Annotated in this window: 54 protein-coding genes, 1 tRNA gene and 1 pseudogene (2 of these 56 running past the window's edge); 30 read left to right on the top strand and 26 right to left on the bottom strand. The window is 63.5% G+C overall.

Annotated features, from left to right (window positions below):
• Together ABIB73_RS22935 and ABIB73_RS22930 are read right to left on the bottom strand one after the other, a co-directional pair.
• Positions 1-255: the 5' portion of a universal stress protein gene (locus ABIB73_RS22935; RefSeq protein ID WP_354227583.1), read on the bottom strand. Its footprint begins 198 nt before the window's first position; 255 of the gene's 453 nt are visible here — the first part of the coding sequence; it begins with the start codon at positions 253-255; its stop codon lies beyond the left edge, outside the window.
• Between the two features lie 127 nt (positions 256-382).
• Entirely contained in the window at positions 383-970 is a 588-nt protein-coding gene (locus tag ABIB73_RS22930; RefSeq protein ID WP_354227860.1) for a TetR/AcrR family transcriptional regulator, read from the bottom strand.
• Between the two features lie 178 nt (positions 971-1,148).
• Here ABIB73_RS22930 and ABIB73_RS22925 point away from each other — a divergent pair, with 178 nt between their 5' ends.
• Positions 1,149-2,375 carry an MFS transporter gene (locus ABIB73_RS22925; protein WP_354227581.1) on the top strand — a complete coding sequence of 409 codons (1,227 nt, stop codon included), beginning with the start codon at positions 1,149-1,151 and terminating at the stop codon, positions 2,373-2,375.
• A gap of 209 nt (positions 2,376-2,584) precedes the next feature.
• Here ABIB73_RS22925 and ABIB73_RS22920 read toward each other — a convergent pair whose 3' ends face one another.
• On the bottom strand, positions 2,585-3,676 hold the full coding sequence (locus tag ABIB73_RS22920) for a zinc ribbon domain-containing protein (protein WP_354227579.1): 1,092 nt from the start codon (positions 3,674-3,676) through the stop codon (positions 2,585-2,587).
• Positions 3,677-4,119: 443 nt separating this feature from the next.
• Here ABIB73_RS22920 and ABIB73_RS22915 point away from each other — a divergent pair, with 443 nt between their 5' ends.
• Positions 4,120-5,313 (top strand): aspartate kinase, encoded by a 1,194-nt coding sequence (locus ABIB73_RS22915; protein WP_354227577.1) that lies wholly within the window; start codon positions 4,120-4,122, stop codon positions 5,311-5,313.
• A 128-nt stretch (positions 5,314-5,441) separates the two neighbouring features.
• On the opposite strand, the gene ABIB73_RS22910 is transcribed toward ABIB73_RS22915, so the two are convergent.
• Both ABIB73_RS22910 and ABIB73_RS22905 read right to left on the bottom strand, forming a co-directional pair.
• Positions 5,442-6,272, bottom strand: coding sequence for a glycosyltransferase family protein (locus tag ABIB73_RS22910; RefSeq protein WP_354227575.1), 831 nt, complete (start codon positions 6,270-6,272; stop codon positions 5,442-5,444).
• Positions 6,273-6,561: 289 nt separating this feature from the next.
• Complete coding sequence (locus tag ABIB73_RS22905) at positions 6,562-6,795, bottom strand: hypothetical protein (protein WP_354227573.1); 234 nt, start codon at positions 6,793-6,795, stop codon at positions 6,562-6,564.
• Positions 6,796-6,999: 204 nt separating this feature from the next.
• Between ABIB73_RS22905 and ABIB73_RS37630 the strand changes: the two are divergent.
• The 4 genes and pseudogenes from ABIB73_RS37630 to ABIB73_RS22885 form a co-directional block, all read left to right on the top strand.
• Positions 7,000-7,125 (top strand): annotated as a pseudogene (locus ABIB73_RS37630) (MFS transporter); the annotation flags it as partial.
• 398 nt (positions 7,126-7,523) lie between these two features.
• Positions 7,524-8,918, top strand: a complete 1,395-nt coding sequence (locus tag ABIB73_RS22895; protein ID WP_354227569.1) for an ammonium transporter — start codon at positions 7,524-7,526, stop codon at positions 8,916-8,918.
• Between the two features lie 75 nt (positions 8,919-8,993).
• Complete coding sequence (locus ABIB73_RS22890; RefSeq protein ID WP_354227567.1) at positions 8,994-9,338, top strand: DUF8820 family protein; 345 nt, start codon at positions 8,994-8,996, stop codon at positions 9,336-9,338.
• A 109-nt stretch (positions 9,339-9,447) separates the two neighbouring features.
• Positions 9,448-10,443 (top strand): DUF6745 domain-containing protein, encoded by a 996-nt coding sequence (locus tag ABIB73_RS22885; RefSeq protein WP_354227565.1) that lies wholly within the window; start codon positions 9,448-9,450, stop codon positions 10,441-10,443.
• 18 nt (positions 10,444-10,461) lie between these two features.
• On the opposite strand, the gene ABIB73_RS22880 is transcribed toward ABIB73_RS22885, so the two are convergent.
• From ABIB73_RS22880 to ABIB73_RS22870, 3 genes are all read right to left on the bottom strand, one after another.
• Entirely contained in the window at positions 10,462-10,992 is a 531-nt protein-coding gene (locus ABIB73_RS22880; RefSeq protein ID WP_354227563.1) for a hypothetical protein, read from the bottom strand.
• Between the two features lie 81 nt (positions 10,993-11,073).
• Positions 11,074-11,241 (bottom strand): 50S ribosomal protein L33, encoded by a 168-nt coding sequence (gene rpmG / locus ABIB73_RS22875; protein WP_045008041.1) that lies wholly within the window; start codon positions 11,239-11,241, stop codon positions 11,074-11,076.
• Positions 11,242-11,366: 125 nt separating this feature from the next.
• Complete coding sequence (locus ABIB73_RS22870; protein ID WP_354227561.1) at positions 11,367-12,692, bottom strand: LLM class flavin-dependent oxidoreductase; 1,326 nt, start codon at positions 12,690-12,692, stop codon at positions 11,367-11,369.
• Between the two features lie 220 nt (positions 12,693-12,912).
• On the opposite strand from ABIB73_RS22870, the gene ABIB73_RS22865 reads away from it, so the two are divergent.
• Positions 12,913-13,455, top strand: a complete 543-nt coding sequence (locus tag ABIB73_RS22865; RefSeq protein ID WP_354227559.1) for a hypothetical protein — start codon at positions 12,913-12,915, stop codon at positions 13,453-13,455.
• Here the strand turns inward: ABIB73_RS22865 and ABIB73_RS22860 are convergent, their stop codons facing one another.
• The 4 genes from ABIB73_RS22860 to topA are packed head-to-tail and all read right to left on the bottom strand — an operon-like array spanning position 13,456 to position 19,784.
• On the bottom strand, positions 13,456-14,217 hold the full coding sequence (locus ABIB73_RS22860; protein WP_354227557.1) for an NUDIX hydrolase: 762 nt from the start codon (positions 14,215-14,217) through the stop codon (positions 13,456-13,458).
• Positions 14,218-14,249: 32 nt separating this feature from the next.
• A complete protein-coding gene (locus ABIB73_RS22855; protein ID WP_502918452.1) occupies positions 14,250-14,690 on the bottom strand; it encodes a DUF983 domain-containing protein in 441 nt (146 codons plus the stop codon).
• Positions 14,684-17,032 carry a ribonuclease R gene (rnr, locus tag ABIB73_RS22850; RefSeq protein WP_354227553.1) on the bottom strand — a complete coding sequence of 783 codons (2,349 nt, stop codon included), beginning with the start codon at positions 17,030-17,032 and terminating at the stop codon, positions 14,684-14,686. The genes ABIB73_RS22855 and rnr overlap by 7 nt, the downstream gene beginning before the upstream one ends.
• Positions 17,033-17,039: 7 nt before the next feature.
• On the bottom strand, positions 17,040-19,784 hold the full coding sequence (gene topA / locus ABIB73_RS22845; RefSeq protein ID WP_354227551.1) for a type I DNA topoisomerase: 2,745 nt from the start codon (positions 19,782-19,784) through the stop codon (positions 17,040-17,042).
• A gap of 227 nt (positions 19,785-20,011) precedes the next feature.
• Between topA and ABIB73_RS22840 the strand changes: the two genes are divergently transcribed.
• Complete coding sequence (locus ABIB73_RS22840) at positions 20,012-20,251, top strand: hypothetical protein (protein ID WP_354227549.1); 240 nt, start codon at positions 20,012-20,014, stop codon at positions 20,249-20,251.
• A gap of 175 nt (positions 20,252-20,426) precedes the next feature.
• Here ABIB73_RS22840 and ABIB73_RS22835 read toward each other — a convergent pair whose 3' ends face one another.
• Positions 20,427-20,897, bottom strand: coding sequence for a winged helix-turn-helix transcriptional regulator (locus ABIB73_RS22835; RefSeq protein ID WP_354227547.1), 471 nt, complete (start codon positions 20,895-20,897; stop codon positions 20,427-20,429).
• Between the two features lie 121 nt (positions 20,898-21,018).
• Between ABIB73_RS22835 and ABIB73_RS22830 the strand changes: the two genes are divergently transcribed.
• Positions 21,019-21,792 (top strand): glucose 1-dehydrogenase, encoded by a 774-nt coding sequence (locus tag ABIB73_RS22830; RefSeq protein WP_354227545.1) that lies wholly within the window; start codon positions 21,019-21,021, stop codon positions 21,790-21,792.
• Positions 21,793-21,967: 175 nt separating this feature from the next.
• Complete coding sequence (locus ABIB73_RS22825) at positions 21,968-22,168, top strand: hypothetical protein (protein WP_354227543.1); 201 nt, start codon at positions 21,968-21,970, stop codon at positions 22,166-22,168.
• Between the two features lie 71 nt (positions 22,169-22,239).
• Here the strand turns inward: ABIB73_RS22825 and ABIB73_RS22820 are convergent, their stop codons facing one another.
• Complete coding sequence (locus tag ABIB73_RS22820) at positions 22,240-22,848, bottom strand: FMN-dependent NADH-azoreductase (RefSeq protein ID WP_354227541.1); 609 nt, start codon at positions 22,846-22,848, stop codon at positions 22,240-22,242.
• 83 nt (positions 22,849-22,931) lie between these two features.
• On the opposite strand from ABIB73_RS22820, the gene ABIB73_RS22815 reads away from it, so the two are divergent.
• Complete coding sequence (locus ABIB73_RS22815; protein ID WP_354227540.1) at positions 22,932-23,339, top strand: winged helix-turn-helix transcriptional regulator; 408 nt, start codon at positions 22,932-22,934, stop codon at positions 23,337-23,339.
• Positions 23,340-23,394: 55 nt separating this feature from the next.
• Here ABIB73_RS22815 and dprA read toward each other — a convergent pair whose 3' ends face one another.
• Both dprA and ABIB73_RS22805 read right to left on the bottom strand, forming a co-directional pair.
• Positions 23,395-24,513: a DNA-processing protein DprA gene (dprA, locus tag ABIB73_RS22810; RefSeq protein WP_354227538.1), complete on the bottom strand. Its 1,119-nt coding sequence runs from the start codon at positions 24,511-24,513 to the stop codon at positions 23,395-23,397.
• Positions 24,514-24,777: 264 nt separating this feature from the next.
• On the bottom strand, positions 24,778-25,749 hold the full coding sequence (locus ABIB73_RS22805) for an ABC transporter substrate-binding protein (RefSeq protein WP_354227536.1): 972 nt from the start codon (positions 25,747-25,749) through the stop codon (positions 24,778-24,780).
• A 171-nt stretch (positions 25,750-25,920) separates the two neighbouring features.
• On the opposite strand from ABIB73_RS22805, the gene ABIB73_RS22800 reads away from it, so the two are divergent.
• The gene (locus ABIB73_RS22800) at positions 25,921-27,165 is read left to right on the top strand and encodes an amidase (RefSeq protein ID WP_354227534.1); all 1,245 of its coding nucleotides are present in this window, start codon (positions 25,921-25,923) and stop codon (positions 27,163-27,165) included.
• Here ABIB73_RS22800 and ABIB73_RS22795 read toward each other — a convergent pair.
• The 4 genes from ABIB73_RS22795 to ABIB73_RS22780 all read right to left on the bottom strand — a co-directional run bounded on the left by ABIB73_RS22795 (position 27,157) and on the right by ABIB73_RS22780 (position 31,421).
• Complete coding sequence (locus ABIB73_RS22795; RefSeq protein ID WP_354227532.1) at positions 27,157-28,365, bottom strand: patatin-like phospholipase family protein; 1,209 nt, start codon at positions 28,363-28,365, stop codon at positions 27,157-27,159. The genes ABIB73_RS22800 and ABIB73_RS22795 overlap by 9 nt on opposite strands.
• Before the next feature lie 157 nt (positions 28,366-28,522).
• Positions 28,523-29,119, bottom strand: a complete 597-nt coding sequence (plsY, locus tag ABIB73_RS22790) for a glycerol-3-phosphate 1-O-acyltransferase PlsY (protein ID WP_354227530.1) — start codon at positions 29,117-29,119, stop codon at positions 28,523-28,525.
• 47 nt (positions 29,120-29,166) lie between these two features.
• Complete coding sequence (locus ABIB73_RS22785) at positions 29,167-30,468, bottom strand: dihydroorotase (protein WP_354227858.1); 1,302 nt, start codon at positions 30,466-30,468, stop codon at positions 29,167-29,169.
• A gap of 5 nt (positions 30,469-30,473) precedes the next feature.
• Positions 30,474-31,421, bottom strand: coding sequence for an aspartate carbamoyltransferase catalytic subunit (locus ABIB73_RS22780; RefSeq protein ID WP_354227528.1), 948 nt, complete (start codon positions 31,419-31,421; stop codon positions 30,474-30,476).
• A 235-nt stretch (positions 31,422-31,656) separates the two neighbouring features.
• Here ABIB73_RS22780 and ABIB73_RS22775 point away from each other — a divergent pair, with 235 nt between their 5' ends.
• From ABIB73_RS22775 to ABIB73_RS22760, 4 genes are all read left to right on the top strand, one after another.
• The gene (locus ABIB73_RS22775; RefSeq protein WP_354227856.1) at positions 31,657-32,373 is read left to right on the top strand and encodes a M15 family metallopeptidase; all 717 of its coding nucleotides are present in this window, start codon (positions 31,657-31,659) and stop codon (positions 32,371-32,373) included.
• A 20-nt stretch (positions 32,374-32,393) separates the two neighbouring features.
• Positions 32,394-34,037, top strand: coding sequence for an acyl-CoA dehydrogenase family protein (locus ABIB73_RS22770; protein ID WP_354227526.1), 1,644 nt, complete (start codon positions 32,394-32,396; stop codon positions 34,035-34,037).
• A gap of 174 nt (positions 34,038-34,211) precedes the next feature.
• Positions 34,212-34,976: a CPBP family intramembrane glutamic endopeptidase gene (locus ABIB73_RS22765; protein ID WP_354227524.1), complete on the top strand. Its 765-nt coding sequence runs from the start codon at positions 34,212-34,214 to the stop codon at positions 34,974-34,976.
• Positions 34,977-35,082: 106 nt separating this feature from the next.
• Positions 35,083-35,841, top strand: a complete 759-nt coding sequence (locus ABIB73_RS22760) for a CPBP family intramembrane glutamic endopeptidase (protein WP_354227522.1) — start codon at positions 35,083-35,085, stop codon at positions 35,839-35,841.
• Here ABIB73_RS22760 and ABIB73_RS22755 read toward each other — a convergent pair.
• The gene (locus ABIB73_RS22755; RefSeq protein WP_354227520.1) at positions 35,838-36,767 is read right to left on the bottom strand and encodes an AEC family transporter; all 930 of its coding nucleotides are present in this window, start codon (positions 36,765-36,767) and stop codon (positions 35,838-35,840) included. The two genes, ABIB73_RS22760 and ABIB73_RS22755, sit on opposite strands and share 4 nt — an antisense overlap.
• 3 nt (positions 36,768-36,770) lie before the next feature.
• Entirely contained in the window at positions 36,771-37,256 is a 486-nt protein-coding gene (gene ruvX, locus ABIB73_RS22750; RefSeq protein ID WP_354227519.1) for a Holliday junction resolvase RuvX, read from the bottom strand.
• Between the two features lie 44 nt (positions 37,257-37,300).
• On the opposite strand from ruvX, the gene ABIB73_RS22745 reads away from it, so the two are divergent.
• Positions 37,301-37,516: a hypothetical protein gene (locus ABIB73_RS22745; RefSeq protein WP_354227517.1), complete on the top strand. Its 216-nt coding sequence runs from the start codon at positions 37,301-37,303 to the stop codon at positions 37,514-37,516.
• On the opposite strand, the gene ABIB73_RS22740 is transcribed toward ABIB73_RS22745, so the two are convergent.
• Positions 37,503-38,393, bottom strand: coding sequence for a LysR family transcriptional regulator (locus ABIB73_RS22740; RefSeq protein WP_354227515.1), 891 nt, complete (start codon positions 38,391-38,393; stop codon positions 37,503-37,505). The two genes, ABIB73_RS22745 and ABIB73_RS22740, sit on opposite strands and share 14 nt — an antisense overlap.
• 53 nt (positions 38,394-38,446) lie before the next feature.
• On the opposite strand from ABIB73_RS22740, the gene ABIB73_RS22735 reads away from it, so the two are divergent.
• The 10 genes from ABIB73_RS22735 (at position 38,447) to ABIB73_RS22690 (ending at position 49,219) form a co-directional block, all read left to right on the top strand.
• Entirely contained in the window at positions 38,447-39,466 is a 1,020-nt protein-coding gene (locus ABIB73_RS22735) for an NAD(P)H-dependent flavin oxidoreductase (RefSeq protein ID WP_354227513.1), read from the top strand.
• 18 nt (positions 39,467-39,484) lie between these two features.
• Positions 39,485-40,561: an NAD(P)H-dependent flavin oxidoreductase gene (locus tag ABIB73_RS22730; RefSeq protein WP_354227511.1), complete on the top strand. Its 1,077-nt coding sequence runs from the start codon at positions 39,485-39,487 to the stop codon at positions 40,559-40,561.
• 76 nt (positions 40,562-40,637) lie between these two features.
• Positions 40,638-40,925: an Asp-tRNA(Asn)/Glu-tRNA(Gln) amidotransferase subunit GatC gene (gatC, locus tag ABIB73_RS22725; protein WP_157330292.1), complete on the top strand. Its 288-nt coding sequence runs from the start codon at positions 40,638-40,640 to the stop codon at positions 40,923-40,925.
• Positions 40,926-40,946: 21 nt separating this feature from the next.
• Positions 40,947-41,162, top strand: a complete 216-nt coding sequence (locus tag ABIB73_RS22720) for a hypothetical protein (protein WP_014494728.1) — start codon at positions 40,947-40,949, stop codon at positions 41,160-41,162.
• Positions 41,159-42,634, top strand: a complete 1,476-nt coding sequence (gene gatA / locus ABIB73_RS22715; protein WP_354227509.1) for an Asp-tRNA(Asn)/Glu-tRNA(Gln) amidotransferase subunit GatA — start codon at positions 41,159-41,161, stop codon at positions 42,632-42,634. The genes ABIB73_RS22720 and gatA overlap by 4 nt, the downstream gene beginning before the upstream one ends.
• Positions 42,625-42,927: a hypothetical protein gene (locus tag ABIB73_RS22710; RefSeq protein ID WP_354227507.1), complete on the top strand. Its 303-nt coding sequence runs from the start codon at positions 42,625-42,627 to the stop codon at positions 42,925-42,927. The genes gatA and ABIB73_RS22710 overlap by 10 nt, the downstream gene beginning before the upstream one ends.
• Entirely contained in the window at positions 42,924-44,402 is a 1,479-nt protein-coding gene (gene gatB / locus ABIB73_RS22705; protein ID WP_354227505.1) for an Asp-tRNA(Asn)/Glu-tRNA(Gln) amidotransferase subunit GatB, read from the top strand. Before ABIB73_RS22710 ends, gatB begins: the two co-directional genes overlap by 4 nt.
• A gap of 1,526 nt (positions 44,403-45,928) precedes the next feature.
• Positions 45,929-46,195, top strand: a complete 267-nt coding sequence (locus ABIB73_RS22700) for a hypothetical protein (protein ID WP_354227503.1) — start codon at positions 45,929-45,931, stop codon at positions 46,193-46,195.
• A gap of 495 nt (positions 46,196-46,690) precedes the next feature.
• Positions 46,691-46,784: transfer RNA gene (locus ABIB73_RS22695), tRNA-Ser, on the top strand.
• 866 nt (positions 46,785-47,650) lie between these two features.
• Entirely contained in the window at positions 47,651-49,219 is a 1,569-nt protein-coding gene (locus tag ABIB73_RS22690; RefSeq protein ID WP_354227501.1) for a porin, read from the top strand.
• A gap of 518 nt (positions 49,220-49,737) precedes the next feature.
• On the opposite strand, the gene ABIB73_RS22685 is transcribed toward ABIB73_RS22690, so the two are convergent.
• Complete coding sequence (locus ABIB73_RS22685; RefSeq protein ID WP_354227499.1) at positions 49,738-49,956, bottom strand: hypothetical protein; 219 nt, start codon at positions 49,954-49,956, stop codon at positions 49,738-49,740.
• Between ABIB73_RS22685 and ABIB73_RS22680 the strand changes: the two genes are divergently transcribed.
• The gene (locus ABIB73_RS22680; RefSeq protein WP_502918451.1) at positions 49,882-50,736 is read left to right on the top strand and encodes a tetratricopeptide repeat protein; all 855 of its coding nucleotides are present in this window, start codon (positions 49,882-49,884) and stop codon (positions 50,734-50,736) included. The genes ABIB73_RS22685 and ABIB73_RS22680 overlap by 75 nt on opposite strands.
• 15 nt (positions 50,737-50,751) lie before the next feature.
• Here the strand turns inward: ABIB73_RS22680 and ABIB73_RS22675 are convergent, their stop codons facing one another.
• A complete protein-coding gene (locus tag ABIB73_RS22675) occupies positions 50,752-51,462 on the bottom strand; it encodes a hypothetical protein (RefSeq protein WP_354227495.1) in 711 nt (236 codons plus the stop codon).
• Between the two features lie 308 nt (positions 51,463-51,770).
• Positions 51,771-54,191: a transglycosylase SLT domain-containing protein gene (locus ABIB73_RS22670; RefSeq protein ID WP_354227854.1), complete on the bottom strand. Its 2,421-nt coding sequence runs from the start codon at positions 54,189-54,191 to the stop codon at positions 51,771-51,773.
• Between the two features lie 296 nt (positions 54,192-54,487).
• On the opposite strand from ABIB73_RS22670, the gene dapA reads away from it, so the two are divergent.
• Both dapA and mscL read left to right on the top strand, forming a co-directional pair.
• Positions 54,488-55,378: a 4-hydroxy-tetrahydrodipicolinate synthase gene (gene dapA, locus ABIB73_RS22665; RefSeq protein WP_354227493.1), complete on the top strand. Its 891-nt coding sequence runs from the start codon at positions 54,488-54,490 to the stop codon at positions 55,376-55,378.
• A 57-nt stretch (positions 55,379-55,435) separates the two neighbouring features.
• Positions 55,436-55,470 carry the 5' end (the start) of a large conductance mechanosensitive channel protein MscL gene (gene mscL, locus ABIB73_RS22660; RefSeq protein ID WP_354227852.1) on the top strand. Its footprint extends 382 nt past the window's final position, so 35 of the gene's 417 nt are visible here — the first part of the coding sequence; the start codon lies at positions 55,436-55,438; its stop codon lies beyond the right edge, outside the window.

Below are 55,470 nucleotides of genomic sequence, written 5' to 3'. Positions count from 1 at the left end.
CTGCTCCGCCATGGATCGAGCTTCGTTGAGCACTTTGTCCGCGTGTTCCTTGTGAGATGCGTCGTAGCTGTCCATCTCCTCCTGCGAGGGTATAAACCCCGAGGCGTGTCCGCTCCCATAGTCGATGTACATCGGCTCCGTCACGGTGATGATTGTTGCTTTGGCGTTCAGGGCCTTGGCCAGGGCGATCCCGTGCTTAACGCCTTTGCTCGCGACTTCAGATCCATCCGTGCTCAAGAGAATGTCGGCATACATTCGATTGCTCCCGTGCTGGTTGAACCATTCGGCGCTTTTATCTTATCCGTGGTGTGGCATCTGTCCACTCCTTCAGGGATGCAGGGTCACCTGCGTGCGCAGGTGATGACACGGCGTCATGCGGTGGTTAGTGCGGCGGGCGCTTGCCTCGTTTTGCCGTCGGCTTCGGGGCGGTGTCGTCCCCCATATCCACCCCGGCATTCCGCAGCAGCACCTTCGCTGCCTCCTTGGCCGCGCGGGCCATCGCGGGGTCGTCGCGCACGAGGTCCTGCGCGATCGAACCGTCGACCAGCAGCACGAGCTGGGTGGCGAGCGCATCGGCCTCGCTAACGCCGAGCTCGTTCAGCCGCTCGCGAAACCAGACACGGCGGCTTTCCTTGAACGCGATTGCGATCTTCTTCACGGCGCGGTCGGCGGGGCCGAGCTCGGCGACCGCATTGACGAACGGGCAGCCGCGAAAGTCCTTGGCGGCGAACCGGCGTTCCAGCGAATCGAAAGTGGCGAGGATCTGCTCTTCCGGCGGCTTGTCGGAGGGGCGCGCGTGCACGAAGCGACGCTCCAGGTACGCCGCGATCAGCGCGTCCTTGGAGGGGAAGTGATTGTAGAGCGTGCGCTTGGAGATGCCGATCTCGGCCGCGATGGTGTCGACGCCGATGGCGCGAATGCCTTGCAGATAGAACAGCTTGTCGGCGGTCGCGAGGATCCGCTCCTTCATCTCGGATTTTTCGGCGGACGGCATAACACAGACCTGTGTAGCAAGCGCCTTGACAGCGGCGCGCCGTTGCATTCTAGATTACACAGGTCGGTGTAATCAAGCCGGACGATCCACTGCCATGAATTACGGCACCGGAACAAGAAGAACGAGAACAAGAACAAGAACAGGGAGATCAACCATGCCACTGCTGCAGGCGCTCCGCCCGACGCTCCCCATCCTGATCGGCGCCTCGCTGATGCTGACGCTGAGCATGGGCCTGCGGCAATCGCTCGGCATCTTCATGCAGCCGCTGACCCACGATGTCGGCATCTCCGTCTCCGACTTTACGCTTGCGATCGCCGTGCAAAACCTTGCCTGGGGCTTCCTCCAGCCGCTCGCCGGTGCGCTGACCGTGCGCCATGGCTTTCGCGCCATTATGATGGTTGGCGCGCTGCTCTACATTGCCGGGCTCGTATTGATGGCGGGCGCGCAAGGCATGATCTCGGTGATGATCGGGGCAGGGGTCCTGATCGGCACGTCGCTCGCTTGCACCGCCGCCGCGATGGCGATGTCGATCGCAGCGCGCGCGGCGCCGGAGAGTGTGCGCTCGACCGTGCTCGGCATGGTCTCCGCGGCAGGCTCGCTCGGTGCGCTGTTGTCGGCGCCGATCGGGCAAGTGCTCGCCGAAGGCTATGGCTGGCGCTTCGGACTCGGCGGCTTCGTGGTGCTCTCGCTCCTGATGCTGCCGGCGGCGTGGTTTGCCGGGCGGATCGACCGCATACCCCTGCCGAAGACGAGCGGGCTCGGCAATGTTTCGGCGGCGACTGCAACCGCCACGGCGTTCGGCAACGCCTCCTTCGCGGTGATGACCGCGGCCTATTTCGTCTGCGGCATGCAGCTCGTCTTCATCACTACGCACCTGCCGTCCTATCTCCAGATCTGCGGCATGGATCCGATGCTGAGCGCGAAGACGCTGGGCGTGATCGGCGGCTTCAACGTGCTGGGCTCGCTGTTCTTCGGTTGGGCCGGCCAACGCTGGAACAAGCTTGCCCTGCTGGGCGGCATCTACGTCGCGCGCTCGATGGTGCTTGCCTGGTATTTCATGCTGCCGCCGTCGGAGGCCTCGACGCTGGTGTTCGGCGCATTGATGGGCTTTCTCTGGCTCGGCGTCGGCCCGCTGGTGGCGGGTGCAGTCGCCGAGATGTTCGGTTTGCAATGGCAGGCGATGATCCAGGGGCTCGCCTTCATGAGCCATCAGCTTGGCAGCTTCGTCGGCGCTTATGGCGGCGGGCTGATCTATGACGCGCTCGGTTCCTACAACATGGCCTGGCGGATCGGCGTGGCGGTGGGGCTCGCTGCCGGCATCGTCCAGATCGCGTTCGCCCTGATCCGGCCGACTGCGCCGCCGATGCTGCGAACGGCGTAGGCGGAGCGCGTTGTCATAAGTGTCGGCTTCGGAGCGTGGAGCGGATGTCGCGCGGCTTGACCGCGATCGGCCGATTGTGACCCAGAGGAGACATCGCGCCCCATTTGATCAGCTCGTCGGCGGTCGCGAGGAGCGTTTCCGGCACCTCGATGCCGAGCTGTCTGGCGGTTTGAAGGGTCAATGACCGCGAACCGGGTCGAACCGGAGAACTACGGGTTCGCAAGTAGTCTGTTCACCGTCGCCGAATCCAGTCCTGCCGCCACCAACTCTTTCAAGAAAATGTCCTGGTAATCCTGAGGCGGCGTGCTCGGCTTCAGCTTCCGGAACGCCTGCACGATGGCGGGCGTGGCTTTGGCCGACGTGTACTTATCCTCGCGCAACGCCCACATATAACTTCCCCAGGCCATGCCGCCTTCAGACTGGCCGCCAACCCAGGTGTGACGTGTGGCGGCGATCGGGACTCGTTCTATCAGGTTAACCGAGTCCAGCAGGGGAGAGTTGATGGAATCCGCTGTCAGGTAATTGGCTACGCCGGCCTCGATTGCCGAGTAAGACCACTGCAGGTCCTTATCTCCCGGCACCGGACTAAGGAGCACGTTGTGGCTGAACTCGTGAATGACCTTCGCCGGGTTAGCGTGGTCGAGCTTCACATAGATGTCGTCGCCTTCCATATAGGCGTCGTATTCAGCCCTTGGCAGTTGCGTGTGGACATGGATGGTTGGGACTGACTTCGGCGCTAGACCCAGCTCCTTCAAGTACTTGGTGTAGTGCTCCAGCGCCGTTATCAACTGCACCTGGGTCGAGTTGTTGAGCAAGGAAGACGGCGAAAACTTGGCCACCGCGGACTCTATGCTCCCGACGCGATCTTCTAACCCGCGCAGCGAGGTCGCAATCTGGTTGAGCTGCGGCAGCTTATCCTTAAGCAGTGTGTACTGCGCCTCCACGTCGTTCGCCGTTTTCTTGAAGGCAGCGGTCTGGCCTTCGATGCTTGCCAGATCTGTTGTGCTCTTGACGCCGACGAAGGCGAGGATGCCGACTGCGATCGTCGCCGGCACACCGAACGCGATCGCGAACAGCTTGGCCCATTCGCTCAGCCTGGTCGCGGCATTGAGCGCCATGTCTTTCTCGACGGTCTCCTTAGAGATCCATTTGTTCGTGAGCCTGGTTTCGATCCGCTCGTACAGACGTTGTTCGAGATCGGGATCGATGTAGTCGTCGCCAACCCGTTTGCCGCACTTCTTGCAGAAGCGGGTATCTTCGGTGTTCTCGGTATGACAATTGGCGCAGACAAGTCTTGCCATGATGGTCACCACCTACGTGAGATGCCTTCGGCAACGAAGGCTGAACGAAGGCCGAGACCGTTCACGCCGGCGCGCCCAACCTCAGAGGGGTTTGGTGGCGGGACGATTCTCGACAAAGCCCTTTCGATGTCTACCGCAACCTTGCCGCGCAATTTGTGAAATGACCCACAGGCCAGCCAAAAAGGTCGCCCGAAGCTGAAGAACCTACCTTGGTCATGCTTACGAGGGCATGTCTGGGTTTGGCCCATCGGAGAAGTGGCCGCAGCCCTCCACTAGGTCCGCTCACCGAGGCATTGCGGACTAGATTTGCTCATGTTGAGTTCTTCGCGTTTTGACCCGAAGCGGACTGTCCTCCCGATACCCAACAAGAGTGCGCACGCGCGCCTGCCGCAGTTTGTTCGTGCTGGCGCGCAGGGCTCGCGCGGAGTATTTCTGTATGTAGAATGCGCAACAATCCCATCATTGTGCAAAAATACGGCGGCACCTGTCTTGAAACGCCGGCAAAAATCTGCGCGGTCGCGAGCGGTCTCGCCGACCTGCACAGGCGTGGTTATCGGGTCGTAGCGATCGTTTCAGCGATCGGCAAGACCACCGACGAACTTGTTAAGCTCGCCTATCAAGTAAGCCCGCATCCCAGTCGCCGTGAACTTGATATGTTGCTAACCACCGGTGAGCGCATCAGCATGTCTTTAATGAGCATGGCGCTGTCCGATCTCGGCGCACCGGCGATTAGTTTCACCGGCAGTCAAGCCGGAGTGATGACCGACGACTCGCACTCTTCCGCGCGCATTTTGGATGTACGGCCTATTCGCGTGCGCGAGGAGCTCGACCGCGGACGCATCGTGGTTTTGGCCGGCTTTCAGGGCGTGAATCCGGCGACCAAAGAAATCACCACGCTGGGCCGAGGCGGCAGCGACACCACTGCAGTCGCCATGGCAGCTGCGCTAAAAGCCGAATGTTGTCAGATCATCAAAGAGGTCGACGGAGTTTGCTCGGCCGATCCGCGCATCGTGGCGAATTCAAAACCCTTGCGTCAGCTGGATTTTACCTCGCTGTCGGAGATGTGTTTTTGGGGCGCCAAGGTCTTGCATTTTCGCTGCGTGGAGCTCGCACAAAGCCAAAACGTTCCCTTGGTTCTGAAGAAACTGGGCGGCGCCGAACAAAGCACGCAAGTGATGAGAGAGGTTATTGGGATGGAAAGCGGAAAGGTTTTGGCCGTCAACTCAATAGCTCGCATTGAGCATGTGGAGATCGATTCGGCGGATCTCAATCAGGGCTTCGAGAAATTCGCGCGGCATCTTAAACAAAACGGCTTATCCTGGCCGCAGCTCCTCGCGTCGGCTTGCGCCGACGGAAAAACCCGCATCACGATGACTTCCGATTCGGAGTCGCTCGACACGTTGCTGCGCACGCTGGAGAAGAGCAAAGACTTGCGCCAACAGCGGGAGGCCTTGAGTTCGGTGAGCCTCACTTGCTTTGGCGGCGTTTGTTCAGACTTGCCGTTTAAGGCGATTCAGGTTCTGCAACATCACGGGATTGTCGCCGACAAATGCGTTTTGTCACCGCATTCTGTGAATTTGATCATTCCTGCGGAGAACCGCGAGGCCGCGATCAAGGCTTTGCATTCGCTGATCTAGTTGACCGTTTTGCCTAAAATATAACAGCACTCCGCGTGAGACACCGTACGTGAGAAACTCGGCGTGAGGCTGTCGCCCGAGCGGTCACATTGGCGCGGAGCGGAGGGCACGCTCGATCTTCGGACAAGTCACATCTTGACCGCGTTCGCGAAGAGCGTGTCACCCCACTCGTACAAGGGTCGCATGAAGTCAGATTGGGTGTGGATTGCTCGACCTTTGCGATCCCGCCATTTTCGTCCGTAGCTATCGAACGGAAAGTGTCGCATGTAGTAGTCGCAAGTCTCCTCCCAATGTTCGACCGACAATGACTTGCCATAATGTTGGCAATACAGACTGGTCGCCGCGCGTTCTACACCGGCCGGCTCTCGCCCATTCGCGAAGGCGACCCCCGACCGGTTTCGCCACAACATCAGAATGTCCCGCTGTTCCGGGCCGAAGAAACGACGAAAGTCCAGTAGTTCGCAATCGGCACGATAAGGCGCGTTATCGCCAAGAGTCATATAGGCGTCGAACAGTTGAACCCGCACGCCGTCGTAGTCGCTGGAATGAGTTCGTTCGATGTATCCGCGCAGATCTCCGGTAACACGCTCATCCGGATCGAAGCAAAACGTCCAGTCGAACTGCAAGTGTTCGCGCGCCGTTTGCAGCAGAAGTCCGCGATGTCGACGCTCGGCAATCCGGCGCGCCTCGATGTCCGCTTCCCACGACCGATTTGTCACAATCAGAGCGACTTTTGGGTGCCCGCCAAGAATCTCCAGCGTTCGATCCGTACTCGCGTCATCATAGGCGACTATCGCATCCACGTGCTTGCCGACGTAGTCCAGTGCATCTCGGAGAATAAGTGCTTCATTGCGAACGCGGGTGATTCCGATCAGAAAGTGCCGATGACCGACGAGGCCTCTGTTGCAAACAATGATTTGCTCACCGTCGCGGAGCTGCCAACTGCTCGTGCCCGACATGGTCACCACCTGACTGCGACAAAGAATTGGCACCAATGATGGTGGGCGGGCGCAGTAACCGCAAGGGTCAAGAATTGTAGGGCTGATGTTGCCAGCGGTACGCCGCTAACGCGAAATTGGCGACAACCAATCCCGCGGCCCGTTTGGGAGGCGCCCGAAATGGAACGTCGCCTGTTGGCCCATCAGCGAAGTTGCGCCTCGTTTGGTGGAGGTCCGCTCATCGCGCTACAGCGGACCAGATTTGCTCAACTTGAGTTCTTCGCATTTTGACCCAGAGCAGAAGTCGCGCCTAACTTTCCTTGTCGCCCTTGGTGTCAAGGTATCGCAGCAGCCGATGCAAGCCGAGACCGACGAGAACGGGGATCGCCACGAAATCCGGCAACAAAAGAAGTCCCAAGAGCCACGGATTGGTTTGCTTGCGCGGTCGGACCGTCAGACCGTTGACGATGCGGGGTGCCATAGTGGATGCATCGCCAGTAAGCGATTTTGGCAAGTCCTGTGGCGATGATGCCAAGCCGGTCATGCTGCGAAACTACCATCGGTACCCTGGACATCGGTTCACGACTTCGCGATCCGATTTCACAGTGACGATTAAACGAAAATCGAGCGATGACCGTTCTTGGCCCATCGCGTCGATTGGCGCAGCGCGCGGACATGTCCGGGCTCCAGCGCAAAGCGGAAGTCACCGGCTGAGGGGCAACCGATGCGATCGCCCCGCAGAAACTCGGACGCACTCGGCTCATACAACATGGCCTGGCGTATCGGCGTGGCGGTGGGGCTGGCCGCCGGCATCGTCCAGATCGCGTTTGCGCTGATCAAGCCGACCGCGCCGCCCTTGATACGAATCGCATAGGCATCGTCAGCCACTGCTCATTCGTTGGGCGATGCGCTGCTGCGTGAAGCAGCGCGTGGCGCGGTTGCTGCAAAGCAGCAAGCTGGAATCGAAGCGCATTCAGTAGTTTGAATGAAACGTGTTGATGGTGCGAATCTTGCACGTTCTTTAAACAAGAATTGGAACCGTCTCTGACGCTTTCCGGTCTGGCAACAAGGGAAAGGCCGATAAGCCATGAGGCTGGTCGATGCCAGTCTCCAGCCATCGACGCTCGACGACCTGATGGCGCCGAGCCGCGATCATTGTGTCCCGAAAATCCGAGTTGATCACGCTGGCGCCGTCGCGCCGGCGCGAATGATCATCTCTGCGGTTCCACTCCAACAATGCCCAGAAGACATCTCTTGCGACTTGGGAGGACGATGATGGAATCAGGAACATCCACGCGCCAAAGGCTCGTGACGTTGGTGGTCGCATTGCTGGGAATTGCACTTCTTTACCTTGCCCTCGGCGACGTTGCCCTCGCGGAGGATGCGGCCCCGCCGGCCTGCGGCGGCAAGATCCTCGAGAAGTGCACGCCCAATTCCGGCGACACCGCCTGGATGCTCACCTCCGTTGCGCTGGTGCTGATGATGACGGTCCCGGGGCTCGGGCTGTTCTACGGCGGCATGGTGCGCAAGAAGAATGTGGGCGACACCGTGATGACGAGTTTTGCGGTGACTTGCCTGGTCACGATCCTGTTCGCGATCGTGACCTATAGCCTGGCCTTCCGCGCCGGCACGCCGTTCATCGGCGGGCTGGATCGCATGTTCCTGAAGGACATCCTCAGCGACATCGGCAAGGGCGGGATCGGCAATCCCAATCCGCTCGCGGCGACGATTCCCGAAAGCGTCTACATCTGCTTCCAGATGACGTTTGCGATCATCACCCCGGCGCTGATCGCAGGCGCGTTCGCCGAGCGGATGAAGTTCTCCGCGATGCTCTGGTTCATCGGCCTGTGGGCGATCTTCGTCTATGCGCCGATCGCGCATTGGGTGTGGGGCCCTGACGGCATCTTCTCCTCTGGAAACGACGCTGCCTGGGTCAAGGTGCTCGACTTCGCTGGCGGGACCGTCGTGCATATCAATGCCGGCGTGGCGGGCCTGATGTGCGCCATCATGCTCGGCAAGCGCAAGGAGGCGGGACCTGCCCACAACATGGTGCTGACCTTCATCGGCGCCGCGCTGCTCTGGGTCGGCTGGTTCGGCTTCAACGCGGGCTCCGCGGTGACGGCAGGCATGCAGGCCGGCATGGCGATGCTGGTGACGCAGATCGCGACCGCCGTTGCCGGCTTCACCTGGATGCTGGTGGAGTGGTCGCTCAAGGGCAAGCCGACGGTCGTCGGCATCTGCTCGGGTGCGGTTGCAGGTCTCGTCGCCATCACGCCGGCGTCCGGCTTCGTCGGCCCGATCGGCGCGTTCGTGATCGGCATCGCGGCCGGCGTCCTCTGCTATTGGGGATGCACCGGGCTGAAGGCCATGTTCAGCTATGACGATGCGCTCGATTGCTTCGGCGTCCACGCCGTCGGCGGCATCGTCGGCGCACTGCTCACCGGCGTCTTCGCCGTCGAGCAATATGGTGGCACCGCGGGGGCTCTGGAAGGAAACCCGGGCCAGTTCATCAACCAGTGCATCGGCGTCGCCACGGTCTTTGTCTACGACGCCGTGGTCAGCCTGATCATCCTGTACGTGATCAAGCTGTTTATCGGTTTGCGGGTGTCGGAGGATATGGAGCGCGACGGTCTCGACCTCGCACTGCATGGCGAGGTCGTGCACTAGATCGCCGATGATGATGTTGAACTAACCCGGCCATCCGCGCTTGCTCGCGGATGCGCCGGCACGGGAGAAGGCACGATGACCGAGATTTTTGCGCAAGGTGACCTGCTGATCGAGCGGGTATCCGATGTAGCGCCATCGGGAACGCTCGCCGAAACCGCCGAGGGTGCGCCTCTGGTCCTGCTGGAGGGCGAGGCCACGGGACATTGTCATGCGATCCGCGAGCGCGTGACGCTGTTTCGCGATGACGATCTGGCGCGCGACATTCCGGCCGGGCTCTATGTCGGGCATCTCCTGATCGCCTCGGCCTATGCGCGGGTGACGCATCAGGAGCATGCGCCGCTGACGCTGCCGCGAGGGACCTATCGGGTACGTCGCCAGCGCGAGCTCGGGCCACGGGATGCGCGCGTTCTTGCCGACTGAGCGGGCGCTGTCCGCGGAGCAGACGGCGGCGTTTGGCGATTTCCGTGCGCGGTGGAGAGCCATACGACGCTCGACTGCACCTGCCGATCGCGACACCGCGGAGCAGGGCGTGCGTCTTGCCTATCAGGCCGCAGGACTGGAGCCGCCGGCTCGCATCGTCTGGTGCGACGGCCCGCTCGCGCTGGCCAGGCTTGCCGGCCGGATGCCGCACGACGACGGCCGCAATGTGCGCTTTCGTCTCGTCGATCGCCTGCGCCGGCGCATCGCTTCGCGGGTCGAGGCGCGGGTTCACAGGAAGGTGCTTGCCGCGGTCGACAGCGCGGTCAATCCTGCCGACCTGCTGGTCGCCGCTGCGACCGATGCGGTGATACGCAGCGTGCCGGAACAGAATCTGTCCGTGCTGGGCCAGCTGCGCCGAAGCGGCCTGTCGTTCTCCAGCGTGCTACAGGCGCTCGCTGCTCCGCGGGGCTTTTCGACCTGCGCGGTGGGGCCGCACGACCTGTCGTGGCTTGGTGCTTACGACTATCTCCGCGAAGCGCTCGGTCTGCGCGTCGAGACGGAGCCACTACGCGGCCTGATGCAGCTCGCGACGAGCCTCGGCTGGCTGCTGCCGCATGAGCGCACCTGCTGGCTCGCTGAACGCCCGAACCTCATGTGCGCTGACGCGCGCGACCGGCTGCATCACGCAAGCGGTCCGGCGCTGCGTTATCCCGACGGCTGGTCGATCTGGGCCTGGCGCGGGGTGGAGGTGCCCCGCTGGATGATCGAACACCAGGATCGGATCACGCTCGCGTCGATCGACGAGCAGACGGACGTCCAGGTCCGCCGCTGCATGATCGAGATCGTGACACCGGAACGTTACGTCGCGCTCGGCGGCGCCACCCGTGTTGCCGAGGACGAGACCGGAATCCTGTGGCGCCGCAATTGGCTCGCCGCGGACGCCTGGGCGGCCGTGGAGGTCGTCAACGCCACGCCCGAGCCGGACGGCACGCGCAGGCGTTTCTTCCTTCAGGTGCCGGCCAATCTGCGCACGGCGCGGGAAGCGGTCGCATGGACCTACGGCATGAGGGCAGAGGCCTACGCACACCTCGTGCTGAGGACGTGATGCAGCCTGGTCGCCAGATTAGCTGCGGTAGTAGCGCCACATCCGCAGGAACGTGCGATGGATCATGTCCGGCGGCTGATCGAACGGCTCGACATTGATCCGTACCATGTTGGTGTGGCTCATCCGCCAGGGCAGGCGCATCAGCCAGCGCCAGAACGGCTGCTTGCGCCAGTCGGTCACCAGCGCGCTAGTGAGCGGTGCGTTCAGCACGATCTGGAGCTCATGTACCGTCATGGCGCGCTCGGCGATCTCGACAAGATCGATGCGCTCGATGGCGCGCCACCGGATCAGGCCGAAGGCCTGAATGAAGATGCCGTATTGGTTCGCGCCGATCGTGGGCCGGCCGGTCTCGAGCAGCGGAATGTTGTAATAGGTAAACCCGGCCGCGAGCGCCGCGAGCGCAAGCCAGTAGAGCGCGCCCGTGAGAAGCGCAGCAGTGCAGAAGATCGCGGACAGCGCCGCCGTGACGTAGACCGGGAAATAAGTATCGTCGCGGCCATAAGCGACCGAATAGCCACCGACATGTCCCTCGTCCAACGCTGCGATCATGGACGTGGAGGCTACGACCATCGGCCGCAAATAAAAACGGGGCCCAGAGGGCCCCGCAAAAGTCTTCAACGTCCCGCGATCTTACTTGATCTTGGATTCGCGGAATTCGACGTGCTTGCGTGCGACCGGGTCGTACTTCTTCTTGACCAGCTTGTCGGTCATGGTGCGCGAATTCTTCTTGGCGACGTAGTAGAAGCCGGTGTCAGCCGAGGACACGAGCTTGACCTTGATGGTGACCGCTTTGGCCATGTTCAGGACCTCTGAAAATTAAGAGAATCTGGAGCCGGCCAAACGGCCCGCGTTGGCCGGCAACCTAGCCAGAAACCGCCTGATGTCAAGATTTTAGGAACGAGAAACCACTCAAATCGGGCCCATCAGGCCTCGAAGAACCGGTTTTTCGGCCGCGGCAGGCCCAGATTCTCCCTCAAAGTGGGCCCTTCATACTCTTTCCGGAAAATCCCGCGGCGCTGGAGCTCCGGGACCACCTTGTCGACGAAATCGTCAAGGCCGGCCGGCAGGAACGGGAACATGATGTTGAAGCCGTCGGAGCCGCGCCCGACCAGCCATTCCTCCATCTGGTCGGCGATGGTTTGGGCCGTGCCGACGAAGGCTAGCCCGCCATAGCCGCCGACGCGCTGGGCGAGTTGGCGCACGGTCAGCTTGTCGCGAGCGGCGAGATCGACCATGCGCTGCCGGCCGCTCTTGCTGGCGTTGGTCTCGGGAATCGGCGGCAGCGGGCCATCGGGATCGAAGCCGGAAGCATCGGTGCCGAGAATGACCGAGAGCGAGGCGATGGCGCTGTCGTAATGCACGCGGCTGTCGAGGAGGGCGCGCTTCTCCTTGGCCTCGTCGACGCTGTCACCGACCACGACGAAGGCGCCGGGCAGGATCTTCAGGTGTTCGGGATCGCGGCCGACCTTCTCCATGCGGCCCTTGATGTCGGCGTACAGCTTCTGGCCGTCGGCGAGACTGCCGCCGCCGGTGAAGACAGCTTCCGCGGTCTCGGCCGCGAGCTGCCTGCCGTCCTCGGACGCGCCGGCCTGCACGATCACCGGCCAGCCCTGGACGGGGCGGGCGATGTTGAGGGGGCCACGCACCTTCAGATATTGGCCGTTGTGATCGAGCACATGCATCTTCGTCGGATCGACGAACAGGCCTTGTTCGACATCGCGCACGAAGGCGTCGTCGGCAAAGGAGTCCCACAAGCCCGTGACCACGTCGTAGAATTCGCGGGCGCGCTTGTAGCGCTCGGCGTGCTCCATGTGATCGTCGAGGCCGAAATTCAGCGCCGCATCAGGGTTCGATGTCGTGACGATATTCCAGCCCGCGCGCCCGCCGCTGAGATGGTCGAGCGAGGCGAAGCGGCGTGCGACGTGATAGGGCTCGTCGAAGGTGGTCGAGCCCGTTGCGATCAGGCCGATCCGCTCGGTGACGGCCGAGAGCGCCGACAAAAGCGTGAACGGCTCGAACGACGTCACCGTGTGGCTGCGCTTGAGCGCATTGACCGGCATGTTCAGCACGGCGAGGTGATCGGCCATGAAGAAGGCGTCGAACTTGCCGGCCTCGAGCTTCTGAATCAGCGTCTTGATGTGGCCGAAGTTGAAATTGGCGTCCGGCCAGGCCCCCGGATAGCGCCAGGCGCCGGTGTGGATGCTGATCGGGCGCATGAACGCGCCAAGCTTGAGTTGCCGTTGTGCCATCGCGCCCCGTGTCCGTTCTGGGTGTCGTTGGGGAAGACATAGGAATGCCGCGAAACTCCGCCATTGGCAGAGGCGGGAAGATTATTTTGTTTTTCGCGATCCGCTCAGCACAATCCCGTCATCCGGGCTCGCGCTACGCGCGCCCGGAATGACGGAGGAGGGACCTCGAACCAATCAGCGGCTCGGTCCGACCAAGCCATGAACCGTGAGGAGACCCGGCATGGCCGACGCAATGACAGTGGATGGCGGCATCGTCCGCATCGACCGGCCCATGCCATGGATCGGCCGGCTGCTGTCGTTGCCGCTGCTGGCGGCAAGTGCCTATCTGCTCTGGAACGTCGCCCTCGGCCTGCGCCAGGATTTTTCTGGCTTCGGCCGGCTGGCCGATGACCTCGTGCCGGTGCTGGTGTTCACGGGCCTCGGGCTGCTCGTCGGCATACCCGGCCTGATCCTGCTCACGTTTCGCTATTTCGTCGTGCTCAACGAGACGCTGCGCCAGATCGTCATCACCAGGCAGTTCGGCCCGCTGAATATTCGCAAGCACCGCAATCTCGCCGACTATCATTTCATCAGCATCACCGATGACTACGATCCGCAAGCGACGACCTATGACGTCAATCTCTGCGGCAACAAGGGGGCCGAGCCAATTATGCTGATGAGCTTCACCAGGCGCGAGGAGGCGGACAAGCTCGCAAACGAGATCGGCCGCGTCCTCAAGCTGCCGGCGCGCGACTATGTCGGCACCGAGCCGGACGCCGACTGATCAGCTCAAAATATCCTTCTGCATCTTGCCGCCGTAGAAATGGAAGAACGGCACCGGCGCATCGTGGCGGAGCGGACCGGACGCAAGGCGCGTGTCGAGCTCGTTGAGCACATTCCGCGTCATCGGATGCAAATCGGCGAGCGGCTTCGAGCCGAGTTCGACCCAGACCAGTTCGACGAGCTCCGCATCGGCGTGGATCACGCCCTCGACGCGGTGGGTGATCGCGGAGGCATCCGCGGTGAAGAAGCGCGTATCGAACCGCTTGACGCGGCCGGGCGGGGTGATCGCGCGCGCGATCAGGAACAGGCTGGACGGATCGGGCAGCAGGCCCGCATCCGCAAACGGCTTCCAGTTGTCCTCGAGCTTGGGGGCCTTGCCTTCAGCCTTGTCCTGGGCCTTGCGCCCGAGGCAAAGGCCGGTCTCCTCGCAGGCCTCGCGGATCGCGGCAATGGCGAGCGACTTTGCCCGTGAGGGTGGCGTCTTCGGGCTGCCCTTGGCGAGATTGACTTCCAGCTCGGGGGTGATCGGTGCTGCGACCGGCACGCGGTAGTCGGCCTTGTCGACGCGGCCGCCGGGGAACACGAATTTTCCCGGCATGAACACCACCTTGTCGTGACGCTTGCCGACCAGGACCTTTGGAACGGCGCCGCTGCGATCGACCAGGATCAGTGTCGCTGCATCCCGGGGACGGAAATAGGGATGGTGATCGGCCTCCTTGCCTTCGTGGATCTTGCTCTTTTCCACCTGTGTCGCGTCGGTCATTTCCTCACCCAAACTGCTTTTGCTTATGTTGACTACACCGGCGGAATACCATCCGTAGGGTTGTCGTCAAAGCCATGCATGCGCAGAGCCCATTGCAATCCGACCACGGCGCCCTTCACCGGCTGTAGCAGCCCGAGCGAGGCGAAAAATGTGAAGGGCAGGTAGGCTGCGAAGGTAAGCCAGACCGGTGTTGTATAATTGGTCTCGATCCAGAGGATGGACGGCACGGTGATGTGACCAACGATGACGATCACGAGATAGGCGGGCAAATCGTCGGCGCGATGCGGGGTGAAGTCGAGGCCGCAGGCAGAGCAATTGTCCGCCGTCTTCAGAAAGGCGCGGAACAGCTTGCCCTCGCCGCAGCGCGGACAGCGCCCGCGAAGGCCGCGCCTCATCGCGCTCCAGAGGTCGCGCTTCTCGACCAGGCCGGTCTCGCGCGTCCAGATTTTTGGGACCGTGTTCATTGCTACCACGCCTTGCCCTTTGCGCCCTTACCTTTCCCTTTGGCCTTCTTCCCCTTGCCGGACTTCTTCTGCTTCTCCGGCTTGTGCTTCTTCGCCGGACTGCGTCCGGGATGTGCCTTGAACGAGGGGCGGCGTTGCGGACCAGATTGCCTCCGGTTGCGCGGCGCGGTCTCGCCAGTCGACGACAGCAATTCGAAGCGCAGCGCGCCTGCGACAGGTGCTGCTTCTATCAGACGGACATCGACCACGTCACCCAGCTGATGCATGGTGCCGCTGCGTGTGCCGACCAGGGCGTGGCGGCCCTCGTCATAGTTGAAATATTCCGTGCCAAGGGATCGGATCGGAATCAGGCCGTCGGCGCCGGTCTCGGCGAGCTTGACGAACAGGCCGGCGCGCGTGACGCCGGAGACGCGGCCCTGGAAGCTCGAACCGATACGGTCGGCGAGATGGTGGGCGATCAGCCGGTCGACGGTCTCGCGCTCCGCCTTCATCGCGCGCCGTTCGGTCACCGAGATGTGGGCTGCGACCTCGCCGAGGCTTTCCGGTGTCTCGCTGTCGGACAGCGCACCTTCGCCAAGGCCGAGCGCGCGGACCAGCGCGCGGTGGACGACGAGGTCGGCATAGCGGCGGATCGGCGAGGTGAAATGCGCGTAGCGGCGCAGGTTCAGGCCGAAATGACCATAATTCTCCGCGGAATATTCCGCCTGCGCCTGGGCGCGCAGCACGACCTCGCTCACCAGCGGGAAGTGATCGTGGCCTTCGAGCTGCGCCAGCACGCGATTGAACAAAGCCGGGCGCAGCGCGCCGGCTTTCGCGAAGGGGACGTCCAGTGTTTGCAAAAATTCCGCCAGCGCGTGGACCTTCTCCAGCGTCGGCTCGTCATGCACGCGGTAGATCAGCGGCAGCGACTTCTTCTCGAGCATTTCCGCCGCCGCGACATTGGCGAGGATCATGAACTCCTCGATCAGCTTGTGCGCATCGAGTCTATCAGGGACGATGACGCGATCGACCGTGCCGTCGCTCTTCAGCAGGATCTTGCGCTCGGGCAGATCGAGATTGAGCGGATCGCGCTCGTCGCGGGCGCGCTTGACGCAGGCATAGGCGGCATAAAGCGGCCTCAGGATCGGATCGAGCAGGGGGCCGGTGGTGTCGTCCGGCCGGCCGTCGATCGCGGCTTGCGCCTGCGCATAGTTCAGCTTGGCTGCCGAACGCATCAGGATGCGGTGGAAGGTATGCGAGCGCTTCCTCCCGTCCGGGGCAATGATCATCCGCACCGCGAGCGCGCCGCGCGGCTCGCCCGGCACCAGCGAACAGAGATTGTTCGAGATGCGCTCCGGGAGCATCGGCACGACGCGGTCGGGGAAATAGACCGAATTGCCGCGGTCGAGCGCATCGCGGTCGAGCGCGGTGCCCGGCCGGACGTAGAAGCTCACATCCGCAATGGCAACATCGACGATGAAGCCGCCCTTGTTGCTCGGATCGGGATCCGCTTGCGCATGCACCGCGTCGTCGTGATCCTTCGCATCCGGCGGATCAATGGTGACGAGCAGGACGTCGCGCCAGTCCTCGCGCCCTTTCAGGTTCGCGGGCTCTGCCGCTTCCGCCTCGCGCTCCGCGGCGGGCGAGAATTGCAGCGGGATGTCGTGGGCGTAGATCGCGATCAGGCTGATCGCCTTCTCCGTCTTGACCGAGCCGAGCTTCTCCTTGACCCGGCCTGAGGCCAGGCCAAAGCTGCGGGAGCGGACGATGTCGACGCTGACGAGGTCGCCGTCCTGTGCGCCGCTCGTCTCGGTCGGGGCGATGTTCAGCTCGCGGTCGGCGGACTTCTTGTCGACCGGGATGAGCCGTCCACCGCCTTCGGGCAGGCTGCGGAACACGCCGAGGATGCGGCTCTTGGCCTTGTCGAAGACCTTGATGATGTGGCCGCGATAGGCCGGGCCTTCGGTCTCGTCCGAGCGCTCGACGCGCAGCAGCACGCGGTCGCGGACGCCGGCGACGGTGCCCGGCTTTGGCCGGCGCGGCATCTGGATGCGGATTTTTGGCGGCTCGCCGCCTTCGACCTCGTCCCATTCGGTGGGGGAGGCGATCAGCTCGCCGTCAGCGTCGCGGCCGGTGATGTCGGCGACCAGCGTCGGCGGCAGGCTGTCCGGCTCTGAAATCGTGTGGCGCTTTTTCTTGACGACACCGTCGTCGGCGAGCTCGCGCAGCATGCGCTTGAGCTCGATGCGATCGGCGTTCTTCAGGCCGAACTCGCGCGCAATTTCGCGGGTTCCGACGTTTCCCTGATTTGCCTTGATGAAGGCGACGATGGCGTTCCGATCGGGAAAGCCATGGTCATTCTTGCGTTTCACTTAACCTCTAAGTCGTGCCGGCACTTTTCTTGGCCGGAGCTTTGGCGGCGGGGGCCTTGGTCGGCGACGTCTTGGCCGTCGACGACACGGCAGCGCGCGCCTTGCTGGTGGATTCTGATTTGGTTTTGGCCGCGGCTTTCTTCGCGGCCGGCTTTTTGGTTTTCGGCGCGGCGTCCGCGCCATCGGCGGTTTTGGCTGCCTTGGTCGCCTTCTTCGCCGTCTTGGTGGTCTTCTTGGGCTTGCCGCCACCCTTGGCCGCGCGCTCGTCGATCAGTGCGATCGCCTGCGCCAGCGTGACCGCATCCTTTTCGAACTCGGCGGGAATCGTCGCGTTGACGCCGCCGGCTGTGACGTAGGGGCCATAGCGGCCGCCCTTCACCGTGACGGTGCCGAGCGTCGGATGATCGCCGATCGCCTTGCCCGGATCGGCGCCGAAACGGCGGCTCGGGCCCTTCGCAACCTTCTCCGCAATCAGCGTCACCGCGCGGTTGAGGCCGATGTCGAAGACCTCGTCGCCGGCCTCCAGGCTGGCGTAGGTCTTCTCGTGCTTCACGAACGGCCCGAAGCGACCGAGGCCCGCGGTGATGGGCTCACCGGTCTCCGGATGCTTGCCGATCTCGCGCGGCAGCGACAACAGTTTGAGCGCGAGCTCGAGCTCGACATCGCCGGGCGAGGTGCCCTTCGGGATGCCGGCGCGCTTCGGCTTCTCGCCTTCGGCATAATCCTTCTGCTCGCCGAGCTGGATATAGGGGCCGAAGCGGCCGGCCTTGACCCAGACGTCGAAGCCGGTGTTGGGATCCTGTCCCAGCGACCGGTCGGCGCTGGCTTCGCCATCGGCGGCAAGCTGACGGGTGTAGCGGCATTCCGGATAGTTCGAGCAGCCGACGAAGGCGCCGAACTTGCCGGCCTTCAGATTGAGACGGCCGTTGCCGCAGCTCGGGCACTGCCTGATGTCGCCGCCATCGGCGCGCGGCGGATAGATGTGCTGTCCGAGCATGTCGTCGAGGACATCAAGCACCTGCGCGACGCGCAGATCCTTGATCTCGTCGACGGCGCCGATGAAGTCGCGCCAAAAGTCCTTCAGGACCTGCTGCCAGGAAATCTCGTTGTTGGAGATGCGGTCGAGCTGCTCTTCCAGATTGGCGGTGAAGTCGTATTCGACATAGCGGGCGAAGAAGCTTTCCAGGAACGCGACCACGACGCGGCCCTTGTCCTCGCCGTGCAGGCGCTTCTTCTCCAGCTTGACATAGCCGCGGTCCTTCAGGACCTGGAGGATCGAGGCGTAGGTCGAGGGCCGGCCGATGCCGAGCTCTTCCATTCGCTTGACCAGCGACGCTTCGGAGAAGCGCGGCGGCGGCTCGGTGAAATGCTGGGTGACGGCGAGCGACTGCCGCTTCAGGGCGTCGCCCGAACTCATTGCCGGCAGACGACGGGAATCTTCATCCTCCTCGTCGTCGCGGCCTTCCTGGTAGAGCGCGAGAAAACCGTCGAACTTGACGACCTGGCCGGTGGCGCGCAGCTCCAGCGTGCGGCCGCCGACCTTTGCCGTGATGTCGACGGTGGTGCGCTCGAGTTCGGCCGATTCCATCTGGCTGGCGATGGTGCGCTTCCAGATCAGCTCATACAGCCTGGCCTGGTCGGAATCGAGCTTGCGGCTCATGCTGTCGGGGCGGCGGGAGAGGTCGGTCGGGCGGATCGCCTCGTGGGCTTCCTGCGCGTTCTTGGCCTTGGCCTGGTACTGGCGCGGCGCGTCCGGCACGTAGGCGTTGCCGTAATCCTCGCCGATCACCTTGCGTGCCTGCGTGATCGCGGATGGGTCGATCTGCACGCCGTCGGTACGCATATAAGTAATGAGTCCGGTGGTCTCGCCACCGATGTCGATGCCCTCATAGAGGCGCTGCGCGATCCGCATGGTGTGGGCCGGTGCAAAGCCGTATTTGCGGCTGGCTTCCTGCTGGAGCGTCGAGGTGGTGAAGGGCGCCTGCGGATTGCGCCGGGCCGGCTTGGCGTCGACCGCGGTCACCGCGTAGGCGGCGGCTTCCAGCGCCTTCTTGAAGTCCTCGGCTTCCGCGCCGGTGCCGATGTCGAGACGCTGGATCTTCTTGCCGTCGGCGCCGACGAGACGCGCTTCAAACGCATCGCCGCGCGGCGTCAGCAGGCTCGCGATCAGCGACCAATATTCGCGCGCAACGAACTTCTCGATCTCCAGTTCACGGTCGCAGACGAGCCGCAGCGCCACCGACTGCACACGGCCGGCCGAGCGGGCGCCGGGCAGCTTGCGCCACAATACGGGGGAGAGGGTGAAGCCGACCAGGTAGTCCAGCGCGCGGCGCGCCATATAGGCATCGACCAGCGCGCCGTCGATCTGGCGCGGATGCTTCATCGCGTCGGTGACCGCCTGCTTGGTGATGGCGTTGAACACCACGCGTTCGATCTTGTGGTCCTTCAGCGCGCGCTTTTCCTTCAACACCTCCAGCACGTGCCAGGAGATCGCCTCACCCTCGCGATCAGGGTCGGTGGCCAGAATCAGGCGGTCGGCACCCTTCAGGGACTTGGCGATGTCGTTGAGCCGGCCGGCCGCCTTAGGGTCGATCTCCCAGATCATCTTGAAATTGGCGTCCGGATCGACGGAACCGTTCTTCGCCGGCAAGTCCCGGACATGGCCGAACGAGGCCAGAACCTCGTAGGACGAGCCCAGATACTTGTTGATCGTCTTGGCTTTCGCCGGCGACTCCACAATGACGATATTCATGTAGTTCCAGTGACTTATGGGAAAATTGTGGGCCGAATTCGAAAGGATTCGGGTCGGCCGTTTCGACCCGAACATGGGTGGTGAGGCCCCCGCTGTCAAATCGAAGGGTGTTGAAAGGCCCTCGAATGGGAAAAGTTTCATATCGAAAAAGTTGCAAACTACCACCTTGGAGTTGCGATTAATGTGGGCGTACAGTTCGCCCGGGGCATGGATTCGGGTGGGGTCTGGTGACAAAGCCAGGGAAGAGACGGGCGCGCGCCGCATCGGGCGTGCAGGGGCGCGCGCGCAACGAGGAACCGGGGGAGGGCGGGGCGGATGAGGCGGTTGCCTTCATCGCCGAGCAGGTCGCCGCGTTGCGCAAGCTCGCCGAGCGACACAAGCTCGACGTGTTGCATTATCTCCTGGGCATGACGCAGCTCGAGGCCGACGAGCATCTGAGGGTGCGGAGCAAGCGCAAGCTGTCGTGAGGCTCTAGTGTCGTCCCGGCCGAGTGCGCAATTGCGCACGGGGGCCGGGACCCATACCGCGGAGTCCATCGACCTGAGCGTGGTGCCAATCCCGAACGACCAGTCTTCGCCTAACATCTCCATGTGGTTATGGGTCCCGGCCTTCGCCGGGACGACACTAAGATCGTGCGTAACGTTATCCCGCCGGTCGCCGGCGCGGCGCTGGCCGCAGCTTCAGCGTGGTATCCGCCTGGCTGAGCAACCGCCCGTCCTCCGCGCGCAGCTCGAGCTTTCGCACCGGGCGGCCCTTTTCGCGATCGACCAGGATGGTTGCGATCTCCTCGGGGCGGTCGTCGAACGCCTCACTCCATTGCCGCAGCGCGACCAGGATCGGAAAGGTGCCGCGCCCTTTCGGGGTCAGCACATATTCCTGATAGGCGCTGCCATCCGAGGCGGGGGCGGTCGCCAAAATGCCGTGGTCGACCAGCGCGCGCAGCCGCACGGCCAAGATGTTCTTCGCCATGCCGAGCTTGTTCTGAAACTCGCCGAAGCGGCGCAAGCCGAACAACGCCTCGCGGATGATCAGCAGCGACCACCAATCGCCGATCGCTTCCAGCGACCGCGCGATCGGGCAGGCGTCGCCCTCGAAGCTCGTTCGTTTCACCATGGTCCCGGTCCCGTCGCGCCTGCCGGATCTGGCCGCGATCACGCGCTTGTGTGGTTGCATCATAAAACCATGTGCCCTAGATGGCAAGCGTAGTTTCATTATGCAACCACTGGAGGCGAGCGTGAGGCTCAAGAACAAGACGGCACTGATCACCGGCGGCAACAGCGGCATCGGACTTGCGACGGCAAAGCTGTTCGTCGCGGAAGGCGCGAAGGTGGTGATCACCGGGCGCAACAGGGAGACGCTGGAGGCCGCCGCGAAGGAACTCGGCCCGAATGCGCTCGCGCTCGTTGCCGATGCGACCGACATCGCCGCGACCGAAGCCGCGATCAAGCAGGGCACTGAGAAGTTCGGCAAACTGGACATCGTCTTCGCCAATGCCGGCATCCCCGGCGGCACGCCGCTCGGCTCGGCGACGCTGGAGACTTTTGAAAAAGTCATCAGCACGAACTTGACCGGCGTATTCTTCACCGTGCAGTCCGCGCTGCCCTATCTCAACGACAACGCCTCGATCATTCTCAACGGCTCGGTGATCTCAGTGCTCGGCATTCCCGGCTACTCGGCTTACGGTGCCGCGAAGGCAGGCGTGCGCGCGATGGCGCGGATCATGGCCTCGGAACTGTCGCCGCGCGGCATCCGCGTCAACGTTGTTGCGCCCGGTGCGATCCGCACGCCGATCTGGGGCGCTGCGATTGCAACACCCGAAGCGGAGAAGGCGTTCGAGAAGCGGATCGCGCTGTCGACGCCGCTCGGCCGCATTGGTGAACCAGACCACATTTCGAAGACGGTACTGTTCCTCGCCTCGGATGATGCCGCACACATTCAGGGACAGGAGATCTTCGTCGATGGCGGCGCGGTTGCGTCTCCGAGCGGCGCGCCGATCTATCGCGGTTGATCAATTCAGATGCAAATTGAATCGATCGGCACGCCAGAGGCGGTTGTGCCGATCGGTTCCCTCATCTTGCGAGATGTATTCTCTGAAGCCTGCGTGATGCGTTGAACCTTCGCGCACGCTGCCAAGACCTTTTTACGGGCAGGGGGTCATGAGACCCATTTTAAGGGAGCCCGTGATGCCAAAGGCAGCTGGTATTTTTTCTCCGATTTCAGCACCGCGTATTTACACCGAAAGATCCGCCGTTCCGGCCAAGCGCTCTGACACGTCCAAGCGCTCCGACGCGTCAGAGTTCATCGGGGTCGCCCTCTTCTCCGGCATCGGGCTGTTCGTTTCGCTCGTTGCCGTCATCCTGGGCGTGCAGGGCGCCTGGTTTTAGCTTTGCGGAACGCCCGCCGGTCCATCAGCCGCCGCAGGCAATCTCACGGCGGCTGATGATGTCGGCGTGCCTCAGGCCGCGCGCAGGCTCGTTGCCGCCTGGAGCGCGTTCGCGAGCGACTTCTCGCGATGCTCCGGGCCAACCTGGATACCGTCGGCGAAGATGAATTCGGGGTTGGTGACGCCGATGAAGCCGAACACCCAGCGCAAATACGTTTCGAGATGCTCGCCGACCGCAGCAGGCGTGCCCGCGCCATAATAGCCGCCGCGCGAGATCGCCACGATCACGCGCTTGCCACCGGCAAGACCCTGCGGACCGTTCGCGTCATATTTGAACGTCTTCCCTGCCACCAGGACGCGGTCGATCCAGGCCTTGAGTTGGCTCGGGATCGTAAAATTGTACATCGGTGCGCCGATCACGACGATGTCGGCATCGAGGAACTCGTTCAGCACGACCGCGCTCGCGGCAAGGTCGGGTCCGAGTTCCGCCGGCGCCGGCGCACCTTGCGCGGCCGCGAGGTGCGATCCGGAGAGGTGGGCGAGCGGGGTCTGGGTCAGGTCGCGATAGACGATGTCGAGCGACGGCGTTGAGTGCCGGAGACGGTCGACGATGGCGGCGGAAACCTGCCGGCTGACGGAGTGGGGGCCGAGCACGCTGGAGTCGATATGGAGCAGTTTCATTGAGGTCACCCATGGTATATGTTTGTAACCAGAGCTACATGAGTGACTGTCGAAATCTCCGCAAGAACGCACTTTTTTGAGCCATGGGCACATTATTGAAACCTGCACACATCGATTTGCCTGCCGCGCGGACGCTGGATCGCGACCATGCCGACTGCCGCGGCGTCGCCTCGATCCTCGCGCGCGTCGGCGACAAATGGAGCGTGTTCGTCATCATGATGCTGAGTGACGGACCAAAGCGCTTCAACGAGCTCAAGCGCATGATCAACGGCATCTCGCAGCGGATGCTGACCTTGACGCTGCGTGGGCTCGAGCGCGACGGCCTCGTCACGCGCACGATCTTCCCAACCATCCCGCCGCGCGTGGATTACGAGCTGACCGATCTCGGCCGCGGGCTCCAGCTGCCGGTGAAGGCGCTCGGAGCGTGGGCGTTCGAGCACCAGGAGCAGATCGCGGCGGCGCGGACTCGGTTCGACGAGCGCAATCCATAGCGTTTTCGAGCGAACTGGAGACCGCTTCGCGTTAAGAAAGCGCGTCAAAAAATATCTAAAGCAGCGACACCAATCCGCCGCCATGGCGTTCGAGCCGGCCGGCGAGCTCGAGCTCCAGCAGCACCGTGCGCACGATCGCGGGCGACGCACCGGACATTCTCACGAGGTCGTCGATCGAGATCGGCGCCGGGCCGAGCAGGCTCGTTATCTGGTCGCGGTCGTGTCCTTGCGGATCGCTCTCGAACGGCTCGCTGTCGGGCTCACCGGCCGGATGCATCACCGGCCGTTCCATGATCGGCTCGACCGCATGGATGATGTCGGCAGCCTCGGTGACGAGCGTTGCGCCCTGCTTGATCAGATCATTGGTGCCGGCCGCACGCGGATCGAGCGGGGAGCCGGGGACTGCGAACACCTCGCGGCCCTGTTCGCCGGCCATGCGCGCGGTGATCAGCGAGCCCGAGCGATGCGCCGCTTCCACCACGACCACGCCGAGCGAAGCGCCGGAGATCAGCCGGTTGCGGCGGGGAAAATCGCGGGCGCGCGGCTCATGGCCGAGCGGCATCTCGGAGATCGCGGCTCCCTTCCGGTCGAGGATAGCTGCGAGCAGATCACCGTGCTCGGGCGGATAAATGCAGTCATGGCCGCCGGCGAGCACGGCGACAGTGCCGCTTTCGACGCTCGCGCGATGCGCGGCCTGGTCGACGCCGCGCGCGAGCCCCGAGATGACGACAAAGCCGGCCTCGCCGAGCTCGCGGGCCAACAGGCCGGCGAATTTCAAGCCGGCGCCGGAGGCGTTGCGCGAGCCGACGATCGCGATCATCGGCCGCATCAAAGTCGCGCTGTCGCCGCGCACGGCGAGCAGCGGCGGCGCGTCGTCGAGCGTCGCCAGCCGATCCGGATAACCAAGTTCGCCCGGCGCGAGCCAGGCGATGCCGAGCTTTCGGCTCGCGGCCAATTCGGCCCTGGCCTCATCCGCGCTACAGATGCGTCCCGATCGCTGGGCGCCGCCGTGGCGCGCCAGATCGGGCAGACGCTCCAGCGCGGCACGCGGGTTGCCGAAATGATCGACCAGCGAACGGAAAGTACGCGGCCCGACATTGTCGCTGCGGATCAGCCGCATGCGGTCGATCCGGTCGGCTTCGGTCAGCTCCACGCTTGAATTGATAGCGTCCACGGCGGCTCCTTGCCGGCGTAGTTTGGAACAACCTAAGAGCGTGGGCAACAGGGGCGTGCTTGCAAACCGAAGTAGAGGAGAAATGGAGCAGCGCACTGCCCCATTCCTCGGGTCTGAGGTCCAAGTCCATATGACGCTGCGAGGGCATGTACTTAAAAAACCGATTAACCCACGAAGTAACGTGTCCGGTCTGACTTCGAGAACGGGCACAAGCAGTTCGCCCCAGCTAGGCAGCTATGGGGCCATAAGCAAAAGTCGGCGATACTATTCGATGACTTCGTCCGCGCGCACCTGCACCGCCTGAGGTATCTCGAGGCCGAGTGCCTTGGCGGTCTTCAGGTTTATGACTGTCTTGAACTGCGTCGGCTGCTCGATCGGGATGTCAGCCGGGTTCGCGCCCTTCAATATCTTGTCAACGAAAACAGTTGCATGGCGAAACATGGCGGTGAAGTCTACCCCGTATCCGACCAGCGCGCCTCCCCGGGACGCGACGATGGGTGCGGCGATTGATGGCACGTGGCACTTGTCGACAATCGCCGCGACCAACGACGAATTGGTGACGAACGCATTGGCGTCCGTGATCACGAGACCGTCCACAGCGGCGGAGCCGGCGGTTGAAAGCGCATCGCCGGGGTCGCCGGGAATGCTGACCTCGATCGGTCGCAGCTCCACCTTCATGGCCTGCGCTGCCTTCATCATGGCACTCATTGTGCCGTCGTTGAGGGGGTTGCCGCGCTGCAACAGCACCCCTGCACGGCTCATCGAAGGAGCGATGCTGGCAAGAACCTCCAGCCGCTTCGCGGCAAGTTCTGTCAGGAAAAAGGTCTGTCCAGTCATGTTGCCGCCGGGATGAGCCATGCTGGCGGCAAGGCCCAAGGTCACCAGATCTGGACCCACAATGATCACGATTGGAATTGTGGTCGTTGCATGGTGTGCGGCAAGAACTCCGGGAAACGTGGCTGTCACGAGAACGTCGACGCCGAGGGCGACCAGTTCGACGGCCAGCGCCGACAGCCGGGTATCGTCGCCATCGGCGTCACGATACTCAACGTGGACGTTCTCGCCCTCGATCCAGCCGAGACCGCGAAGCGCAACGAGAAATGCGTCGACCTCCGAATTGCGGGGTGGGGGGAGGAAAAGGCCGATCCGCGGGATGCGCTTGCCTTGCTGAGCGCGCGCCGCCGTGGCCCACGCCCATGCCCCGCCCGACAAAGTGATGAATTCGCGTCGTTTCATGCCACGTTTGATCTCTGATACTCAGGCGGAGAGGCGCATTTTTCGACATTGGTCCAACCAGGTCAATGACCAGGTTGAGTCAGAAAGCACAGTGGCTGGGTGGTGCGCTCAGGCCTGCTTGCGCGACCACCTGGCGATGCTAAAAGCAAGGCCCATACCAAGGGTTTTGCCATGATCTCACTTGCCGACCTCCAGCGCCGCATCGAAGCCGGCGGCCTCTCGCCCGATACGGCGATCGCGCAATCGCTCGCGGCGATCGAGGCCAAGGAGAAGGACATCCACGCCTTCGTCCGTCACGACACCTCCGCGAAGGCGCAGGCTTCCGGCCCGCTGCGCGGCATCGCGGTCGGCATCAAGGACATCATCGACACCGCCGATTTCCCGACCGAAATGGGCTCGGAGATCTATCGCGGCTGGCAGCCGCGGAGCGATGCGCCGGTCGTGATGATGCTGAAGCGGGCCGGGGCCACCATCATCGGCAAGACCACGACCACGGCGTTCGCCTCGCGTGATCCGACGCCGACGCTCAATCCGCACAATGTCGGCCATACGCCGGGCGGTTCGTCCTCGGGCTCGGCGGCCGCCGTCGGCGCCGGCATGATCCCGCTGGCGCTGGGCACCCAGACCGGCGGCTCGGTGATCCGGCCCGCCGCCTATTGCGGCGCCGCTGCGATCAAACCGTCGTTCCGGATGCTGCCGACGGTCGGCGTCAAATGCTATTCTTGGGCGCTCGACACGGTTGGCCTGTTCGGCGCCCGCGCGGAGGATCTTGCGCGCGGATTGTCGGCGATGACGGGGCGTGCCGAATTCTCCGGCATCGTCGCGGCGAAGTCGCCGCGCATTGGCGTGGTCAGGCAGGAGTTTGCCGAAGCCGTGGAGCCGTCAGCCGAGCAGGGGCTGCAAGCCGCGATCAAGGCGGCCGAGCGCGCCGGCGCAAGCGTGCAGACAATCGATCTGCCCGAAGCGGTGCAGGAGGCCTGGCGCATCCATCCGATCATTCAGGATTTTGAGGCGCATCGCGCGCTGGCCTGGGAGTTTGACGAGCATCACGACGAGATCGCGCCGATGCTGCGCGCCAGCCTCGATGAGACGGTCGGACTGACGCCGAAGGAATATGACGACGCGCGTCGGGTCGCCCGTCGTGGCCGCCGCGAGCTTGGCGAGCTGTTCGAGGGGTTCGACGTGCTGCTGACCTATTCGGCGCCGGGTACCGCGCCGGCCAAGGAGCTCGCCTCGACCGGCTCCCCTCGCTACAACCGGCTCTGGACGCTGATGGGCAACCCCTGCGTCAACGTGCCGGTGCTGAAGGTCGGCGGCCTGCCGATCGGCGTGCAGGTAATCGCGCGCTTCGGCAATGACGCGCGCGCGCTTGCGGCGGCGTGGTTCCTGGAGGATGCGCTGGCGAAATCAGGCTAGCGCGGGTTCGGTCGCGCGGTCGCTCGGCATATGCCGCGCGGCGGGGGCATTTACACCTTGCCCGAGCCAGCGCTCGGCGGCTTCGCGGCCACTCCGGTGCAACAGGCGGATGAAGCCGCGGCCGAGGTCTGCCGATGAGCGCTGCGCCAGGCCTTCGATCGAATCTTCCGCGGCGATCCTGAACAGCCGCAGCGAGGGTGCAGCGTGCGATCGCGCCCATTCGATCGCGGCGATCTCGGCATTGAGGCCGGCATTCGCTGCGATCTGGTCGAGCCGGCGGTCGATGGCGGCGAGTGTGATCGGCACATAGCTGTCGCGGGACGGGGTGACCTGGACCAGCAGCACGTCCGTCGCCGCCGTCTCCTCCACCAGCTTCACAAGCGGCGGGTTGCCGCCAAAACCGCCGTCCCAATAGCCCTCGCCGTCGATCTCGACGGCGCAGTGAACCAAAGGCGGGCAGGTCGAGGCGAGCGCGACGTCGGCAGTAATCGCGTCATTGCGAAAGATCTGCTGCTGCCCGTCGCGGATCCGCGTCGCCGCGATCAGCAGTCTCGGGCACGTCGCATCGCGCAGCGCCGCAAAATTGATGTCGCGCGACAGCGCCTGCCGCAGCGGATCGAGATCGAACGGATCGAACTGGCCGGCGCGCAGCGTTGGCCCGAATGCGACCGAGCTTCCCGCCGGCGAGAAGCCGCCGACCAGCATCAGCGAGCGGAACGAGGCCTCGTGCATCAACCGGACCCAGAACCGGTTCAGCCGCGCGCGGGCGCCTTCGCGGCCGCCCTCGGCGAGGCCGCAAGCCAGCAGCAGCGCGTTGACGGCGCCGGCGCTGGCGCCGCTGATTGTGTCGATCTCGATCGACGGCTCTTCCAGCAGCCGCTCCAGCACGCCCCAGGTGAAGGCGGCAAAGCTGCCGCCGCCCTGGAGGGCCAGCGACAGTTTTTGCGGCGGCCATTGCTCGGAACGGACCTGGTTGCACGCGACAGGCGCGGCCGTGGCTACGACCTCGACCGGCGCCGGAGCTTGCACAACGGGATCGGGCGTCCGCACTGGTGGCGCGACAGGGACAGGCTTCGGTGCAGGAGGCGGCGAGGGGGCACTGGACCAGATATCCGTTGCCGAGAGCAGCCGGCTTGCCGCCGTGCGCGCAGCATCCTGCAAGCCACCCTCGTCATGCGCGCCGATGATCTTCTCGCTCATTCTGAGCAACCGCGTAACGCCATTTCCGCCGTCAGGATGACAGGCCTGGAACCCGTTCGCCATTCTGGCCGCGAGTCGGCTGCGAGTTGCAAACAGAAATTGGCATATAATGCGGAGGCGCCGCGGCAGTATCCGTACTTTTTCCGGTCTTAGGCCTTTAGGCCTTTTCGCCGATCCGGCTTTCCTTGCCCGATTGCAGCCGCTTGATGTTCTCGCGATGCGCGTAGAACAACAGCAGCGTCAGCACCACGGCCAGCGCTGCAAGCGCGAGGTGACCGAACCACCACAGGAACAGCGGCGTGATGAAGGACGCCACCAGCGCCGAGAGCGAGGAATAGCGGGTGGTCAAGGCGGTCGCGAGCCAGAGCAGGCAGAATACCACCGCGGCCGGCCAGAACAGTCCGAGCAGGATACCGATATAGACGGCGACACCCTTGCCGCCGCGGAACTTGAGCCAAACCGGGAAGAGATGGCCGAGGAAGGCGCCGAGCCCGGCCACCATCGCGGCATTGGGGCCGGCGATGTGGCCGGCGATCACCACCGCCGCGGTGCCCTTGAGGGCGTCGAACAGCAGGGTTGCCGCGGCAAGACCCTTGCGCCCCGTGCGCAGCACGTTGGTGGCGCCGATACTGCCGGAGCCGATCGAGCGCAGATCCTGCGTGCCGGCAAGTTTCGTCAGAATCAGCCCGAACGGAATCGAGCCGAAGAGGTAGCCGATGACGAAGGCCACCGGCAGGAATGCTTCAAGCCCCATCGCTGCATCTCCATATCGAACCGAGACGCCACGCATGATCCCGCACGTCAGACATGCTCATAGACCGTCCGCCCGCCGACAATGGTGCGCACCACGCGGCCTGTAAAGCGGGCTTCGTCGAACGGGGTGTTCTTGCACGGCGATTTGAGATCGGCGGGATCGACCACCCAGGGCGTATCGGGATCGATCACGATGACATCGGCCGGCGCGCCGGCGCGCAGGGTCCCACCGGGCAGGCCCAGGATCTCGGCCGGCCGCGTCGCCATCGCCCGGATCAGCGTCTTCAGGTCCAGTTCGCCATTGTGCACGAGCCGCAGGCCGGCCGGCAGCATGGTCTCGAGCCCAATGGCGCCAGGTGCTGCTTCCGCGAACGGCAGGCGCTTGACCTCGACGTCCTGTGGATTGTGGTCGGACATGATGACGTCGACCAGGCCGGAGGCCACCGCTGCGACCATCGCGCTGCGGTCGTCCTCGGTGCGCAGCGGCGGCGACAGTTTCAGGAAGGAGCGGTAGGGGCCGATGTCGTTCTCGTTCAAAGCAAGGTGGTTGATCGAGACCGAGGCGCTTACGGCGAGGCCGGCGTCGCGGGCGCGCTTCAGGACGTCGAGCGAGTCGATGCAAGACAGCGAGGCCGCGTGATAGCGCCCGCCGGTGAGCGCGACGAGGCGCATGTCGCGCTCCAGCATCACAGCCTCCGCCGCGTTCGGGATGCCCATCAGGCCAAGCCGGCTCGCGAACTCGCCTTCGTTCATCACGCCTTCGCCGACGAGATCGGGATCTTCGGTGTGATGCACGATCAGCGCGTCGAAATCGCGGGCGTAGGTCAGGGCGCGGCGCATCACCTGGGCGTTGGTGACGCTTCTGTCGCCGTCGCTGAAAGCGATGGCGCCTGCGGCCTTGAGCAGACCGAACTCGGTCATCTCCTCGCCGCGCATGCCCTTGGTGAGCGCGGCCATCGGCAGGATGTTGACGATCGCGGTGTCGCGGGCGCGGCGCATCACAAAGTCGACGGTCGCGGAATTGTCGATGACCGGCGAGGTCTCGGGCTGGCAGATGATGGTGGTGACGCCGCCGGTCGCGGCCGCCTGGCTCGCCGAGGCAAAGGTCTCACGATGGCTGAAGCCGGGCTCGCCGACGAAGGCGCGGATGTCGATCAGGCCAGGGGCGACGATCTTGCCGGAGCAGTTGACGACGTCGGTGCCCTCGGGGACGCCGGCAGCTCCAATGCCGCGGCGGGTCTCGCGAATGACGCCGTCGGCAATCAGGACATCTCCGGGGCCGTCGAAATCGCGCGAGGGATCGACGACGCGGGCGTTGGCAAGCAGGATGGGGCGGCGGTCAATCAGCATGAGCATCACGCGTTCGGCAGGTTGCGGGCGAGCGCTTCGAGCACGGCCATGCGCACGGCCACGCCCATCTCCACCTGTTCGCGGATCAGCGATTGCGCGCCGTCGGCGACTGCGGTGTCGATCTCGACGCCGCGGTTCATGGGACCGGGATGCATGACGAGCGCGTCAGGCTTGGCGTAAGCGAGCTTCTTCTGGTCCAGCCCGAAATAGTGGAAATACTCCGAGGTCGATGGCACGAAGGAGCCGTTCATGCGTTCGCGCTGGAGCCGCAGCATCATGACGATGTCCGCACCATTGAGCCCCTCGCGCATGTCGCGCGCAACCTCGACGCCCATCCGTTCGAGCCCCGGCGGCAGCAGTGTGGTGGGGCCAACCACGCGGATGCGGGCGCCCATGGTGTTGAGCAGGATGATGTTGGAGCGGGCGACGCGCGAATGCAGCACGTCGCCGCAGATCGCGACCACGAGCCCCTCGATCCGGCCCTTGTTGCGGCGGATGGTCAGCGCGTCGAGCAGCGCTTGCGTCGGATGCTCATGCGCGCCGTCGCCGGCATTGATCACGGAACCGTCAACCTTGCGGGCCAGCAGTTCCACCGCGCCGGAGGCGTGATGACGCACCACCAGGATATCCGGGTGCATGGCGTTCAGCGTCATTGCGGTGTCGACCAGCGTCTCGCCCTTTTTCATGGACGAGGAGGAGACCGACATGTTCATGACGTCGGCACCGAGGCGTTTTCCCGCCAGCTCGAACGAGGACTGGGTCCGGGTCGAGGCCTCGAAGAACAGGTTCACCTGCGTCCGTCCACGCAGGACGGTGCGCTTCTTGTCAACCTGGCGGTTGAGCTCGACATATTCTTCGGACAGGTCGAGGAGGCCGCTGATGTCGGCCGCGGAAAGGCCCTCGATGCCCAGCAAATGCCGGTGGCCGAGGACGAAGGTTGATTTTGATGTCATTAAAACGAGAGCTATAGGCGGGGATGGCTGGGGGGGCAAGGGCCAAAGCCGGGGCAGTGAGTTATCCCCTGATCTGTCGGTGCGGGCTCATCCTCTCCGTCATGCCCGGGCTTGTCCCGGGCATCCACGTTCTTGCGCTGTCGCCGCAAAAAGGGCGTGGATGGCCGGGACAAGCCCGGCCATGACGATGTGGGAGCTTCCGTTGAAAACTATTCTGACCGCGCTCTTGGCAGTAATGACGATCAGCGAAGCCCACGCCCAATCGCTCCCCGGCGGTTTCGTCTACCTTCGCGACATCGATCCGGGCATCATCCAGGACATCCGCTACGCGACCTCCAACAATTTCATCGGCCGTCCGATGAGCGGCTATGGGGCCGGCGAATGCGTGGTGAAGCGCGAGGTGGGGCTGCGGCTGAAGGCGGTCCAGCAGGAGCTGGCGGCGCAAAATTTGTCGCTGAAGATGTTCGACTGCTACCGCCCGGCGCGGGCGTCGCTCGACATGGTGAAGTGGTCGCAGAATGGCCGGGAGACGGCCGCCGAGCGGCGCTACAATCCGAAGATCGCCAAGACCGAGCTGTTTCGCCTCGGCTACATCGCGAGCCGCTCGCAGCACTCGACGGGTGCGGCGCTCGACCTGACCCTGGTCGATCTCAGGGCTGACAACTCCGCCAAATACGATCTGTCAAAAACCTATGCCGATTGCACGGCGCCGGTCGAGGCGCGAATACCGGAAGGCAGCGTGGACATGGGCACCGGCTATGACTGCACGGATGCGAAGGGACATACCGCAGCACCATCGATCACGCCGGACCAGCGCGCCTGGCGCAAGCGGCTGGTGGCCGCGATGGCGAAGCAAGGCTTTGTGAACTATTCGAAGGAGTGGTGGCATTTTTCCCTGCCGGGGGCGGGCGGGGCGGCCTATGATTTCCCGATCCAGCCGCGGCGGAACTGATTCCGGTCCGAGGAAGCAAAATGACCCAGCCGAGCTTCGCAACCCACGAGGTTTTCAACCAGTCGCCGCCGTTCGAAGATGTCGATCTCTTTGCTGTGGATCGGCCGCTGGTCGAGGCGGTGAAAGCCAATGGCGGCGCTGCGGCGGAACGGGAGCTGTCCGGGTTCGGCAAGCACTGGGGCTCGGCGGCGATGGCCGAGCGCGGACGCGTCGCGAACGAGAACACGCCGAAACTCCGCACCTTCGATTCCAAGGGCAACCGGCGCGACCAGGTCGAGTTTCATCCCGCCTATCACGAGCTGATGGCGCACAGCGCGCATGCGGGCGTGCACAATTCGACGTGGACCGTGGATGGAAAATCTGCGGGCGATGCCGCCGAGGTCGTTCGCGCGGCGAGGTTCTACATCGCCTCGCAGGTCGAGACCGGCCATCTTTGTCCGATCACGATGACGCGCGCCTCCGTCGCGGCGCTGGCGATGCAGCCTGGTCTGCTCGTCAAGGTGATGCCGGTGCTGTCGACCAAGAGCTACGATCCCACCTTCGCGCCGTGGCGGGAGAAGCGCGGCATGACGCTCGGCATGGGCATGACCGAGAAGCAGGGTGGCACCGACGTCCGCGCCAACATCACGCGCGCGGTGCGCGACGGGGACGCCTACCGGATCACCGGCCACAAATGGTTCATGTCGGCGCCGATGTGCGATGCGTTCCTGGTGCTGGCACAGGCCGACGAAGGACTGACCTGCTTCTTCATGCCGCGCTTTGCGCCGGATGGTTCCGTCAACGCAATCCAGTTCCAGCGGCTCAAGGACAAGCTCGGCAACCGCTCCAACGCCTCCTCCGAGGTCGAGTTTGTCGGCGCCTATGCCGAACGGGTCGGCGAGGCGGGCAAGGGCATCCGCACCATCATCCAGATGGTGCAGCTCACGCGGCAGGATTGCGCCATTGCCTCCGTCGGCCTGATGCGATCGGGGCTGGCGCACGCACTGCATCACGCGCGTCATCGCAGCGTGTTCCAAAAGCATCTCGCCGATCAGCCGCTGATGCAGGCCGTGCTGTCGGACATGGCGCTGCATGTGGAGGCGAGCATCGCGCTCGTCATGCGGCTCTGCCGCGCCTTCGACCGGACGCCGCACGATGCGGCGGAGGCGGCCTATATGCGGCTGCTGACGCCCGCGATCAAATACTGGACCTGCAAGAGTGCACCTGGCTTCCTCTACGAGGCGATGGAGTGCCTCGGCGGCAATGGCTATGTCGAGGACGGCATTTTGGCGCGCCACTACCGGGAGTCGCCGGTCAACGCGATCTGGGAAGGTTCTGGCAACGTGATGTGCCTCGACGTGCTCCGCGCGCTGGCGCGCGAGCCGGAGGCGGCGATGGCGGTGCTGCAATCGCTTGCCGCCGGGACGAAAGGGCTGCCCGGGGCGGGTGAGGCGGTCGCGCTCATGGGCAAGACCTTCCGCCGTGCGGACGGCGAGCGCGTCGCGCGGCTTGCGGTCGAGAAGCTGGCGTTGCTTGCCGCCGCGGCCGCGCTCAACAGTGTGTCCCCCCGTCACGCCGAACTGTTCGCCGCCACGCGTCTCGCCAGCAACCATGCCAGCATGTATGGCGCGGTGGAGCTGGAGAGCGGCGACATGCGTGCGCTGCTGGAGCGGGCGCTGCCTTGAGAGGGGCACAGTCTTTCCACACCGTCATGGCCGGGCTTGACCCGGCCATCCACGTCTTGCCGGGCGGCGTGAAGAGCGTGGATGCCCGGGACATCTGCGCGAAGACGCGCTTCGCGCTTTTGCCCGGGCATGACGACCTCTCGATAGTTCGCTGCTCCTAACGAAAGCCTTCAGATGGACTCCCTCAATCCCGACCATACGCCGCTGACCGTGACTCCCGCGGCGCCACGCGTCTGGAAATTCTGGGGCACGGCGTTGTGGGGGCTCTTCATCTTCGTCGCGATGTTCGTTGGACAGGTCGGCGCGATCCTGCTGCTGGCGGCGCTTCGCGACCTTCCTATCGACATGGCCTCGATCCAGCTCGTCGGCCGCGAGCCCCAGGCGCTCGCGCTGTCGGTGATCATGGGGCTGCCGGCGACGCTGGCCGCGGTGTGGCTCGCCATCCGCATCAAGAAGGCATCCTTCGTCGACTATCTCGCGCTGCGCTGGCCGTCCTGGACGCAACTCCTGCTCGGCGCCGTCGGTCTCGTCCTGCTCGTAATGGCCTGGGAGACGGTGTCGCGGAGCTTGGGGCGCGAGGCGACGCCGGGCTTCATGACCGATCTCCTGAAATCGGGCCGCGACAAGGGCGCCGCGCTGTTGCTGCTGTTTGCTTTCAGCGTGGCAGCGCCGATGTCGGAAGAAGTCCTCGCGCGGGGCTTCTTGTTTCGCGGCTGGTCGGCCAGCTTCCTGCGCGTGCCCGGCGCGATCATCCTGTCGTCGCTGGTGTGGACGGTGGTGCATCTGCAGTACGACATGTACTTCCTCGCCGAAGTCTTCTCCATCGGCGTATGGTTCGGCTACATGCGCCATCGCGCCAACTCGCTCTGGCTCACCATCGTGCTGCATGCGCTGAACAATCTGACGGCGGTGGTGCTGACGATGTGGCTGGGGAGCTAGCGAGGACGCTTGCGCCGACCGATCGCAATTGCCGGCTTGATGACCTGCCGGTATGTTAGGTAGAACCAGCGCTATCCTTCGCTGCGACGTTGTCGCGGAAAGCCACATGTTCGACCTCAAAGATGCCCCACGGCAAGTGGGGAGCCCGGCTCGGCCGCAACGGACATGGGATTTCATGGAGACCTTGCTGGTCGGCCTGATTGCTACCGGCGCGTTCTTGCTGACAGGGGGGCTCGCGGTCACTTTGTTGCTAGCCGCTTACGGCGAAACAAAGACTCTGGCTCCCTCAGAGTTAGAGGCTGTGTGGTGGCAGGCCCGCTGGCAGGCCTCCGGCATTATCCTATCAGCTCCGGCGACGATCGCGGTGTTGTGGGTCGCAGTCAGGATGGCCGGCAGAGATTTCGCCGAATACTTGGCTCTTAACTGGCCAAGCAGAGACCAGCTCGTATTGGCCTTCGGCATCGTCATAATTTTCATGACGATCGAAATCTTTGTAACGATCAAGGTTGGGGCAACGAGGCCTCAAGCCGGCTCTGGCTTCGTCATTGGAGGCACGTCGGGACTGTTATTGTGGGCATTGGCGAGCTGTATCGTAGCTCCTGTCGTGGAAGAATTCGTATTTCGCGGCTTTATGTTTCGGGGCTGGTCTCGATCATTCTTGGGTCCGGGTGGTGCGATTGTGCTTATATCGGCATTGTGGGCGATGCAGCACATCCAGTACGGTTGGTATGAGCGCTCTTGGATATTTGTCTCAGGTCTCATATTCGGCGGCTTCCGCTTTCGCACTAAGTCCACTTGGTTATGTGTCATGGCTCACTCAGCCATGAACATGGGTGTTCTGTTCCTGGGGGGACCGTACGTCTAGCGGGCAGCCACCAGTGCGATGGCAATCGGCATCGTGATCGCCGCCAGGATCGTTTGCAGCGTGATGATCTGCGCCAGCAGCGGTGCGTCGCCGCCCATCTGGCGGGCCAGCACATAGGCGCTGGGCGAGGTCGGCACCGCCGCGCAGATCGCGACGATCGCGAGGCTGTTGCCGGACAGCCCGAACCAGGCCGCGAGTACCACGGCGAGCACGGGCATCAGCACCAGCTTGAATGCCACCCCGATCGTCGCGCTCACACTCGGGCGGAGCAAACCCTTGAGCTGAAGGCCGGCGCCGGTGACGAGCAGGCCGATCGCGAGCGACGAGCGGCCGAGCGCATCGGCGACCTCGTGCCAGATCTTTGGCAGCGGCAAATGAATGACGTTGATGAAGAGGCCGATGGCGCAGGCCCAGATCAGGGGATTGCGGATCACCGTCATGACAATCGCACGCGCGGACTGTTTCTCCGGCGATGCGTAATGCGCCAGCACCGCGACGCTGAACACGTTGACCAGCGGAATGATCGCGACCATCGCCACCGATGCCAGCGCCAGCCCGACGTCGCCGTACAGATTGGCGGACACCGAGAGCGCCACATAGGTCTGCCAGCGCGTCGCGCCCTGGAAGATCGAGGTGAAGGCCGGCCCGTCGATGTCGAGCCGCGCCAGCGCAGGGCGCAGCGCGAGGCACAATAGCGACATTGCCAGCGCCGATAGCAGCAGCGCGCCGCCGACGCCGGCGACCGGCACCCTGGAAAGGTCGGCCTTCACCAGCGTCTGGATCAGCAGCATCGGGAATAGAACGAAATAGGTCAGCCGCTCCAGCCCGTGCCATTGCGTGTCGAGCCGCATCAGGGTGCGTCTCAGCACCACGCCGAGCACGATGAGAATGAAGACCGGCAGCAGTGCCGCGATCACGACGGCCATGGATCAGCCGGCCCCTGGGCGAAGGTTGGCGAGCCGGTCGAGCGCGCCTTGCAGGATGAAGATCGCGGCGTGCTCGTCGATGACTTCGGCGCGTTTGGCGCGGCTGACGTCCATGCCGATCAGCTCGCGCTCGACCGCGGCGGTCGAAAGACGCTCATCCCAGAGGCCGATCGGAAGCGCGGTCAGGCCAGCAAGGTTGCGCGCGAAGGCGCGGGTCGATTGCGCGCGCGGGCCTTCGCTGCCGTCCATGTTGATGGGCAGGCCGAGTACGAAGCCGACCGCCTTGCGCTCGGCCGCGATCGCCAGCAGGCGGGCGGCATCCTGCTTGAACGCCTTGCGCTGGATGGTCTCGACGCCGGTCGCGAGCCGGCGGTCCGGGTTGGACACGGCAACGCCGATGGTCTTGGTGCCGAGATCAAGGCCGACCAGCCCGCCGCGTTCGGGCCAGTGGGTTGCAGCATCGACCAGGGGCAGGATAAGAGCCGGCATGGTTTAGCGCATATCACGCGTTGCGCCGCGGAGTGAACCCGGAAATGGATGCACTGACGTTATTCGGCCTGTTTGCCGTCACCGCGATGCTGGTCTGCTATGCAATGGAAGACCGCAGCCACTGGTTCGTGCTGCTGTTCGCCGGAGCTTGCGCGCTCGGCTCGATCTACGGCTTCCTGCAAGGGGCCTGGCCGTTCGGCCTCGTCGAGGCGATCTGGGCCCTCGTTGCACTGCGGCGATGGCATCTCAGGCCGCGATGACGTCGTCGTCCTTCTTCAGGCACGCGATAAAGCCGCTGAGCGCGCTGTATTGATGCCCGGCGCGGCGCTGGATGAAGAGTGTCTCGACGCGCGCGTGCGCCGGGGTCAGCGCGTGGATCGACACGCTGCCGTTCATCGCGCTGCGTTCGACCACGGTGCGTGGCAGCAGTGTCACGCCCATGTCGGCGGCGACGCAGCCGATCATGCCGTCGAGCGTACCGAGCTCGAAGCGCACGGCTGACGGCCAGCCGAACTCGACAAAGATCTGTTCGAGCCGCTGGCGATAGGTGCAGCCGGTGCGGAACACCAGCGCGGTCGGGCCGGACTCCGGCGTACCGGCGCGCAGTTCGGCAAGTGAGCTCCAGCGCCGCGCGCTGACCAGCACGAGCTCTTCGCGGAACGCGCTCGTGGCGATGAGGTCTGCATGCGCGATCGGACCTGCGACGAAGGCGCCGTCGAACGTGCCATCGAGCACGCCCGCGACGAGGTCTGCGGTGGTGGCCGTGCGCAGGCTGAGCCGCACGGCGGAGAAGCGGCGGTGGAAATCAGCGAGAAGCGGTGGCAGCCGCACCGCGGCCGTGGTCTCCATCGAGCCAATCGCGAGCGGACCCTTCGGCTCGCCGTCATCACGCGCGGCGAGCACGGCCTCGCGCGACAACGCGGCCATCCGCTGCGCGTAAGGCAAAAGCCTTTTGCCGGCGCCGGTCAGGGTCATGCCGCGGCTATGGCGCTCGAACAGCGGCGTGCCGATCTCGGCTTCCAGCGCCTTGACGCGCTGGGTGACGTTGGACTGCACCGTGTTGAGCTCTTCGGCAGCGCGGGTGATGCCGCCGGTGCGTGCGACCGCGGCGAAGGTCTGGATATCACTGAGTTCCATGTCATCGTTTCGCTTTTGTGATGGCAGCGTTCGCTACAATTCAATTTTCGAGAATGTTATTCCGGCCTAGTCTTGCTGTCGAGAGTGGAGGAGCCATGCCGATCACCACGTCGCTGACCGAGCTCCTGGGGATCAAGCATCCGATCCTGCTGGCGCCGATGGATACGATCGCGGGCAGCCAGCTGACCCGTGCTGTCAGCGAGGCCGGTGGCTTCGGGATCCTGGGCGGCGGCTATTGCGATCAGACCCGGCTTGAGGGTGAGGCCAGGCAGCTCAGCGGCTTTGCACCGTTCGGCATCGGCTTCATCACCTGGAGCCTGGCAAAGCAGCCAAAGCTTCTCGACATCGCGCTGGACGCGCGTCCGCAAGCCATCATGCTGTCGTTCGGCGATCCGTCGCCGTTTGCGCCGCGTATCAAGGCGCGCGGCGTGCGGCTGATCTGCCAGGTGCAGAGCGAGGACATGGCGAAGCAGGCGCTGGACGCCGGCGCGGAGATTTTGATCGCGCAGGGCACCGAAGCCGGCGGCCACGGCGCATCGCGCACCACAGTCGACATCGTTCCGGCGATCGTCGATCTTGCGGCGGGACACGTGCCGGTCGTTGCGGCCGGCGGGATCGCCGATGGTCGGGGCCTCGCCGCGATGATGATGCTGGGCGCATCAGGCGTGCTGGTCGGAACGCGCTTCTACGCAAGTGTCGAGGCAAACGGCGCGGAAGAGGCGAAGCAGCGCATTCGCACGGCTGATGGCAACGACACCGTGCGCGGCGTGATCCCCGACTGGTCGCGAAAACTGTTCTGGCCGGCCCCGTTCACCGCACGCACGCTGGTCAACGACCACATCAAGAGCTGGACCGGCCGCGAGGTCGAGCTGATGCAGCGCGCAGGCGAGGTCGCCGCCGAGTATGCTGCGGCAAAAGCCGCGGGCAATTTCGACGTTGCCGCTGTCTTTGCCGGCGAGGCCGTCGGCCTGATCCATGATATTCCGTCCGCGGCCGAGATCGTCGAACGGATCGCGACCGAAGCCGAGCAGTTGCTCGCCGGCCGCCGCAACTCCATCGTATCGCTCGCCTGACACAAGAGAGACACCACCATGTGGCCCGACCGTCGACTGATCGATCTCTTCAAGACCGAATTCCCGATCGTGCTGGCGCCGATGGCCGGTGTGATGGATGCCGAGCTGGTGATTGCGGCCGCGCAAGGCGGGGCGCTGGGGTCGCTGCCCTGCGCGATGCTGTCTGCGGAGAAAATCCGCGAGCAGGTCAACATCATCCGCCAGCGCGTGACGGCGCCGGTCAATCTGAACTTCTTCTGCCACACGCCGGTCGAACTCACGTCCGAGGCCGAGGCGCGCTGGAAGCAGCGTCTCGCGGGCTATTACAGGGAGCATGGCCTCGATCCGGCGGCGCCGGTCAATGCTGCCAACCGGGCGCCGTTCGATGCGGCGACCTGCGCGGTCGTGGAGGAGTTGAAGCCGGAGGTCGCGAGCTTCCATTTCGGGCTCCCGGAGCAGGCCTTGCTCGACCGCATCAGATCGGCCGGATGCCTTGTGATCGCCTCGGCGACCACGGTGAAGGAAGCGGTTTGGCTGGAGCAGCGCGGCGTCGACGCCATCATTGCGCAGGGCGCCGAGGCGGGTGGCCATCGCGGCATGTTCTTGACCGACAAGATCGCCGAGCAACCCGGGCTCTTTGCGCTGCTGCCGCAGATCGTCGACGCGGTGAAGGTGCCGGTGATCGCGGCCGGCGGCATCGCCGACGGGCGCGGCATTGCTGCGGCATTCACGCTCGGCGCATCCGGCGTGCAGATCGGCAGCGCTTATCTGCGCTGTCCGGAATCGACGCACACGGCGGCGGGGCGAGCCGCGCTTGCGGAGGGACGGGATGATTCCACCGTGATCACCAATGTCATGACCGGGCGGCCCGCGCGAGGCGTCCAGAACCGCCTGATCTGCGAGGTCGGCCCGATCTCGCCCGATGCCCCGCCATTTCCCCATGCCGCAACCGCCTTGGCACCGCTGAAGGCGGCAGCCGAGAAACAAGGCCGCGTGGACTTCACCAATCTCTGGGCGGGGCAGGCGATCGCCATGGGACGGGAGCTTCCCGCGGTCGAATTGACCCGGGATCTTGCGAAATCGGCCCTGGCGCGCCTGCGCCAGATGGCCGGCTAGTCCCCAGCGCCGGTTGCGGCGCAAAAGCGGCCTCTGCTATACGGCGGTTAGATTTTGCCGTGAGAGGCCTTATATAATGTCCGTCGACGCCACGACCGTCCGCCGCATCGCGCATCTGGCGCGCATTGCGGTTTCCGAGGACGAGGTTCCGCATCTGCAAGGCGAGCTCAACGCCATGCTCGCCTTTGTTGAGCAGCTCTCGGAGGTCAATGTCGAGGGCGTGGAGCCGATGACCTCGGTGACCCCGATGCAGATGAAGAAGCGGCAAGACGTGGTCAATGATGGCGAGATCGCCGACGATATCGTTGCCAACGCGCCTGCGACCGAAGGTCACTTCTTCCTGGTGCCCAAGGTTGTTGAGTAACTCAATTCAGGACGCTGTCCGATGTGCATGCTTTGCGACGATGAGAAGGCCTATCAGGCCTATATGAACTATCTCGACAAGATGGAGCGGCAGGGCAAGGCTGCCGACCCCAATGTCGCGGTCAATGCCGTGCTCGACGAGATCGAGGCCGCTGCGAACGCCGCCGCCAAGAAAAAAGACGACCCGGCCAACGACAAGACCCTGTCTCCGTTCTTCTGTAGCCCGATCAATAAATGACCAATTTGACATCGCTGACGCTCGCCGAGGCCCGCAAGGGCCTCGCGGCCAAGACTTTCACGTCACTCGAGCTGACCGACGCGCATCTGTCCGCGATCGAAGCCGCGCGCGTGCTCAACGCCTTCGTGATGGAGACGCCGGACCAGGCACGCGCGATGGCGCGTGATGCCGACGGCAAGATCGCCAAGGGCGATGCCGGTCCGCTCGCCGGCATTCCGCTCGGCATCAAGGATCTGTTCGCGACCAAAGGCGTGCGCACCACGGCGTGCTCAAAAATCCTCGGCAATTTCGTGCCGACTTATGAATCGACCGTCACCTCGCAGCTCTGGCGCGACGGTGCGGTGATGCTCGGCAAGCTCAACAATGACGAGTTTGCCATGGGCTCGTCGAACGAGGCGTCCTGCTTCGGCCCCGTCGGCAATCCGTGGCGGCGCGACGGCTCCAACACAACGCTGGTGCCGGGCGGCTCGTCCGGCGGCTCAGCGTCTGCGGTAGCGGCGCTTTTGTGCATGGGCGCGACCGCGACCGACACCGGCGGCTCGATCCGCCAGCCGGCGGCGTTCACCGCGACCGTCGGCATCAAGCCGACCTATGGCCGCTGCTCGCGCTGGGGCATCGTCGCCTTTGCCTCGTCGCTCGACCAGGCCGGCCCGATCGCGCGCAGTACGCGCGATGCGGCGATGCTGCTGCGCTCCATGGCCGGCCACGATCCGAAGGACACGACCTCGGTCGATATCCCCGTGCCGGATTACGAGGCGGCGATCGGCAAGTCCGTGAAGGGCATGAAGATCGGCATTCCCAAGGAATATCGTCTCGACGGCATGCCGGCCGAAATCGAAAAGCTCTGGAGCGACGGCGCGGCCTGGCTGAGGGCGGCTGGCGCCGAGCTCGTTGAGGTGTCGCTGCCGCACACGAAATATGCGCTGCCAGCCTATTACATCGTGGCGCCGGCGGAAGCCTCGTCCAACCTCGCGCGCTATGACGGTGTGCGCTACGGCCTGCGCGAGCAGGGCAAGAACATCATCGAGCTGTACGAGAACACCCGCGCCGAAGGTTTTGGCGCCGAGGTGCGCCGTCGCGTCATGATCGGCACCTACGTGCTCTCGGCCGGCTATTACGACGCCTACTATCTGCGCGCCCAAAAGGTGCGCACGCTGATCAAGAAGGACTTTGAGGATTGCTTCGCCAAGGGCGTCAACGCGATCCTCACCCCGGCAACGCCGTCGGCCGCCTTCGGCATCGGCGAGAAGGGCGGCGCCGATCCCGTCGAGATGTATCTCAACGACATTTTTACGGTGACCGTGAACATGGCGGGGCTGCCGGGCATCGCCGTTCCCGCGGGCAAGGACGCGCAGGGTCTGCCGCTTGGGCTCCAACTGATCGGCCGTCCCTTCGACGAAGAGGCGTTGTTCTCGCTCGGCGAGGTGATCGAGCAGGCCGCCGGCCGCTTCACGCCTGCGAGGTGGTGGTGAATGTCGCGGCGTTCATCGCGAGCCTCGACGGCGCGGCGCCCGCGCCTAGCCTGAGCGCGCCGCTCGCCGGTCTCTGGTGGGCCGCGAAGGGCGACTGGGACCAGGCGCACAAGATCGTCCAGGACGAGAGCAGCCGCGACGCCGCCTGGGTGCATGCCTATCTGCACCGCGTCGAAGGCGATCTCGGCAATGCCGGCTATTGGTACCGTCAGGCCGGCCAGCCCGCGGCAAAGGATTCATTGGAAGCGGAGTGGGAGCGGATCGCTGCCACGCTGCTTGGGAGCAAGACATGAGCACGGCCACGTACAAGCTTCTCAAGGGCTCAACCGGCGATTGGGAGATGGTCATCGGCATGGAGATCCATGCCCAGGTGACCTCGAACTCGAAGCTGTTTTCGGGCGCGTCCACCGCGTTCGGTGGCGAGCCGAACAGTCACGTCTCACTTGTCGACGCCGCGATGCCGGGCATGCTGCCCGTGATCAACGAGGAATGCGTCAGGCAGGCTGTCACGACCGGTCTAGGCCTCAATGCGCGGATCAACCTGCGCTCGGTGTTCGACCGCAAGAACTATTTCTATCCGGACTCGCCGCAGGGCTACCAGATCAGCCAGTACAAGTCGCCGATCGTGGGCGAGGGCGAGGTCGTGGTCGAACTGGACGGCGGCAAGACCGCCACGATCGGGATCGAGCGGCTGCATCTGGAGCAGGACGCCGGCAAGTTGTTGCACGACCAATCTCCGACCATGTCCTATGTCGACCTCAACCGGTGCGGTGTAGCGCTGATGGAAATCGTGTCAAAACCGGACATCCGCGACGCCGAGCAGGCCAAGGCCTACCTGACAAAACTGCGCTCGATCCTGCGCTATCTCGGCACCTGCGACGGCGACATGGAGAAGGGATCCTTGCGCGCCGACGTCAACGTCTCCGTGCGCAAGCCGGGTGCGCCGCTCGGCACCCGCTGCGAGATCAAGAACATGAACTCGATCACCTTCATCGGCCAGGCGATCGAGTACGAGGCGCGGCGCCAGATCGAAATCCTCGAGGACGGCGGCGCCATCGACCAGGAGACGCGGCTCTACGACCCCAACAAGGGCGAGACGCGCTCGATGCGGTCCAAGGAAGAGGCGCATGACTACCGCTACTTCCCCGATCCGGATCTGTTGCCGCTGGAGTTTTCGCAAACCTTCGTCGACGATCTGAAGGCGAAGCTGCCCGAACTGCCGGATGAGAAGAAGGCGCGCTTCATTGCTGACTTCGGTCTCTCCGCCTATGACGCGAGCGTGCTCGTGGCAGAGCGCGAGAGCGCGGTGTTCTACGAGACTGTGCTCGACAGGCTCGCCAACCGCGCCCGCGACGGCAAGATGGCGGCGAACTGGGTGATCAACGAGTTGTTCGGCCGCCTCAACAAGGAAGGCCGGAATATTACGGTCTCTCCGGTCAACGCCGAACAGCTCGCCGCGATCATCGACATGATCGGCGAGGGCACGATCTCGGGCAAGATCGCCAAGGATCTGTTCGAGATCGTCTGGCAGGAGGGCGGCGATCCCCGCGCGCTGGTTGAAAGCCGCGGCATGAAGCAAGTCACCGACCTCTCGGCGATCGAGAAGGTGGTAGACGACATCATCGCGGCCAATCCCGACAAGGCCGCGCAGGTCAAGGACAAGCCGCAGTCGCTCGGCTGGTTCGTCGGCCAGGTGATGAAGTCATCCGGCGGCAAGGCCAACCCGCAAGCGGTCAACGACCTGCTCAAGTCGAAGCTCGGCATCTGACGCCGTGCATCGAACGAGGTGACCGACGACCTCCGTCACGTCGCTTCAGTTCGAGATGCGACGCTCGCCTGCGTCATCGACGACCAACATCATCCCACTTGAGCCACTCAGCGGCGACCGAATCGCCGTGACGCGATTCGCGCAAAACGGCGGCTTGCACACGCTTTGACGAGCGCTCGCGCCGTTAAGCATGAAAATATTTTCGTTGCCAAAGCTCGCGACTCAGAGTCCGCGGCGCGGCTCTGCGAGGCGATCGAGCGAGTCGCGATGCGGGTCGTCGCGTCGATCACACGCGATGCGCGCATACAGAAAAATACTTTCTGCATAGTGTTTTCTTGCAATCGCCACTCTCGCCGAGATCGATGCTGCGAGCCCTTTTTGCAATCGCAGGCGCGCGTCCCTTCGCATGCTCGCAGCGAGCGCGTGATGCGCACGTGCTCTGCTCCGTCAACACTTCCTTAAGTGAGAAGATGTTTTTTTCGTCGTGTTGGTGTATTCGGGGTGAGTGCATTCGATCCCCGAATGTACGCAGCGATTAAAGCCATCTCACACATCGGAGGGCAACATGGCCAAGAAAGCAAAGAAGGCGAAGAAGGCGAAGAAGGCGAAGAGCGCAGTGAAGAAGACTGCGAAGAAGACCCGCAAGGTCGCCAAGAAGAAGTAACTTCGCTTCTGAAGTTGCCGGCTCCCAGAGAGCCGGCACGTCATCAGCGCCTCTCAAAAGGTTCTGGTCGACGATAGAGGGTGTCGGCGAGACATCAGGTCAACGGTCGGATCGTCATCTTTCACGAGCTCGCTCGTCAAAGTCCGGTCCGGCAGAAGAAACAGGTTTTCTTCGTTCGGTGCGGCTCCGGTTCTCCGGCTCTGCAATTTCACGAGTAGCCTCGCGGTCAAAGTGGAATCTGGTCCTGACGTGTTCGCCGACGCCCTCGTTCCTTGAGGCCGGGGTATTGCCGGCATTCCCTTCCTGACATTACTGGTCTGGCCGTGAAGTGGCCGCGCTGCCTTTATGTGCTGCCTTGGGGCAGGCGAGGGCTGCGGCGAACAGTCATCGCGCAGGCGCAATGCCAAGCCATCGCATCGATGCCGGGTCTCGACCTTCGCGGCCTGCCGGCACGACTGCTGCGGGCGCCCCGCAGCGCGAGGGACCGTGGCCTTAACAGTGCGCCGCTCCCACAAATTGTAACCACAGGACACGCGCCACCGCGCGCGATGGTTATCGATGTCCCAAAATCCCAAGGTAAACGGAATCTGACGAATCGCAGAAGTGCCTGCAAATCAGGAACTTCTTGAATTGCCCGCGCGTGTGGCGCGGGCTCGCGTTTACGTCTGCTTCATCGCGATACTTAAACTGCCATTCAAATTTGCACGCCATCATCGCCTCGAACAAGCCGGCAAACGGCATGGGCAAAAAGACTCGGGGATGAGTTGAACAGCGCATGATCCAGGATGGATCACGCAAATCAGAGTTGGACGGGAGCCGCGCTCGGGGGAACGAGACGGTATAAGAGAAAAGGGGATGCGTTATGTTTCAGGGTACTTTCGATCTGGAGATGGCGACGCCAATCGACGCGGGCGCGCTGTCGGACGTGCTGTTCGAGCGCGGGATGTATTGGGCGAGCGGCCGTTCCGGCCTCGTCGATCTCGTTGCCGCGCACAAATGGTTCAACCTCGCCGCGCTGAAGGGCCGCAAGGACGCCGTCGCGCTGCGCCAGGAAGTCGCCGGGCAGATGTCGGACGTCGAGATCTCGGTCGCGCAGCGCGAGGCGAGGGCGTGGGTCACCGCACACTGAGCGGCGAATCGCGCCAAGCAGAATCGCGCAAAGGCCCGGGTTTCACGGGTGGGCGCGGTCGAGCTGAACCAAGCATGTGCGTCGTGCCGTCGCCCAGACCCGCGCGGCATGAGCAACCCCTGACAAAAATGGCCGATGGCTGCCGATTCAGATCGCGCCCGACGAATGCGATCTGGAACTCGGACGACCGCACAAGACCGGCATTCTGTCCGGATCTTTGGATCTTGGACCTTTCCATGCCGGCGCAGGTCCGAGGTGTGGTTCGACGTCCGGGCGGGCGCGCCGGTGCTGATTTTGTCCTCGCATTGGCGGATATGGCGGTCCGGCCGCCAGATGCGGACACACATATATAAGAGTTAAGAGTAGCGAATCGGGCCCGGGCGCCGCGCCGATCCTTGCGCGGCCATCGCGATGCCAGCTTTCAGGCGAAAGAACGCGCCAGCCTCAATTCTGCCGCTTGCGGCTCGCCGCCGGGTCGGGCATACCGCGCATATTGGAGACGTGGCCGAGTGGCTGAAGGCGGCGGTTTGCTAAACCGTTATAGGCTTGTAAAGGCCTATCGAGGGTTCGAATCCCTCCGTCTCCGCCAGCCAATCAATTAAGATTTTGGTTTTGTTTGGCTTTTTCGGCCTGTGCGGTTCTGCCTGCGGTGCAGACCCTGCCTCTAGCGCGTCCGTGACCCATCTGAAAATCGCCGGCGAAAACGTCGCGTTGATGGCAGCGATCTGCGCCAGCGTCTGGAAAGGTCGTTTCATCGCTTCATCGATTGTCAGCTCAAGAGTGACAGCGAAGTCCTGGAAGCGATCAAGGATGCACCGATAGATATTCTCGTCGATCGGGAAAGGTGAGAACCGGTCGGTCGACGTGGTGACGGCCCGCGCCCGAGAGCCGGTCGATTGCCCGGACCTGCCATAGCCGGCCCATATTAGAGTGTCGCCCCACGGCGGATGCCGCCGCGCGCTGCCCGCGTTGTCGTGGTCGCCTTCATTTTTCCAGATTGGTCGGTGCTCGGAGCGTCCCGACGAGTCCCCTTGCTGATTCCACGATTCGATCGGGACAGGACCGCAACACCGCTTCTCGGCGCTAGTGGGGTATCGGCCGGGAACTTCGATGGCAAATGGAACCGATTTTAAAATATAAGCGAATTCAACATCTTATCGTAGCGGCGCGATCACAACTGCGTGTTATTTGTGCAACACCCATCGGAAAACGAGGTCCATAGGCCCGTTTCGAAGCGTTCTGTTGTTGTGTGTGCAAAGACGTTCGGTAATTGTGACTGGGCGACGGAGGGGGGCATCCCAAGGTCGTCCCGTTTAGGTCTTTCGCTTAAGTCCCTCGCGTTCATGCGGGTGTGTCCGAAGACGCGAAGGTGGCCAAAGCGGTGATTTAAAGGGGGTTGGGGAATTGGCCGTTCGGGTCAGTAACCTTCCCTGAAGAGCAACTTGGAGGTTTAACATGAAGTTGGTTAAGAGCCTTTTGCTCGGCTCAGCGGCGGGTCTTATCGCCGTGGGCGGAGCGCAGGCAGCCGATCTGCCCGTGAAGGCCAAAGCGGTCGAATACGTGAAGATCTGTTCCCTGTACGGTGCTGGGTTCTACTACATCCCGGGCACTGACACCTGTATCAAGCTGGGTGGTTACCTGCGCGCCGAAGTCGGTCTGGGCACCAACAGCATCTACGGTATTGCGAACGGCTCTCCGGCCGGTGCGCACAACCGCCTGAGCAATTACTACACGATGCGCGCTCGTGAAGATCTCAACATCGACACACGCACCGCCACCGAATACGGCGTCGTCCGCACCTTCTTCGATGCGACGTTCTCCTGGACCACCGGCGGTTATCAGGGCATAGGCTCGCCGTTCGGTGGCACCGCCTATACCAGCACTCTGGCCCTCAATACCTCGGGTGCGACTCCGGCACTGGTTGGTTCGACGATCAACCCGACCGACGGCGGCACCTCGGGCGGTTCGCTCGGCGTGTACTATGCCTTCATCCAGTTCGCTGGCTTCACGATGGGTAAGGCCGTGTCGCAGTTCGACGCGCCCTGGACCAACTATCCCGGCAACAACATCGACAGTCTCGTCGGCGGCAGCGGCACGGTCACTGGTATCAACCAGTTCAGCTACACTGCTGACTTCGGTCAGGGCATCACGGCGTCGTTCTCGGCGGAAGATCCGACCGCTTACATGCAGGCCGGCAACGTCAACCTCGCAGGCGCTAGCGTGGCTGGCCTCGTCGGCGGCACCAGTGGTATCAACGCCATCGGCGGTTCGCGTTCGCCGAACCTCGTTGGCCAGTTGCGTGTCGACCAGGCTTGGGGTCTGTTCCAAGCGTCGGTTGCGGCGCACGACAACCACGTTGCCTACTACGGCGCAACCGAAACGACTGGCCACCCCGAGGACAAGTGGGGTTGGGCGGTTCAGCTCGCTCTGTCGATCAAGAACATCCCGACTGGCGCGGGTGACACGATCAACATCCAGGGCGTCTACACCGACGGCGCGACCCGCTACAACTTCCAGAACCTGGCGGGTAGCTCGTACTCGATGTTCGGCAGTTCCGGCATCGCCTACCAGAGCGTCGGCTTCGCCTTTGCTCCGGACACGGTGTTCACGTCGGCGGGCGGCGGTTCCTCGCAGGAAAGCGTCAAGACCTGGGGTTTCCGCGGTGCGTACACCCATAACTGGGATCCGTACTGGAACACCTCGATCTACGGTGCTTACGCTGCTGCGCAGTTTGGCTCGCTTGCCAAAACCTCGGTCTGCGGCGTTGGCGGTACGTTCGCCGTTGCTGGCGTGACCTCGTGTAACCCCGACTTCAACATTGCTCAGGCGGGCATCGTCACCCGCTGGACCCCGGTCAAGAACCTGACGTTCTCGGGCGAATTCAACTGGACCCACTTGGACTCGAAGATGGCGGGTACATTTGTTTACGGTGGTGCTGGTGCAATCGCGAAGCCGGGCGCTACGTACGAGCTGAAGGATCAGGACAGCCTGACCATGCTCTTCCGCGCTCAGCGCAACTGGTAAGTTCGGTCTAACGACTTGACCTCCAAGGCCCCTGGCGGGAAACCGCCGGGGGTTTTTTGCCTTAGAGGCAACAATTGCGACGAGCGATGGGCTTTATGACGCGCAGCTCGACAGATGACACTCGACGACCTGCGGTGATTGACCAACTGGCCAGAGCGCTCAGGACCTTGGATCAATTGATCGGTGATGTTCAGTCCATGTGGGCTAAAGCGCTGGAGTTGACGGTCCCTCAGTAGAACATTCTCGCCCTTATTGCCGATGCGGACGATGCGGTTGGGATGTCCGTCAAGTCAGTCGCGGAAGCGTTGAAGGTAAATCCTTCGTTTGTCGTCCATCAGTCGCGGCCTCTGGAAGCCCGAGGGTTCAAAGAAAGGGACCAAGCAACGATAAGAGAATCGTCTACCTGACAATCACGCCAAAGGCATTAAGACAGCTTGCTCATTTGACCAGAGTAGGAACGCAGTGACGCTTCTATCAGAAAGGTGCTGGGCGAGGTCGGCACGCAACGAACGCTTCTATCATTGAATGATCTTCAGCAATGTCTCTTGCGTTGCCGTCTGAGTGTGCAGCTCGACGAATAGCGAGAGCGTTGCGGCTTTTGAACGGGGAGTATTCGCATGACTTTCCTGGACGGAATGGCGGAGGCCCGCTAAAAGCAGCAAATGGCTTTGCTCGGTGGGCGTTGCGACGTGGCTACCAATCATATAAGCGGCAATCTTCTCACTCAGGCCCTTCAACAGGCCTCGTTTGCGCTCCGAATGCGAGATTTTGGCCTCGCTGAGCAAGTCGCAGCGAAAATCCTGAAATCGAATCGCGCCGAGAGGAATGCGGTGCTTATTCTGGCACACGCGCTACTTGGCCAGGGACGCTCTGAGGAGACTATTGCGCCGCTTGAACGAGCAGCCCGCCGTGGCAACGATCCGGAGATCGAGATGTTGCTCGGCCATTCACTTTGCGGATCGGGGCGGGTGGTTGAGGGGATCGAATGGCTTCGCCGGACCTCGGCCAGGCGTCCACCGTATGTTCCTGCATTTCAGGAGTTGGCCGGCCAGCTTGCGAAGATTGGACAGCTCGACGACGCAATCAAAATCATCGAGAGCGGCATTGCCCTCTCTCCCGCGACCATTGAGCTGAGAGTCGATCTTGGACGCTTGTGTCTTGAGGGGAACGAACGCGCAAAGGCGCTTGCCGCACTTATGGTAGCGCGCGATGCGGCACCTGGACGCCTCGACGTTCTGTCAGAGCTCGCGAGGGCCTTGCTCCTCGATGGGAGGTTCGCGGATTCCGCGGAAAGCTACCGTCAAGTGCTCGCGTTGCGCCCGGATGATACGCTGTCCCGGACGAATCTCGCCATCTGTCTTATGGAAATGGGCGAACGCGCTGGCGGTGAGGCCGCATTGCGCAGCGTACTTCGAGGAAGGCCTGCAATGCTTGGCCGCGCAGCCTTCGCGCTTGCCAGTGCGTCTCATGGCCGATTCTTCTTCCGGCCGAGCGCAGCAGCAAAATTCTTAGAGTGAAGGTCTGCGTTTAGATCACTGTCTATACTTCCGCCGATACAATCCAGGTTCTCGTTTGAGCGCTGAGCTCAACTCGCGAATCCGTCGCGCCTCATCGTCGCTGAGGGATGAGGTTTCCATCACCCAATCACCTCGTTTCACAGGTATGCACTGCGCAATCGGCGTCCCCTTGGGAAGAACTCCGTTAAAGCCTGTGTTGTGCCAATGCGCAGGAAAGTGAATCCAGGCATCCTTATAGGAATCGGAATCGACAAATCCGCTGAGGGTGGTGAATGGCAGGTCGAAGCGATTGACGGGATGAGTGAAGAACAGCCTGTATCCTTCCGGCGCTTCGATGGTCCAGAGGTTGTGGAATTTAATGAAGAAGCGGTCTGGCTCAAAGAGGGGCGAACCTGACAGTTGACTACCATCGTGGAAACTGATTGGCGACCGCGGAACATCGAGCCCGACGCTGGGCGGGAAACTGTTATCCCACCTGATTTCACCGTTTTCGATTGTCAAGTCACAGACTAACGGAATCAGAAATCCGGACGTCATCGCATCGACGAAAGGTGGGCACCGCTTGACCGTTTGGTCGTCTTGCTGATTGAGGGAACTGAAAGCGGTGGTGGGCATCGCCTTTAGCCAGTCGGGAACACCGAGAGTGGCTGGAGCCGGTTGTGGCAGCAGTCCTTCTAGTTCTTTCGGGCACCGGAATTTGAGTTTCAGCTCATTACTATCAGTCATTTTTACTATCAGTCATTTTTGGCGTTCCAAATCTGGCAACCGTCTACGTTGTGGCAACTCCCAAAGGAAGTAAAAAGGCAGTCACAACTGGGACTAGCTAGAACCCGACTGAACCATCCGCTCGATAACTCTGCCGCAGCGACCAGCGCACGCTCAGCTATGTACACTGGGAATCCCTGGGATTCCCAAATCGGCGTCATAAATTTCCTAAATGGACCTTTCGGGTCTTCCGCTCAAAAGGGGAGGCGGGGGCGCAGATGTGGGGCTCGCCACCGATGCGCTCGGCAGCGAATCGAGGAAGGGCGCCGCTACTCCACGCTGCCGGCGCCGCGGCGCAAATCGGCCTCGATCTGCAACCGCGAGCCACCGCCGAAGCGGGCGCGGTAAACTTGGAGATTCTCCATGATCCGCTGCACGTAGTTGCGTGTCTCGGAGAATGGAATCAGCTCGACCCAGTCGACAGCGTCCACCTTCGGGTCGCGCGGATCGCCGTAGCGGTCGATCCACTTCTTCACGCTGCCGCGGCCGGCGTTGTAAGCGGCAAAGGTCATGATGTAGGAGCCGCGGTAATCCTCGAGCAGTCCGCCGAGTTCGGCCGAGCCGAGCGTGGCGTTGTAGGCCGAATCGTTCTTCAGCCGCGACAAATCGTAGGTCGCGCCGTGCCGCTTGCAGACATAACGTGCGGCGTCCGGCGTCACCTGCATCAATCCATAGGCCTGGGCCGGCGAGACCACGGAGGGGTTGAACGCGCTTTCCTGCCGCGCGATGGCATAAACGATGCTGCGCTCGACCTCGGGGCCGATCGGGGTGAACTGCGGAATGCCGTTGACGGGATAGGCGTAGAAGTCGAACGGCAGCCCGCGATTCAGGGCGGCCTTGCCGACCAGCAGCATGCCGCGCGCGTCGCCGTAGCGTTGGGTCAGCTCGCCAAGGCCGGTGAGCGCTTCGGGATCGCCGTTCTCGCCCATGTCGGCGAGCATCGGCACCGCGATGTCGCGCTCGTCGAGCTCGTACAGCAATTGCGCGGCGCGCACGATCTCCAGCCGGTCGGCGCCGCGGCCGCGTGGCTGGCTGTTGAGCTCGATCTGCGGCAGGCCGAGTTTTGCGCGCGCAAGTTGGCCGTAATAGCTGGTGGACTGCTCGGCTGCGCGGGCGTAGGCGTTGCGCGCTTCCTGCTGGCGGCCTGCCGCTTCCGCGGCGCGACCCTGCCAGTAGCCGGCGCGCGCCAGCGTGGTCGGATTGACGCTGCCGACCCCGATGCGGGCAAAGTGCTGGGCGGCGGTCGCGGGATCGTTGAGGAAGCGCAGTGCGATCCAGCCCGCGGTGAATTCCTGCTCGGTCTTGTAGATGTCGCGCGAGGGCAGCGCCGCATCGCGCGCGATCAGATAGGCGCTGCGGAATTCTTCGGTGTCGATCATCTTGCGCGCCAGAAGGCGCCGCTCGATCCACCATTCGTCGAGATTGTAGAGCCGGTTCGGATCCTTCGGCGCCGACAGCATGAGCTGGGCGGCTTCGGCAAACTTCTCCTCGCGGCGCAGGAGCTGGATCTTGCTGAAGATGAAGCCGGGATCGTTGTGCAGCTCGCGCGGCACTTCTTCGAGCAGCGCGCGCGTGTTCGGCGCCTTCTTGTAGGAGGCGATGCGGGCCTTGGCGAGCGCGACATAGCCGGCGCCGAGGCGCTTAGCGGCACGCAGCGCCGCCTCGTGCTCGCTGCCGTAGAGCAGCGTGTCCATTCGCGCCTTCTGGTCGCCCGGCGTCAGCAGCGCGCCGAACTGGTCGAGCGCGTTGTTCTCGGTGTCATCCGACATCGGATCGCTGCGCCAGGCCTCGCGCACCAATCGCTCGGCATTGGCGCGGTCGCCACGTGCCAGCATCGCCTTGGCGAGCGTGAAGCGGCCCTTGGCTGAGACCGGGGATTCATTCTCGAACCACGACCACGCGACTGAATCGTCACGCCGGTCGTCCCACATCGCAGCCTCGAGGCGCCGGCGCAGGAAAGTCTGTGACGGCCAGCTCGGATTGGCAGCGAGGAAGGCGCGGTAGCGCTCCACGTTGGCGCCATTGTCCTCGCTGCGCAGGATGATCCATTCCGCGAGCTTTCGTGCGACGGGATCCGAAATCGAATCTGCGTAATTGGTTGCGTCGCCCGGCTTGCGCTTGCGCACGAGCTCGACGACGTTCTCCAGCGTGTCCTTGTCGGCTTGCGACGTCGACGAGGTCGCCGCGACCGCGGCCGGCGTGACCGGCTTGCGCGGCGCGGCGTGCTGGCGGGTCGCAGGTGCCAGCATGGGCGTTGCGACGGGTCTGGCGGCGGCTGCGGCAGGGGCGGAAGGTCTGACGGTGGCTGTCACCGCCGGCGCGGCCTGAGGGGCTGACGCGTTGGCCGGCCGTGACTTTGGAGCAGGGGTCGCAACTACAGGCTTCGGCTTGTCCTTCGCGGCCTCCTTGCCAGAATCCTTGGCAGGTTTCTTCGCAGCGTCCTTGGCGGGGGCGGGAGCCGCTCCCTTGCTCGCGCCTTTGGCTGTCTCTTTGCCCGTTTCCTTGGCTGTTTCCTTGCCTGTTCCCTTGGCTGTTTCCTTGGCCGATCCTTTGGCAGGTCCCTTCGCTGTGTCCTTCGGGGACTGCTTGACGGCTGGCTTCGCGGCTCCCTTTCCGGGTTCCTTCGTGGTGTCCTCGGTCGTCTCATTGGACTTGGCCAAGGCGGCGCAGCCGACCGACAGCCCGGCCATCAGGCACATGACCAGACCGGCGGATCGCCATGCGGCGCGAGGAAAGGAGGTCACGGCGTTACGTCGCCCCGAATCAGTCAAGTGGCTCAAGACATATCTGTACAAGATCTGGCTGTATTTGATTGAATATGCGGACAAAATACCAACAGCCGCTTACCTTCGCCGGGTTTGCACCACCACCACGGCAAAATCGCGGCCTAAACGGTGCGTCACACGGATGCGGCCCTTTTACCGGCCGGATAGACCCGATATGTATGGGGCTTGCTCTAAAATCTCGCCGCGTACGGAGGAAGTCCATGGCAGCCAAGACGAAATTCCGGGGGTCGTTCACCGCCTTGGTCACGCCGTTCAAGAACGGCGCGCTGGACGAGACGGCGTTCCGCTCGCTGGTCAACTGGCAGATTTCCGAGGGCACCAACGGCCTGGTCCCGGTCGGCACCACCGGCGAGAGCCCGACGCTCAGCCATGACGAGCACAAGAAGGTCGTCGAATGGTGCATTGGCGAGGCCAAGGGCCGCGTGCCCGTGATTGCGGGCGCCGGCTCCAACTCCACTAAGGAGGCGGTCGAGCTCGCCCAGCATGCCGAGAAGGCCGGCGCCGACGCCGTGCTGGTGGTGACGCCCTACTACAACAAGCCGACCCAGGAAGGGATGTATCAGCACTTCAAGGCGATCAACGATGCGATCGGAATCCCGATCATCATCTACAATATCCCGCCGCGCTCGGTGATCGACATGTCGGTCGACACCATGAAGCGGCTGTGGGAGCTGAAGAACATCGCCGGCGTCAAGGACGCCACCGCCAGCATGGTGCGCGTGTCGCAGCAGCGCGCGGCGATGGGCGAGGATTTCAACCAGCTCTCTGGCGAGGACGCAACCATCCTTGGCTACATGGCGCATGGCGGCCATGGCTGCATCTCGGTGACCTCGAACGTCGCGCCGCGCCTGTGCTCGGAGTTCCACGCCGCCTGGCAGAAGGGCGATCATGCCACGGCGTTGAAGCTGCACGACAAGCTGATGCCGCTGCACAACAACCTCTTCATCGAGAGCAATCCAGCGCCGATCAAGTATGCGATGACGCTGCTCGGCAAGATGGACGAGACACTACGGCTGCCGATGGTGCCGGTGTCCGAGCCGACCCGCGTCGCGGTGCGCAGCGCCATGGTGCACGCTGGCCTGATCAACTGACGCGCTAACTTTTCGGGGAAGCTTGTCATGAGCGCAGTCGACGAAAAGGGCAGGCGGATGCTCAAGGAGTTCCGCGATTTCGCCATGAAGGG

The organism is Bradyrhizobium sp. F1.4.3, assembly GCF_040548375.1.
Lineage (GTDB): Bacteria > Pseudomonadota > Alphaproteobacteria > Rhizobiales > Xanthobacteraceae > Bradyrhizobium.
The sequence above is the reverse complement of the archived record's forward strand: the minus strand, read 5'-3'. Positions and strand labels throughout refer to the sequence as shown.

Coding starts and splice junctions, on each gene's coding strand:
- ABIB73_RS22680 (WP_502918451.1), top strand. CDS start 49,882: ATGGCTTTGCTCGGTGGGCGTTGCGACGTGGCTACCAATCATATAAGC.
- ABIB73_RS22905 (WP_354227573.1), bottom strand. CDS start 6,795: ATGACCGGCTTGGCATCATCGCCACAGGACTTGCCAAAATCGCTTACT.
- gatC (WP_157330292.1), top strand. CDS start 40,638: ATGTCCGTCGACGCCACGACCGTCCGCCGCATCGCGCATCTGGCGCGC.
- ABIB73_RS22870 (WP_354227561.1), bottom strand. CDS start 12,692: ATGGCACAACGGCAACTCAAGCTTGGCGCGTTCATGCGCCCGATCAGC.
- ABIB73_RS22910 (WP_354227575.1), bottom strand. CDS start 6,272: ATGTCGGGCACGAGCAGTTGGCAGCTCCGCGACGGTGAGCAAATCATT.
- ABIB73_RS22865 (WP_354227559.1), top strand. CDS start 12,913: ATGGCCGACGCAATGACAGTGGATGGCGGCATCGTCCGCATCGACCGG.
- ABIB73_RS22800 (WP_354227534.1), top strand. CDS start 25,921: ATGATCTCACTTGCCGACCTCCAGCGCCGCATCGAAGCCGGCGGCCTC.
- dapA (WP_354227493.1), top strand. CDS start 54,488: ATGGCAGCCAAGACGAAATTCCGGGGGTCGTTCACCGCCTTGGTCACG.
- ABIB73_RS22735 (WP_354227513.1), top strand. CDS start 38,447: ATGTTATTCCGGCCTAGTCTTGCTGTCGAGAGTGGAGGAGCCATGCCG.
- ABIB73_RS22675 (WP_354227495.1), bottom strand. CDS start 51,462: ATGACTGATAGTAATGAGCTGAAACTCAAATTCCGGTGCCCGAAAGAA.
- plsY (WP_354227530.1), bottom strand. CDS start 29,119: ATGGGGCTTGAAGCATTCCTGCCGGTGGCCTTCGTCATCGGCTACCTC.
- ABIB73_RS22825 (WP_354227543.1), top strand. CDS start 21,968: ATGCCAAAGGCAGCTGGTATTTTTTCTCCGATTTCAGCACCGCGTATT.
- ruvX (WP_354227519.1), bottom strand. CDS start 37,256: ATGCCGGCTCTTATCCTGCCCCTGGTCGATGCTGCAACCCACTGGCCC.
- ABIB73_RS22785 (WP_354227858.1), bottom strand. CDS start 30,468: ATGCTGATTGACCGCCGCCCCATCCTGCTTGCCAACGCCCGCGTCGTC.
- ABIB73_RS22720 (WP_014494728.1), top strand. CDS start 40,947: ATGTGCATGCTTTGCGACGATGAGAAGGCCTATCAGGCCTATATGAAC.
- ABIB73_RS22765 (WP_354227524.1), top strand. CDS start 34,212: ATGGACTCCCTCAATCCCGACCATACGCCGCTGACCGTGACTCCCGCG.
- ABIB73_RS22740 (WP_354227515.1), bottom strand. CDS start 38,393: ATGGAACTCAGTGATATCCAGACCTTCGCCGCGGTCGCACGCACCGGC.
- ABIB73_RS22795 (WP_354227532.1), bottom strand. CDS start 28,365: ATGAGCGAGAAGATCATCGGCGCGCATGACGAGGGTGGCTTGCAGGAT.
- ABIB73_RS22700 (WP_354227503.1), top strand. CDS start 45,929: ATGTTTCAGGGTACTTTCGATCTGGAGATGGCGACGCCAATCGACGCG.
- ABIB73_RS22835 (WP_354227547.1), bottom strand. CDS start 20,897: ATGGTGAAACGAACGAGCTTCGAGGGCGACGCCTGCCCGATCGCGCGG.
- ABIB73_RS22915 (WP_354227577.1), top strand. CDS start 4,120: ATGCGCAACAATCCCATCATTGTGCAAAAATACGGCGGCACCTGTCTT.
- ABIB73_RS22925 (WP_354227581.1), top strand. CDS start 1,149: ATGCCACTGCTGCAGGCGCTCCGCCCGACGCTCCCCATCCTGATCGGC.
- ABIB73_RS22820 (WP_354227541.1), bottom strand. CDS start 22,848: ATGAAACTGCTCCATATCGACTCCAGCGTGCTCGGCCCCCACTCCGTC.
- ABIB73_RS22690 (WP_354227501.1), top strand. CDS start 47,651: ATGAAGTTGGTTAAGAGCCTTTTGCTCGGCTCAGCGGCGGGTCTTATC.
- ABIB73_RS22760 (WP_354227522.1), top strand. CDS start 35,083: ATGTTCGACCTCAAAGATGCCCCACGGCAAGTGGGGAGCCCGGCTCGG.
- ABIB73_RS22755 (WP_354227520.1), bottom strand. CDS start 36,767: ATGGCCGTCGTGATCGCGGCACTGCTGCCGGTCTTCATTCTCATCGTG.
- rpmG (WP_045008041.1), bottom strand. CDS start 11,241: ATGGCCAAAGCGGTCACCATCAAGGTCAAGCTCGTGTCCTCGGCTGAC.
- ABIB73_RS22730 (WP_354227511.1), top strand. CDS start 39,485: ATGTGGCCCGACCGTCGACTGATCGATCTCTTCAAGACCGAATTCCCG.
- ABIB73_RS22670 (WP_354227854.1), bottom strand. CDS start 54,191: ATGGCCGGGCTGTCGGTCGGCTGCGCCGCCTTGGCCAAGTCCAATGAG.
- ABIB73_RS22770 (WP_354227526.1), top strand. CDS start 32,394: ATGACCCAGCCGAGCTTCGCAACCCACGAGGTTTTCAACCAGTCGCCG.
- ABIB73_RS22890 (WP_354227567.1), top strand. CDS start 8,994: ATGACCGAGATTTTTGCGCAAGGTGACCTGCTGATCGAGCGGGTATCC.
- ABIB73_RS22860 (WP_354227557.1), bottom strand. CDS start 14,217: ATGACCGACGCGACACAGGTGGAAAAGAGCAAGATCCACGAAGGCAAG.
- ABIB73_RS22780 (WP_354227528.1), bottom strand. CDS start 31,421: ATGACATCAAAATCAACCTTCGTCCTCGGCCACCGGCATTTGCTGGGC.
- ABIB73_RS22895 (WP_354227569.1), top strand. CDS start 7,524: ATGATGGAATCAGGAACATCCACGCGCCAAAGGCTCGTGACGTTGGTG.
- ABIB73_RS22805 (WP_354227536.1), bottom strand. CDS start 25,749: ATGAAACGACGCGAATTCATCACTTTGTCGGGCGGGGCATGGGCGTGG.
- ABIB73_RS22880 (WP_354227563.1), bottom strand. CDS start 10,992: ATGATCGCAGCGTTGGACGAGGGACATGTCGGTGGCTATTCGGTCGCT.
- gatA (WP_354227509.1), top strand. CDS start 41,159: ATGACCAATTTGACATCGCTGACGCTCGCCGAGGCCCGCAAGGGCCTC.
- gatB (WP_354227505.1), top strand. CDS start 42,924: ATGAGCACGGCCACGTACAAGCTTCTCAAGGGCTCAACCGGCGATTGG.
- ABIB73_RS22920 (WP_354227579.1), bottom strand. CDS start 3,676: ATGGCAAGACTTGTCTGCGCCAATTGTCATACCGAGAACACCGAAGAT.
- ABIB73_RS22815 (WP_354227540.1), top strand. CDS start 22,932: ATGGGCACATTATTGAAACCTGCACACATCGATTTGCCTGCCGCGCGG.
- ABIB73_RS22745 (WP_354227517.1), top strand. CDS start 37,301: ATGGATGCACTGACGTTATTCGGCCTGTTTGCCGTCACCGCGATGCTG.
- topA (WP_354227551.1), bottom strand. CDS start 19,784: ATGAATATCGTCATTGTGGAGTCGCCGGCGAAAGCCAAGACGATCAAC.
- ABIB73_RS22775 (WP_354227856.1), top strand. CDS start 31,657: ATGACGATCAGCGAAGCCCACGCCCAATCGCTCCCCGGCGGTTTCGTC.
- ABIB73_RS22930 (WP_354227860.1), bottom strand. CDS start 970: ATGAAGGAGCGGATCCTCGCGACCGCCGACAAGCTGTTCTATCTGCAA.